Origin of the sequence: uncultured Brevundimonas sp., assembly GCF_937863155.1 — a bacterium.
Lineage (GTDB): Bacteria > Pseudomonadota > Alphaproteobacteria > Caulobacterales > Caulobacteraceae > Brevundimonas.
The window spans coordinates 1-55,542 of record NZ_CALMFB010000073.1; the positions used below are offsets into that span (position 1 = coordinate 1).

58 protein-coding genes and 1 riboswitch (1 of these 59 only partly in view) are annotated in these 55,542 nt (G+C 66.9%); of the genes, 30 read left to right on the forward strand and 28 right to left on the reverse strand.

Annotated elements, in window-relative coordinates:
* Positions 1-1,513: phosphomethylpyrimidine synthase ThiC (thiC, locus tag Q0581_RS13645; protein ID WP_298701014.1), on the reverse strand; the 1,513-nt coding region annotated here is incomplete at its 3' end.
* 56 nt (positions 1,514-1,569) lie between these two features.
* Positions 1,570-1,677, reverse strand: a riboswitch (TPP riboswitch).
* An 87-nt stretch (positions 1,678-1,764) separates the two neighbouring features.
* On the opposite strand from thiC, the gene Q0581_RS13650 reads away from it, so the two are divergent.
* The 3 genes from Q0581_RS13650 to acs are packed head-to-tail and all read left to right on the forward strand — an operon-like array spanning position 1,765 to position 5,500.
* On the forward strand, positions 1,765-2,706 hold the full coding sequence (locus tag Q0581_RS13650) for a nucleoside hydrolase (protein ID WP_298701015.1): 942 nt from the start codon (positions 1,765-1,767) through the stop codon (positions 2,704-2,706).
* Positions 2,703-3,557, forward strand: coding sequence for a ribokinase (locus tag Q0581_RS13655; RefSeq protein ID WP_298701016.1), 855 nt, complete (start codon positions 2,703-2,705; stop codon positions 3,555-3,557). Before Q0581_RS13650 ends, Q0581_RS13655 begins: the two co-directional genes overlap by 4 nt.
* A complete protein-coding gene (gene acs, locus Q0581_RS13660; protein WP_298701017.1) occupies positions 3,554-5,500 on the forward strand; it encodes an acetate--CoA ligase in 1,947 nt (648 codons plus the stop codon). The genes Q0581_RS13655 and acs overlap by 4 nt, the downstream gene beginning before the upstream one ends.
* Before the next feature lie 9 nt (positions 5,501-5,509).
* Here acs and ruvB read toward each other — a convergent pair whose 3' ends face one another.
* The 5 genes from ruvB to Q0581_RS13685 all read right to left on the reverse strand — a co-directional run bounded on the left by ruvB (position 5,510) and on the right by Q0581_RS13685 (position 8,962).
* Positions 5,510-6,547 (reverse strand): Holliday junction branch migration DNA helicase RuvB, encoded by a 1,038-nt coding sequence (gene ruvB / locus Q0581_RS13665; RefSeq protein ID WP_298701018.1) that lies wholly within the window; start codon positions 6,545-6,547, stop codon positions 5,510-5,512.
* Entirely contained in the window at positions 6,544-7,161 is a 618-nt protein-coding gene (ruvA, locus tag Q0581_RS13670; protein WP_298701019.1) for a Holliday junction branch migration protein RuvA, read from the reverse strand. The genes ruvB and ruvA overlap by 4 nt, the downstream gene beginning before the upstream one ends.
* The gene (gene ruvC / locus Q0581_RS13675) at positions 7,158-7,658 is read right to left on the reverse strand and encodes a crossover junction endodeoxyribonuclease RuvC (RefSeq protein ID WP_298701020.1); all 501 of its coding nucleotides are present in this window, start codon (positions 7,656-7,658) and stop codon (positions 7,158-7,160) included. The genes ruvA and ruvC overlap by 4 nt, the downstream gene beginning before the upstream one ends.
* 56 nt (positions 7,659-7,714) lie before the next feature.
* Positions 7,715-8,407 (reverse strand): MgtC/SapB family protein, encoded by a 693-nt coding sequence (locus tag Q0581_RS13680; protein WP_298701021.1) that lies wholly within the window; start codon positions 8,405-8,407, stop codon positions 7,715-7,717.
* Positions 8,408-8,485: 78 nt separating this feature from the next.
* Positions 8,486-8,962 carry an Lrp/AsnC family transcriptional regulator gene (locus Q0581_RS13685; protein ID WP_298701022.1) on the reverse strand — a complete coding sequence of 159 codons (477 nt, stop codon included), beginning with the start codon at positions 8,960-8,962 and terminating at the stop codon, positions 8,486-8,488.
* Between the two features lie 146 nt (positions 8,963-9,108).
* Between Q0581_RS13685 and ald the strand changes: the two genes are divergently transcribed.
* Entirely contained in the window at positions 9,109-10,227 is a 1,119-nt protein-coding gene (gene ald / locus Q0581_RS13690) for an alanine dehydrogenase (protein ID WP_298701023.1), read from the forward strand.
* Here the strand turns inward: ald and Q0581_RS13695 are convergent.
* Together Q0581_RS13695 and Q0581_RS13700 are read right to left on the reverse strand one after the other, a co-directional pair.
* Positions 10,224-11,006, reverse strand: coding sequence for a hypothetical protein (locus tag Q0581_RS13695; RefSeq protein ID WP_298701024.1), 783 nt, complete (start codon positions 11,004-11,006; stop codon positions 10,224-10,226). The two genes, ald and Q0581_RS13695, sit on opposite strands and share 4 nt — an antisense overlap.
* A gap of 53 nt (positions 11,007-11,059) precedes the next feature.
* Positions 11,060-11,542: a hypothetical protein gene (locus Q0581_RS13700; RefSeq protein WP_298701025.1), complete on the reverse strand. Its 483-nt coding sequence runs from the start codon at positions 11,540-11,542 to the stop codon at positions 11,060-11,062.
* Positions 11,543-11,588: 46 nt separating this feature from the next.
* On the opposite strand from Q0581_RS13700, the gene Q0581_RS13705 reads away from it, so the two are divergent.
* From Q0581_RS13705 to Q0581_RS13720, 4 genes are all read left to right on the forward strand, one after another.
* Complete coding sequence (locus Q0581_RS13705) at positions 11,589-12,743, forward strand: acyltransferase (RefSeq protein ID WP_298701026.1); 1,155 nt, start codon at positions 11,589-11,591, stop codon at positions 12,741-12,743.
* Between the two features lie 36 nt (positions 12,744-12,779).
* Complete coding sequence (locus Q0581_RS13710) at positions 12,780-13,301, forward strand: CHAP domain-containing protein (RefSeq protein WP_298701027.1); 522 nt, start codon at positions 12,780-12,782, stop codon at positions 13,299-13,301.
* A gap of 57 nt (positions 13,302-13,358) precedes the next feature.
* Positions 13,359-14,162 (forward strand): tryptophan 2,3-dioxygenase, encoded by an 804-nt coding sequence (locus Q0581_RS13715; RefSeq protein WP_298701028.1) that lies wholly within the window; start codon positions 13,359-13,361, stop codon positions 14,160-14,162.
* Between the two features lie 65 nt (positions 14,163-14,227).
* On the forward strand, positions 14,228-14,713 hold the full coding sequence (locus Q0581_RS13720) for a PA2169 family four-helix-bundle protein (RefSeq protein WP_298701030.1): 486 nt from the start codon (positions 14,228-14,230) through the stop codon (positions 14,711-14,713).
* Between the two features lie 221 nt (positions 14,714-14,934).
* Here Q0581_RS13720 and Q0581_RS13725 read toward each other — a convergent pair whose 3' ends face one another.
* Both Q0581_RS13725 and Q0581_RS13730 read right to left on the reverse strand, forming a co-directional pair.
* Positions 14,935-15,480 (reverse strand): hypothetical protein, encoded by a 546-nt coding sequence (locus Q0581_RS13725; RefSeq protein WP_298701031.1) that lies wholly within the window; start codon positions 15,478-15,480, stop codon positions 14,935-14,937.
* Positions 15,473-15,949 carry a hypothetical protein gene (locus tag Q0581_RS13730; RefSeq protein ID WP_293826846.1) on the reverse strand — a complete coding sequence of 159 codons (477 nt, stop codon included), beginning with the start codon at positions 15,947-15,949 and terminating at the stop codon, positions 15,473-15,475. Before Q0581_RS13730 ends, Q0581_RS13725 begins: the two co-directional genes overlap by 8 nt.
* 164 nt (positions 15,950-16,113) lie before the next feature.
* Between Q0581_RS13730 and Q0581_RS13735 the strand changes: the two genes are divergently transcribed.
* Together Q0581_RS13735 and Q0581_RS13740 are read left to right on the forward strand one after the other, a co-directional pair.
* Positions 16,114-17,175: a hypothetical protein gene (locus Q0581_RS13735; RefSeq protein ID WP_298701032.1), complete on the forward strand. Its 1,062-nt coding sequence runs from the start codon at positions 16,114-16,116 to the stop codon at positions 17,173-17,175.
* Positions 17,176-17,249: 74 nt separating this feature from the next.
* A complete protein-coding gene (locus Q0581_RS13740) occupies positions 17,250-18,620 on the forward strand; it encodes a hypothetical protein (protein ID WP_293826842.1) in 1,371 nt (456 codons plus the stop codon).
* Between the two features lie 6 nt (positions 18,621-18,626).
* On the opposite strand, the gene Q0581_RS13745 is transcribed toward Q0581_RS13740, so the two are convergent.
* The 12 genes from Q0581_RS13745 to Q0581_RS13800 form a co-directional block, all read right to left on the reverse strand.
* Positions 18,627-19,751, reverse strand: coding sequence for an acyltransferase (locus Q0581_RS13745; RefSeq protein WP_298701033.1), 1,125 nt, complete (start codon positions 19,749-19,751; stop codon positions 18,627-18,629).
* A complete protein-coding gene (locus Q0581_RS13750) occupies positions 19,751-20,056 on the reverse strand; it encodes a hypothetical protein (RefSeq protein WP_293826839.1) in 306 nt (101 codons plus the stop codon). Before Q0581_RS13750 ends, Q0581_RS13745 begins: the two co-directional genes overlap by 1 nt.
* Before the next feature lie 115 nt (positions 20,057-20,171).
* Positions 20,172-20,609, reverse strand: coding sequence for a DUF305 domain-containing protein (locus Q0581_RS13755; protein ID WP_298701034.1), 438 nt, complete (start codon positions 20,607-20,609; stop codon positions 20,172-20,174).
* 30 nt (positions 20,610-20,639) lie between these two features.
* Positions 20,640-23,201, reverse strand: coding sequence for a heavy metal translocating P-type ATPase (locus tag Q0581_RS13760; RefSeq protein ID WP_298701035.1), 2,562 nt, complete (start codon positions 23,199-23,201; stop codon positions 20,640-20,642).
* A gap of 11 nt (positions 23,202-23,212) precedes the next feature.
* Positions 23,213-23,344: a hypothetical protein gene (locus Q0581_RS13765; RefSeq protein WP_255347087.1), complete on the reverse strand. Its 132-nt coding sequence runs from the start codon at positions 23,342-23,344 to the stop codon at positions 23,213-23,215.
* A gap of 7 nt (positions 23,345-23,351) precedes the next feature.
* Positions 23,352-23,951, reverse strand: coding sequence for an isoprenylcysteine carboxylmethyltransferase family protein (locus Q0581_RS13770; RefSeq protein ID WP_224764254.1), 600 nt, complete (start codon positions 23,949-23,951; stop codon positions 23,352-23,354).
* A gap of 8 nt (positions 23,952-23,959) precedes the next feature.
* Positions 23,960-24,565, reverse strand: coding sequence for a cation transporter (locus Q0581_RS13775; RefSeq protein WP_242078210.1), 606 nt, complete (start codon positions 24,563-24,565; stop codon positions 23,960-23,962).
* On the reverse strand, positions 24,562-27,786 hold the full coding sequence (locus Q0581_RS13780) for a CusA/CzcA family heavy metal efflux RND transporter (RefSeq protein WP_035307833.1): 3,225 nt from the start codon (positions 27,784-27,786) through the stop codon (positions 24,562-24,564). The genes Q0581_RS13775 and Q0581_RS13780 overlap by 4 nt, the downstream gene beginning before the upstream one ends.
* An 8-nt stretch (positions 27,787-27,794) precedes the next feature.
* Positions 27,795-28,997 carry an efflux RND transporter periplasmic adaptor subunit gene (locus Q0581_RS13785; RefSeq protein WP_293826832.1) on the reverse strand — a complete coding sequence of 401 codons (1,203 nt, stop codon included), beginning with the start codon at positions 28,995-28,997 and terminating at the stop codon, positions 27,795-27,797.
* Positions 28,997-30,250 carry a TolC family protein gene (locus Q0581_RS13790; protein ID WP_291756218.1) on the reverse strand — a complete coding sequence of 418 codons (1,254 nt, stop codon included), beginning with the start codon at positions 30,248-30,250 and terminating at the stop codon, positions 28,997-28,999. Before Q0581_RS13790 ends, Q0581_RS13785 begins: the two co-directional genes overlap by 1 nt.
* A gap of 56 nt (positions 30,251-30,306) precedes the next feature.
* Positions 30,307-30,663: a hypothetical protein gene (locus Q0581_RS13795; protein WP_293826830.1), complete on the reverse strand. Its 357-nt coding sequence runs from the start codon at positions 30,661-30,663 to the stop codon at positions 30,307-30,309.
* Positions 30,664-30,691: 28 nt separating this feature from the next.
* Positions 30,692-31,360: a cation transporter gene (locus Q0581_RS13800; RefSeq protein ID WP_242078205.1), complete on the reverse strand. Its 669-nt coding sequence runs from the start codon at positions 31,358-31,360 to the stop codon at positions 30,692-30,694.
* 53 nt (positions 31,361-31,413) lie between these two features.
* Between Q0581_RS13800 and Q0581_RS13805 the strand changes: the two genes are divergently transcribed.
* The gene (locus Q0581_RS13805; RefSeq protein WP_298701036.1) at positions 31,414-31,860 is read left to right on the forward strand and encodes a helix-turn-helix domain-containing protein; all 447 of its coding nucleotides are present in this window, start codon (positions 31,414-31,416) and stop codon (positions 31,858-31,860) included.
* A 47-nt stretch (positions 31,861-31,907) separates the two neighbouring features.
* Here the strand turns inward: Q0581_RS13805 and Q0581_RS13810 are convergent, their stop codons facing one another.
* Both Q0581_RS13810 and Q0581_RS13815 read right to left on the reverse strand, forming a co-directional pair.
* Positions 31,908-32,825: a hypothetical protein gene (locus Q0581_RS13810; protein ID WP_298701037.1), complete on the reverse strand. Its 918-nt coding sequence runs from the start codon at positions 32,823-32,825 to the stop codon at positions 31,908-31,910.
* A 246-nt stretch (positions 32,826-33,071) separates the two neighbouring features.
* Entirely contained in the window at positions 33,072-33,314 is a 243-nt protein-coding gene (locus Q0581_RS13815; protein ID WP_293826822.1) for a helix-turn-helix transcriptional regulator, read from the reverse strand.
* Positions 33,315-33,657: 343 nt separating this feature from the next.
* Between Q0581_RS13815 and Q0581_RS13820 the strand changes: the two genes are divergently transcribed.
* The 4 genes from Q0581_RS13820 (at position 33,658) to Q0581_RS13835 (ending at position 40,560) form a co-directional block, all read left to right on the forward strand.
* On the forward strand, positions 33,658-34,146 hold the full coding sequence (locus Q0581_RS13820) for an RNA polymerase sigma factor (protein WP_298701038.1): 489 nt from the start codon (positions 33,658-33,660) through the stop codon (positions 34,144-34,146).
* 9 nt (positions 34,147-34,155) lie between these two features.
* Positions 34,156-35,127, forward strand: a complete 972-nt coding sequence (locus Q0581_RS13825) for a FecR family protein (RefSeq protein ID WP_298701039.1) — start codon at positions 34,156-34,158, stop codon at positions 35,125-35,127.
* Positions 35,128-35,217: 90 nt separating this feature from the next.
* Positions 35,218-38,166 carry a TonB-dependent receptor gene (locus tag Q0581_RS13830; RefSeq protein WP_298701040.1) on the forward strand — a complete coding sequence of 983 codons (2,949 nt, stop codon included), beginning with the start codon at positions 35,218-35,220 and terminating at the stop codon, positions 38,164-38,166.
* Positions 38,167-38,172: 6 nt separating this feature from the next.
* Complete coding sequence (locus Q0581_RS13835; protein WP_298701041.1) at positions 38,173-40,560, forward strand: prolyl oligopeptidase family serine peptidase; 2,388 nt, start codon at positions 38,173-38,175, stop codon at positions 40,558-40,560.
* Here Q0581_RS13835 and Q0581_RS13840 read toward each other — a convergent pair.
* The 4 genes from Q0581_RS13840 to Q0581_RS13855 all read right to left on the reverse strand — a co-directional run bounded on the left by Q0581_RS13840 (position 40,493) and on the right by Q0581_RS13855 (position 43,912).
* Entirely contained in the window at positions 40,493-42,208 is a 1,716-nt protein-coding gene (locus tag Q0581_RS13840) for an asparagine synthase-related protein (protein WP_298701042.1), read from the reverse strand. The two genes, Q0581_RS13835 and Q0581_RS13840, sit on opposite strands and share 68 nt — an antisense overlap.
* Positions 42,209-42,210: 2 nt before the next feature.
* Complete coding sequence (locus Q0581_RS13845) at positions 42,211-42,876, reverse strand: lasso peptide biosynthesis B2 protein (RefSeq protein ID WP_298701043.1); 666 nt, start codon at positions 42,874-42,876, stop codon at positions 42,211-42,213.
* 300 nt (positions 42,877-43,176) lie between these two features.
* The gene (locus tag Q0581_RS13850) at positions 43,177-43,305 is read right to left on the reverse strand and encodes a hypothetical protein (RefSeq protein ID WP_293826810.1); all 129 of its coding nucleotides are present in this window, start codon (positions 43,303-43,305) and stop codon (positions 43,177-43,179) included.
* A gap of 70 nt (positions 43,306-43,375) precedes the next feature.
* Positions 43,376-43,912, reverse strand: coding sequence for a GntR family transcriptional regulator (locus tag Q0581_RS13855; RefSeq protein ID WP_298701044.1), 537 nt, complete (start codon positions 43,910-43,912; stop codon positions 43,376-43,378).
* 269 nt (positions 43,913-44,181) lie between these two features.
* Between Q0581_RS13855 and Q0581_RS13860 the strand changes: the two genes are divergently transcribed.
* The 15 genes from Q0581_RS13860 to Q0581_RS13930 form a co-directional block, all read left to right on the forward strand.
* Positions 44,182-44,664 carry a helix-turn-helix transcriptional regulator gene (locus tag Q0581_RS13860; protein WP_298701045.1) on the forward strand — a complete coding sequence of 161 codons (483 nt, stop codon included), beginning with the start codon at positions 44,182-44,184 and terminating at the stop codon, positions 44,662-44,664.
* A gap of 89 nt (positions 44,665-44,753) precedes the next feature.
* Positions 44,754-45,017: a helix-turn-helix transcriptional regulator gene (locus Q0581_RS13865; RefSeq protein ID WP_293826802.1), complete on the forward strand. Its 264-nt coding sequence runs from the start codon at positions 44,754-44,756 to the stop codon at positions 45,015-45,017.
* Positions 45,018-45,093: 76 nt separating this feature from the next.
* Positions 45,094-45,711: a lytic transglycosylase domain-containing protein gene (locus Q0581_RS13870; RefSeq protein WP_293826799.1), complete on the forward strand. Its 618-nt coding sequence runs from the start codon at positions 45,094-45,096 to the stop codon at positions 45,709-45,711.
* Positions 45,712-45,716: 5 nt separating this feature from the next.
* Complete coding sequence (locus tag Q0581_RS13875; RefSeq protein ID WP_293826797.1) at positions 45,717-46,028, forward strand: TrbC/VirB2 family protein; 312 nt, start codon at positions 45,717-45,719, stop codon at positions 46,026-46,028.
* Positions 46,028-46,210: a hypothetical protein gene (locus Q0581_RS13880; RefSeq protein ID WP_298701046.1), complete on the forward strand. Its 183-nt coding sequence runs from the start codon at positions 46,028-46,030 to the stop codon at positions 46,208-46,210. Before Q0581_RS13875 ends, Q0581_RS13880 begins: the two co-directional genes overlap by 1 nt.
* A complete protein-coding gene (locus Q0581_RS13885; protein ID WP_293826795.1) occupies positions 46,203-46,538 on the forward strand; it encodes a type IV secretion system protein VirB3 in 336 nt (111 codons plus the stop codon). Before Q0581_RS13880 ends, Q0581_RS13885 begins: the two co-directional genes overlap by 8 nt.
* Positions 46,531-48,906 carry a VirB4 family type IV secretion/conjugal transfer ATPase gene (locus tag Q0581_RS13890; protein ID WP_298701047.1) on the forward strand — a complete coding sequence of 792 codons (2,376 nt, stop codon included), beginning with the start codon at positions 46,531-46,533 and terminating at the stop codon, positions 48,904-48,906. The genes Q0581_RS13885 and Q0581_RS13890 overlap by 8 nt, the downstream gene beginning before the upstream one ends.
* A complete protein-coding gene (locus Q0581_RS13895) occupies positions 48,903-49,634 on the forward strand; it encodes a type IV secretion system protein (protein ID WP_298701048.1) in 732 nt (243 codons plus the stop codon). Before Q0581_RS13890 ends, Q0581_RS13895 begins: the two co-directional genes overlap by 4 nt.
* Before the next feature lie 5 nt (positions 49,635-49,639).
* Positions 49,640-49,870, forward strand: coding sequence for a hypothetical protein (locus Q0581_RS13900; RefSeq protein ID WP_298701049.1), 231 nt, complete (start codon positions 49,640-49,642; stop codon positions 49,868-49,870).
* A 2-nt stretch (positions 49,871-49,872) separates the two neighbouring features.
* Positions 49,873-50,793, forward strand: a complete 921-nt coding sequence (locus Q0581_RS13905) for a type IV secretion system protein (RefSeq protein WP_298701050.1) — start codon at positions 49,873-49,875, stop codon at positions 50,791-50,793.
* Between the two features lie 192 nt (positions 50,794-50,985).
* A complete protein-coding gene (locus Q0581_RS13910; RefSeq protein ID WP_293828584.1) occupies positions 50,986-51,669 on the forward strand; it encodes a VirB8/TrbF family protein in 684 nt (227 codons plus the stop codon).
* Positions 51,666-52,487 carry a TrbG/VirB9 family P-type conjugative transfer protein gene (locus tag Q0581_RS13915; protein ID WP_298701051.1) on the forward strand — a complete coding sequence of 274 codons (822 nt, stop codon included), beginning with the start codon at positions 51,666-51,668 and terminating at the stop codon, positions 52,485-52,487. Before Q0581_RS13910 ends, Q0581_RS13915 begins: the two co-directional genes overlap by 4 nt.
* Entirely contained in the window at positions 52,484-53,623 is a 1,140-nt protein-coding gene (gene virB10, locus Q0581_RS13920) for a type IV secretion system protein VirB10 (protein ID WP_298701052.1), read from the forward strand. The genes Q0581_RS13915 and virB10 overlap by 4 nt, the downstream gene beginning before the upstream one ends.
* A complete protein-coding gene (gene virB11, locus Q0581_RS13925) occupies positions 53,623-54,630 on the forward strand; it encodes a P-type DNA transfer ATPase VirB11 (protein ID WP_293828579.1) in 1,008 nt (335 codons plus the stop codon). Before virB10 ends, virB11 begins: the two co-directional genes overlap by 1 nt.
* Positions 54,596-55,542, forward strand: partial view of a type IV secretory system conjugative DNA transfer family protein gene (locus Q0581_RS13930; protein ID WP_298701053.1) — the 5' portion only. 913 nt of this gene lie beyond the right edge of the window; 947 of the gene's 1,860 nt are visible here — the first part of the coding sequence; the start codon lies at positions 54,596-54,598; the stop codon falls past the right edge of the window. Before virB11 ends, Q0581_RS13930 begins: the two co-directional genes overlap by 35 nt.

Consider the following 55,542-nt stretch of genomic DNA (forward strand, 5'->3'; position numbering starts at 1 on the left):
CGTAGCAGAGCATGGCCGTGCCGAACCAGCCGATCATGGCCGCGCCGATGGCCGATGTGATGTGGTCGTAGCCGGGGGCGATGTCGGTGGTCAGGGGGCCCAGGGTGTAGAAGGGCGCCTCGTGGCAGTGTTTCAGCTGCTCCTCCATATTGGCCTTGATCTTGTGCATCGGCACATGGCCGGGGCCTTCGATCATCACCTGGCAGCCGTGGTCCCAGGCGACCTGGGTCAGCTCCCCAAGGGTCCGCAACTCGGCGAATTGCGCCGCGTCATTGGCGTCGGCGATGGAGCCGGGACGCAGGCCGTCGCCCAGTGAGAAGCTGACGTCATAGGCGCGCAGGATCTCGCAGATTTCGGGGAAGCGCTCATACAGGAAGCTCTCCCTGTGGTGGGCCAGGCACCATTTGGCCATGATGGAGCCGCCGCGGCTGACGATGCCGGTGACGCGGTTGGCCGTCAGGGGCACGAAGGGCAGACGGACCCCGGCGTGGATGGTGAAATAGTCCACCCCCTGCTCGGCCTGTTCGATCAGGGTGTCGGCGAAGATGTCGAAGGTCAGGTCCTCGGCCACGCCGCCCACCTTCTCCAGCGCCTGATAGATGGGCACGGTGCCGATGGGGACCGAGCTGTTGCGGATGATCCAGTCGCGGATGTTGTGGATATTCCTGCCCGTCGACAGGTCCATGACGTTGTCGGCGCCCCAGCGGGTGGCCCAGACCAGTTTGTCGACCTCGTCGTCCACCGACGACAGGACGGCCGAATTGCCGATGTTGGCGTTGATCTTCACCAGGAAGTTGCGGCCGATGATCATCGGCTCGACTTCGGGGTGGTTGATGTTCTGGGGGATGATGGCCCGACCGCGCGCGATTTCCTGACGCACGAACTCGGGCGTGACGAAGTCGGGAATGGCGGCGCCGAAATCCTCTCCATCACGAATGCAGGGGGCGGTCTGTTCGCGGCGCAGGTTCTCGCGGATGGCGACGAACTCCATCTCGGGCGTGATGATGCCGGCGCGGGCGTATTCCAGCTGGGTCACCGGTCGGCCGGCGACGCCCTTGAACACCCTGTGGTTCGAGACGTCGAAGCGCGGGGCCAGGTGTTTGCCCGACGCATGACCGTTGTCCTCCGGCTTCACCTCGCGCGGATTGGCGACCGGGGCGATGTCGCCGCGATCCAGCCGCCAGGACGACATGACGCGCGGCAGGCCCTTGGCGATGTCGATGCGGACGTTGGGGTCAGTATAGGGGCCGGAGCTGTCGTACATGGTCACCGGCGGCTCGTTGGCGGACGGGTGAACGGCCACCTCGCGGAACGGCACGCGGATGTCGGGATAAATCTCGCCCGCCACATAGACCTTGCGCCCGCCCTCGCGCGGGCCGGTGGGAACGCGGCCATGCTTGTCGGCGACATTCTTCCTCGCTTCGCTCAGAGGGAGGCTATCGCTCGCGACGCGGTCGCTCGCTGCTTGAGCCTCGTCGGCTTGCGCCTGGGGTTCGGTGACGTGGACGTTCATGGCGGCCTCTTTGCGAAAAAAGAGGGACCGCCGGCGCGGTGTGAGGGCTGCGCGAAATGCGAAGCCGTGTCTCTTCCCTTCGCCGGCATGACCCGGATCAGGTTCGACCGGTCAAGGGAGAGACCCTTATCTCAGCGGCTCGATTGCCACCCCCGGGAGAACGCCGCGACGATAGGCCGGGCGGGCGGCGGCGTCCAGTCGAGGCGGATACGCGGTTGCAGGCGGGCGCGGCGCGGGTCAAAGCTGCGGATGTGAAACGACAATCCCTGATCATCGACTGCGACCCCGGCGTGGATGACGCTGTGGCCCTGATGCTGGCGCTGACTGCGCCGACGCTGGACGTGCTGGCCATCACCGCCGTGGGCGGAAACGTGCCCCTGTCGGCTACCGGGCGGAACGCCCGCCTGCTGGCCCAGGTGGCGGGCCGGGCGGACGTGCCGGTCTTCGCCGGGGCGGATCGGCCCCTGGTGCGCGAGCAGGCGGGAGCGGGAGAGTTCCATGGCGCCGAGGGGCTGGGCGACCTGACGCCGTTCGCGCCGGATGCGCCCCTGGCCCCCGGTCATGCAGCCGATGCGATCATCGAGGCGGTGATGGCGCGGCCCGCGAGATCGGTGGCCCTGGCGGTGATGGGGCCGATGACCAATCTGGCGCTGGCGCTCAGGAAGGCGCCCGATCTGGCGGCGCGGCTGGGGCCGGTGTCGGTGATGGGCGGGGCGCGGGCCGAGGGCGGCAACATCACGGCGTCCGCAGAGTTCAACATATGGGCCGACCCGGATGCGGCGGCTGAGGTTCTGGCGTCCGACTGCGACGTGGTGATGTTCGGCCTGGACGCCACCCACCAGGTGCGGGCGACCGAAGACCGGATCGCGGCCATCGAAGCTATCGACAGCGAACCGGCCTGCTGGACCGCCGCCATGCTGCGTTTTTCGCAGCGGGTGGAGCGCGAGATCGTCGGCTGGGAGGCGCCGCCGGTGCATGACCCCTGCACGGTCGCCTGGCTGCTGCGGCCCGATCTGTTCACCCTGGCGCCCTGTGACATCCGGGTGGAGACGGGGTCGGACCTGACGCGCGGCCATACGGCGGTGGAGTTCCGGGTGGCGGCGGACCAGGCGCGGCATCGCTGGGCCACGGCGGCGGACGGGGCGGGCGTGTTCGAGCTGATCACCGACACCCTGAGAAAGGCCGCGGCATGACGGCGATCACCGTGGTCGGCTCGATCAATCTGGACTTCGTGGCCACCGGCCCCAGCCTGCCGGCGCCGGGCGAGACGGTGACCGGCGCCCGTCTGGCCCGCCATCCGGGGGGCAAGGGGGCCAACCAGGCCCTGGCGGCGCAGAGGCTGGGCGGCGATGTCTGCATGATCGGCCGGGTCGGGCGCGACGCCCTGGCCGAAGAGGCGCTGGCCTTGTTGCTCGAGGCGGACCTGGACGTGGGCGCGGTGGCGGCGGACGACATGCTGTCCACCGGCGTGGCCCTGATCGCCGTCGATCCGGCGGGCGAGAACCAGATCGTGGTCGCGGCCGGGGCGAACCATGCCGTGCGGCCCGAACACCTGCCGCAACGGATCGAGACGCCGCTGATCGTGCAGCTGGAGCTGCCCCTCGACACGGTCGAGGCGGCGGTTGGTCGGGCGGTCGGCTTCGTCTGCGCCAATCTGGCGCCGGCCGCGCCGGTGTCGGAAATGCTGCTGCGCCGGGCCGACCTGATCGTGGTCAACGAGACCGAGGCCGCCTTCTATGGCGACGCCCTGCACCATGGCGGCGGCCGGGTGGTGGTGACCAAGGGGGCCCGGGGCGCGGCGATGTATCTGCGCGGGGTCGAACAGGCCTGGGCGACGCCGCCCCAGGTCACGGCCCTGGACGCCACCGGGGCGGGCGACTGCTTCGTCGGCGCCATCACCGTGGCCCTGCTGGAAGGGATGGCGCCGGACCAGGCCCTGCGGTTCGCCTGTGCGGCGGGCGCCCTGGCGGCGACGCGGCCGGGGGCGCAGACGTCGCTGCCGACCCGTGACGAGGTCGACCAAATCTTGAGGAGCGGAACATGAGCCACCACCCCGAGCGCCTGGTCTATCCGGTGATGCCGGATGTCGCCGCCCGCGCCCACATGGACCGCCCCGCCTATGAGGCCGCGCGCGAGGCGGCGCGGAAGGACCCCGACGCCTTCTGGGCGGAAAAGGCCGCGCGTCTGGACTGGATCAAGCCGCCGACCCAGATCAAGGACGTGTCCTTCCACGCCGAGGATTTCCGCATCCGCTGGTTCGGCGACGGGGTGCTGAACGTCAGCGTCAACTGCATCGACCGGCACCTGGCCGAGCGGCGCGACCAGACGGCCATCGTCTGGGAAGGCGACGACCCGTCCGAATCGCGCACCATCACCTATGGCGAACTGCACGGCGCCGTGTGCCGCATGGCCAATGTGCTGAAGGCCCATGGGGTCGAAAAGGGCGACCGCGTCACCCTGTATCTGCCGATGATCCCCGAGGCCGCCTACGCCATGCTGGCCTGCGCCCGGATCGGCGCGGTGCATTCGGTGGTGTTCGGCGGCTTTTCGCCCGACAGCCTGGCCGGGCGGATCGAGGACTGCGGATCGACGGTCGTCATCACCGCCGACGAGGGGCTACGCGGCGGCAAGACCGTGCCGCTGAAAGCCAATGTCGATGCGGCGCTGAAGAAGGTGTCGGGCGTGACCTCGGTGCTGGTCATCAAGCGCACCGGCGCCGCCGTGCCGATGGATGCCGACCGGGACTACGACTATGCGCTGGAGGCCGCGCGGGTCGGCGCCGACTGTCCGCCCGAGCCGATGGGGGCCGAAGACCCGCTGTTCATCCTCTACACCTCCGGCTCGACCGGAAAGCCCAAGGGGGTGCTGCACACCACCGGCGGATACCTGTTCTGGGCCGCCTGGACGCATGAGATCGTCTTCGACCACCGTCCGGGCGAACTGTTCTGGTGCACGGCCGATGTGGGCTGGGTCACCGGCCACAGCTACGTCGTCTATGGCCCGCTGGCCAATGGCGGGGCGACCCTGATGTTCGAGGGCGTGCCCAACTATCCCGACGTCAGCCGCTTCTGGCGGGTAGTGGACAAGCACAAGGTCGACGTCTTCTACACCGCCCCCACGGCCCTGCGCGCCCTGATGCGCGAAGGCGACGAACCGGTGAAGGCCGCCAGCCGCAAATCCCTGCGCCTCTTGGGCACGGTGGGCGAGCCGATCAATCCCGAAGCCTGGCGCTGGTATCACGAGGTGGTGGGCGAAGACCGCCTGCCCATCGTCGACACCTGGTGGCAGACTGAAACCGGCGGCATCCTGGTGTCGCCCCTGCCCGGCGCGACCGACCTGAAGCCGGGGTCGGCGACCAAGCCCCTGCCGGGGGTCGAGCTGGAGATCGTGGACGCCGAGGGCGCGCCCCTGACCGGCGCCGTCTCGGGCAATCTGTGCATCACCGACAGCTGGCCGGGCCAGATGCGCTCGGTCTATGGCGACCCCCAGCGCTTCTTCGACACCTATTTCAGCACCTATCCGGGCAAGTATTTCACCGGCGACGGCTGCCGCCGCGATGAGGACGGATACTATTGGATCACCGGCCGGGTGGACGACGTGATCAATGTCTCGGGTCACCGGATGGGCACGGCCGAGATCGAGAGCGCCCTGGTGCTGCATGACGCGGTGTCCGAGGCGGCGGTGGTCGGCTTCCCCCACGACATCAAGGGCCAGGGCATCTACGCCTATGTCACCCTGGCGGCCGGGATCGAACCCGGCGACGCCCTGAAGACCGAACTGGTCAAGCACGTCCGGGCCGAGATCGGGCCGATCGCCGCGCCCGACGTCATCCAGTGGGCGCCGGGCCTGCCCAAGACCCGGTCGGGCAAGATCATGCGGCGGATCTTGAGAAAGATCGCCGAGAACGAGCTGGGCGCCCTGGGCGACACCTCGACCCTGGCCGATCCGTCGGTGGTGGATGATCTGGTGAAGAACCGGGCGGGCTGAACCCGGGTCTCAGCCGCCGTCGAACAGGTCGCCGGCCTGCGGCGGCGCCTTGGGCGGTTCCGCCAGGCCCAGGTGGGCATAGGCGCGGGCGCAGGCCATGCGGCCCCTGGGGGTCCGCTGGATGAAGCCCTGTTGCAGCAGATAGGGTTCGATCACATCTTCGACCGCATCGCGCGCCTCGGCGATCGCGGCGGCCAGGGTGTCCATGCCGACCGGCCCGCCGCCGTAGTTCTCGATCAGCGCCTTCAGGAAACGGCGGTCCAGGCTGTCCAGTCCCGCCTCGTCCACCTCCAGCCGGCTCAACGCCCGCGCCGCCGCCAGCCGGTCGATGACCGCCGCCCCCTCGGCGTCCGCGAAGTCGCGCACCCGGCGCAACAGCCGCCCGGCCACTCGCGGCGTGCCGCGCGACCGCCGCGCGATTTCCAGCGCCCCGTCCTCGCTCAGGGCCGCGCCCATCTTGCGCCCGGTTCCCATCACCACCTTTGTCAGGTCGTCGGCCGAATAGAATTCCAGCCTCAGCGGAATGCCGAACCGGTCCCGCAACGGCGTGGCCAGCAGGCCCGCGCGCGTCGTCGCCCCCACCAGGGTGAAGGGCGCCAGGTCGATGCGCACCGACCGCGCCGACGGCCCCTCGCCGATGATGAGGTCCAGCACATGGTCTTCCATGGCCGGATACAGGATCTCCTCGACCGCCGGGGCCAGGCGGTGGATCTCGTCGATGAACAGGACGTCGCGCGGCTCAAGGTTCGTCAAGATCGCCGCCAGGTCGCCCGCCTTGGCCAGGATCGGGCCGGAAGTCGCCCGGAAACCGACGCCCAGTTCCCGCGCCGTGATCTGGGCTAGGGTCGTCTTGCCCAGGCCGGGCGGCCCGAACAGCAACAGGTGATCCAGCGCCTCGCCCCGCTTGCGCGCCGCCTCGATGAAGACCTTCAGATTGGCCTTGGCCTGCGGCTGGCCGACGAATTCGTCCAGCGTCTGCGGACGCAGGGCGCGGTCATAGGCCTCGCCGGGCGCGGCGGCGCCGGAGATGATGCGCTCGTCGCTCACCGCCCCAGCTCCTGCAGGGCCGTCTTGATCACCGCCGACAGCTCGGCGTCTTCACCCAGACGAAGGATGGCCTGATCGACGGCCCGGCGCGCATTGACCTCGGCCATGCCCAGACCCAGCAGGGCCGACACCGCTTCGCCCGTCAGGCTGGGCGTCGCGGCAGGCGCCGAAGCCTGCACCCCCGGCGCCGACGGCGTGAACGACGGATCGCCCAGCGGCTTGCCTTTCAGTTCCGTGACGATCCTCAGGGCCAGTTTCGGCCCGACGCCGTTGGCGCGGGCCACCGCCGCCTTGTCCTCGCGCGCCACGGCGGCGGCCAATTCGCCGGGGGGCAGCACGTCCAGCACGCTCAAGGCCGCCTTGGGGCCGACGCCCTGAATCCCGGTCAGGGTGGTGAAGGCGCGGCGGTCGTCGCGCGTCAGGAAGCCATACAGGCGCGGCCCGTTCTCCTGGCTCCAGTTCGTCTCGACATGCAGGGTCGCCTCGTCGCCGGGCGCCGGCAGCCGCTGGAGCGTTCGCGCCCCACAGGCCACCACATAGCCCACGCCGGCGCAGTCGATGACACAGTGGTCCGGCTCGACCTCGGCCAGCACGCCGCGCAGCCGCCCGATCATGCCGCCACCCGGTGCAGCCGGCGCAGGTGCGCATGGGTGATGGCCACGGCCAGGGCGTCGGCGGCGTCGGCCTTCACCTCTCCGGCGGCGGGCAGCAGGCGGCGGATCATGAAGGCGATCTGGGCCTTGTCGGCGTGGCCGGCGCCGACCACGGCCTTCTTGATCAGGGTGGGGGCGTATTCGGCGACCGACAGGCCGCACCGGGCGGGCGCCAGCATCACCGCCCCGCGCGCCTGGCCCAGTTTCAGGGTCGAGGCCGGGTTCACATTGACGAAAACCTCTTCGATCGCCGCCTCGTCACAGCCGTGGTCGGCGCAGATCGCGGACACCGCCTCCATCAGATGCAGCAGGCGTTCAGCCAGAGGCGCGGCCTCGGGCGGGGCCACGACGCCGTGCGCGATCCAGCGCAGGCGCGATCCCTCGGCCACGATCACGCCCCAGCCGGTGCGCCGCAGACCGGGGTCCAGTCCCAGTATTCGAGTCGGTTCGTTCGCCATCCGTTCCAGTCATGCCGCAAACAGGGTTTACGGACAATGACCGACTTGGCCGCGTCCTATTCGTCGCGGGGCGCCAGGGCGAACCCCCTCAGTCCCGGCTCGGCCGCCAGACGGTCGGCCAGGGCGTCGCTGTCCATGGGCACCGGACCCCGCGCCTTGATATGGTGTTCGTGGATCGCGCCATCCGCGCTGACGACATGGCCGATGCGCAGGGTCCGCAGGCGATATTGGGCCAGGAGATCGCGCACGGTCGCCTCGCGCGGGACGGCGTCCCGGCTCCACCGCAAGGTGATGTCCGTCAGGGCGCGGCTGGGAATCCGCGCGTCCAGCAGACGCAACAGCGCAAGGGCCACAAGGGTGGCCCCGACAGACAGCATCGCCAGCTGAAACATGCCCGCCCCGAACAGCAGGCCAATGGCCGAAGTCGTCCACAAAGACGCCGCTGTCGTCAGGCCATGGACCGAAAACCCCTCGCGGAAGATCACACCGGCGCACAGGAAGCCGATCCCGGTCAGGATCCCGTGCGGCATCCGCGTCGGATCGATCAGCACCGTCTGGCCGGGCAGGGCCAGGAAACTCCATTCGTTCTGATGCATCGCGGCCAGCATCAGGACGCAGGCGGTCAGGCAGACCAAAATATGGGTTCGGAACCCGGCCTGATGTCCGTTGTAACTGCGTTCGGCCCCGATCAGACCGCCGGCGGCCATGGCCGCGACGATGGGGAGGAGCAGGGTCAGATCGATCTGCAAATTTTTTACTCCGTAAACTGACTGATCTGACCTTAGGGCCCAATGCGGCCGTCCGGCAAGTCGTCGGCTAAGGAGCGATCAGAGCGGCAGGGCCGAGCGTTTGACCACCGTGCGCATGGCCACGCTGGACGACACGCGGGTGACGCCGGGCAGGCGGGTCAGTTCGCGGGCGTGGATACGCTCCAGATCATCGACGTCGCGCACCACCAGCCGCAGCAGATAGTCGCTGGCGCCGGTCATCAGATAGCATTCCACCACCTCGGGCACCCCGGCCACGGCGGCCTCGAAGGCGGTCAGCGCACTCTCAGCTTGAGACGACAGGGTCACGGTTACGAAGACGCTGATCGGCAGGCCGACGGCCCGTTCGTTGACCACGGCGGCGTAGCGGCTGATGACCCCCTCAGCCTCCAACGCCCGCAGGCGACGCAGACAGGCGCTTTCCGACAGGTTCACCATCCGCGCCAGATCGGCGTTGGTCATGCGCCCGTCGTTCTGAAGCGCGCGCAGCATGCGGCGGTCGATGTCATCCAGGGTGACGGCGGAAACGGTCTTCATGAGCGGTCTTCTTCGCAGAAGCTGCGACTTTATGCCGATCATGCACTGAAAAGAACAGGAACATGCGCGGCCCGGGCCGCTAGAGTGCGCGCCGAACGCATCCGGCCGCCAGAGTCGGAGCGCCCTTCAATAGGTCAGGAAACCCCATGCGCGTCGGCGTCCCCAAGGAAATCAAGAAGAACGAACACCGCATCGGCCTGACGCCGACGGCGGTGCGTGAATATGTGGCCCACGGCCATACGGTTTCGATCCAGTCGGGCGCCGGCCTGGGCGCCGGTTTCACCGATCAGGACTACACCCGCGCGGGCGCTTCCCTGGTGGCGACCGCGGCCGAGATCTTCGCCAACAGCGACATGATCGTGAAGGTCAAGGAGCCGCAGAAGGTCGAATGGGAGATGCTGCGCGAAGACCAGATCCTGTTCACCTATCTGCACCTAGCGCCGGACCCGGAACAGACGCGCGGCCTGATCGCGTCCAAATGCGCCGCCATCGCCTATGAGACGGTGACCGACGCCAAGGGCGGCCTGCCTCTGCTGGCGCCCATGTCGGAAGTGGCCGGGCGCATCGCCGTGTTCTCGGCCGCCGAGACCCTGTTGAAGCACAACGGCGGCATGGGCCTGTTGTTCTGCGGCGTGCCGGGCGTGGCGCCTGCGCGGGTGCTGGTGCTGGGCGGGGGCGTGGTGGGGCTGAACGCCGCGCGCATGGCCGCCGGCCTGGGCGCCGAGGTGGTGGTGATGGAACGCTCCATCCCCCGCATGGCCTATATCGACGAAGTGACGGGCGGCCGGGTGGTCACCCGCTATTCGTCCATCGGCGCCATCGAGGAAGAACTGGTCAAGGCCGATGTCATCATCGGCGCGGTTCTGGTGCCGGGGGCCGAGGCGCCCAAGCTGATCAAGCGCGACCACCTGAAGCAGATGAAGCCCGGCTCGGTGCTGGTCGACGTCGCCATCGACCAGGGCGGCTGTTTCGAGACGTCCAGGGCCACCACCCACGAAGATCCGACCTTCGTGGTCGACGGCGTGGTCCATTACTGCGTGGCCAACATGCCCGGCGCCGCCCCGCGCACCAGTTCAGAGGCGCTGAACAACGCCACCCTGCCGTTCGGCCTGGCCCTGGCGGATCATGGCTTGGAGGCGCTGAAGCAGAACCCGCACCTGGCGCGCGGTCTGAATGTGCTGAAGGGCGAGATCACCTATCCCGCGGTGGCCGAAGCGATGGACCTGCCCTGGTCCGACCCCTTCGGCGTCTGGGCCCACGGCTAGATCGTAACCGTGGCCGGGGTCGTCTGCGGCGGCTCCGGCATGCCGGTCGGCGCCAGGTCGATGGCGCGCTCCAGTTCGGCCAGTTCGCGGTCGGCGGCCTTCCAGTCGTCTTTCGACGGCGCCTTGGGGTGGGCCCAGTCGGCCCTGATCTTGTCGCGCGCCAACTTGATGTCGCCCAGCGCCAGCTTGACCTGTTCGAAGAAGCCCATGTCTGCGAAGGCCGCGCCGACCACGGCCTCCAGACGGTCTGCGGCGCCGTCGGCGTCCTGGGCCATGCCGGCGGCGGCGGCATAGGTCGCCTGGGCGCGCCGGGCCTCGGCGTCGATCGGGGCCGGGGTTTCATCGGTCGGCGTCACGCCCGGATCGGCCGGGACGCCCTGGGCGGCGAAGTCGGCGGCGTCGCGCGCCTGTTCCGCATCGCGCATGGCCATCTTCATTTCGCCGTTGGTGGGGTTGCGGCCCCCGGCATCGACGAATTCCTGGACCGCCGCGCGCAGTTCCTTGGCGAACTGGGCGGTCATCTTCAGCGCGGCCCGGGGGTCGATCTTCACCATCAGCTTCAGCGCATTCATGCGCTCGCGCACGGCCTGGACCTTTTTGGCGGCCATGTCCTTGGCCTGGGCCTTTCGCGCATCCTGGGTCTGGGCCAGCGACGGCAGGGGCAGCAACGGCAGGGGTTGGCCCGATTTCTCGTCCCGCAACGGGCGGGGCGCGGCGTCGCGGACGGAGGTGCGCGAAGGCTGAAGCGGCGTGGCCGCCAAGGTCTGGATCGCGATCATTCTGATCTTCCGTGGTTCGGCGATCAGGCTAGGGCGGCAGGCTTTCGATCCGCTTAAGCCTGGGGCCGGGCGCCCAACAGACCGCCCAGGCCGGGCACGGTCTCGATGGCCTGGCCCAGGACGTCCCGGCCGGTCGCCGCTTCCAGCGCCTGTCGCGCGGCGGGCAGGAGGCGTTTCAGCGCATCGCTGGACACGCCCTGCTTCTTCATCCGGTCCAGCGCGCCCATGGCGTCGGCCATGGCCTGGCCCGAGACGCCGCCGGCGCTTTTCAACACCCCGCCGAACAGACCACCGCCGGCGGTGGGCTTCGCCTCGTCCGAACGGGCCAGCAGCTCGGCGCCTTCCACGGCGTCATACAGGGGCTGAAGCGCAGCCGGCTGTGCATGTTTGTGCAGCAGGCCCAGAGCGGCGGACATGGCGGCCCAGGCGTGGGCGGGGTCCAGCCCGGCCGTCTCGGCGGCCTTTTCGACCCATTCGGACATCGACAGCGGGCGGGCGGGTTGGGCGTAGGGTCGGGGATAGGCGATTTCGGTCATTCGCCGCCTTAACGCGAAAAAAAGTCATCCGATCCATGGTGCGATCATGACCGCGACCCCGCCCGACACCTCTGTCCCCGGCCCTCCAGCCGATCTGAAGCCGTTGACGGCGCTGCGGTTCATGGCCGCCGCCTGGGTGGTGCTGTACACCTTCTGGCCCAATTTGGACGTGGGGTTCACGCCCCATCTGGCGGCCAAGGGCTATCTGGGCGTCGAACTGTTCTTCGTCCTGTCGGGCTTCATCCTGAGCCACGTCTATCTGCAGGCGGTGGGCGAAAAGCGGTATCGCTACGGCGGCTTCCTGTGGGCGCGGATCGCGCGGGTCTATCCGCTGCATCTGGCCACCCTGGTCGGCGTCGGCGCCCTGGGTGTCGCGGCCGTGGCCGCGGGCATGAGCATCGACGGCAATATCCTGAGCTGGGAGACGCTTCCGGCCAATCTGCTGATGATCCACGCCTGGGGCGTCACCAACGCCGCCGGCTGGAACCATCCGTCCTGGTCGATCTCGGCCGAATGGTTCGCCTATCTGACCTTTCCGGTCTTCGCCTTCGTGGCCTGGCGGCTGCGGTCGCGGCCGGTGTCGGCGGCCGTGGGGGCCGGCGCCCTGTTGTGCGCGACCTATCTGGTGTTCGAGCGGGTCGCGGGCTTTTCCCTGACCCAGGCGACCTTCCATTGGGGCGCGCTGCGGATCGTGCCGTGCTTCGCCTATGGCTGCGCCTTCTATCTGGTGCATCGCAGCGGCGGGGTGCGCCATGGCGGCCTGGTCGCGGCGGGCGCGGCCCTGGGCATGATCGCCTCGGCCTCGCTGATGGCCTGGGACGGGATCACCGTGCTGTTCGGCGGCCTGATGATCCTGGGGCTGGGGTCTGTGGCCAATGCGCGGGCGGGCGTCATGGCCTCTGGCCCCGCCGTCTATCTGGGCGAGATTTCCTACGCCCTCTACATGGTCTGTGCGCCTTGGCAGCTGCTGGCGGTGAATCTGGCGGCCAAGGCGACGGGCGCGGCGGACAAGGCGTTGCCCCTGTGGGCCTGGGCGGCGGTGATCGCGGGCCTGCCTGTGGCGGCCATGGTGGCGCATCATCTGGTGGAGCGCCCGGCGCGGACCTGGCTGCGGCGGCTTGCCGACAGGCGCGCCGGTGCGGCGAATTCGCGCACGAATTCGCCTGAAAGGGTTCTTCAACCCGGCGAAACTATCGTCTAAGGCTGGCTTCGGGCGTAACAGTCGGAAACAAACCGGATGATGAAACGGCTTTCGGCCGCAGTGGTTGCGGCGACCCTCGGCTTTTTCGCCCTCGGCGCCCCCACGGCTCAGGCTGACCAGCCGTACTGGCAGTGCGTGACCTTCGCGCGCATGCTGTCGGGCATCAACATCTTCGGCGACGCCTGGACCTGGTGGCGTCAGGCGGTCGACAAATTCCGCACCGGCGATGCCCCCGAAACCGGCTCGGTCCTGGTGTTCCAGCCGCATGGCGCCATGACCCGCGGCCACGTCGCCGTGGTTTCCGACATCCTGACCGACCGCGTGATCCGCGTGACCCACGCCAACTGGGGCGGCAGCCGCGGCCGGGTCGAGGAGAACGTCACCGTGGTCGACGTCTCGGGCCAGGGCGACTGGTCCCGCGTCAAGGTCTGGTACAACCCCATCCGCGACCTGGGCACGACCGTCTATCCGACCTATGGCTTCATCTACAAGGAAGCCGGCGCGGCCCTGAACGCCGGAACCCGCGTGGCCCAGGCCGGCGCCTCGGGCGCGCAATAAGCCCCATCGCGATCCTCCAAGGTTGAGCCGCCGCCCCGTCCGCGCGATAGGGAGGGCATGAGCGACACCGCCCCCTCCGACATGACCTATGCCGGCTATCTGACGCTGGACACCCTGCTGGAAGCCCAGCATCCGATCTCGGACCAGCATGATGAAATGCTGTTCGTCATCATCCACCAGACCAAGGAACTGTGGCTGAAGCAGATCCTGCACGAGGTGGCGCTGGCCCAGTCGCTGGTGCGGGCGGGCGATCTGGTTCCGGCCTACAAGAGCCTGGCGCGCGTCAGCCGTATCCAGTCGGTGATGACCCAGAGCTGGGACATCCTGGCCACCATGACCCCGGCCGACTATCTGAGCTTCCGAGGCGTTCTGGGCGGCTCGTCCGGGTTCCAGAGCGACCAGTTCCGCCGTTTCGAGGCCATGCTGGGCCTGAAGGACGCCCGCTTCCTGCGCTATCATGAAGGACGCCCGCAAGCCCATGCGGCGCTGAAGGCGGCGCTGGCGGCGCCCAGCCTGTATGACGACGCCCTGGCGCAATTGGCCATCGCCGGCCTGCCCATCCCGGTCGAGGTGCTGAACCGCGACGTCAGCCAGCCCTATGAGGCGTCGCAGGCGGTCGAGGACGCCTGGCTGACCGTCTATCGCGACCCCGTGACCTGGTGGCCGCTTTATCAGCTGGCCGAGAAGCTGGTGGATCTGGACGACGCCCTTCTGACCTGGCGGCACAAGCATGTGGTGACGGTCGAGCGGATCATCGGCCGCAAGCGCGGCACCGGCGGCACCGATGGGGTCGGCTATCTGACCGAAACCCTGAAGCGGCGCTGCTTCCCCGAGCTGTGGTCGCTGCGCACGGCGCTGTGACGGGCTGAAACCAAACCGCACGACAGGGGGTTAGGCAGGCGGCCATTTCCAAGAGGAGCCGCCCGATGACCAGCCCCAACGCCCACGACATCAAGGTCCTGAACGGTCTGATCGAGACCACTCTGGACAGCGCCGACGGCTATCGCGAGGCCGCCGCCGAGACCGAGAACGCCGCCTATCGCGGCCTGTTCGAACAGCGCAGCTTCGAGCGCCGCCGCGTGGCCGACGACCTGCAGGGCACGGTGCGCACCCTGGGCGGCGAGCCCGAGGATGACGGTTCGATCCTGGCCAAGGCCCACCGCGCCTTTCTGGACATCAAGCACGCCCTGCTGCGCGACGAACAGGCGGTGGTGAATACGGTCGAACAGGGCGAGGATTTCATCAAGGCGCGCTTTGAAAAGGCGCTGGAAGACAGCGACGTCTCGGCCACCACCCGCGAAACCATCCGCCGCGCCTATGGAACCGTCCGCGAGGGCCACGACCAGATGCGCGACCTGAAGCACAGCCGTGAAGGACGCGCCGACGCCGACGGGCGGCTGTATCCGAACTGATCCGCCCCGGCCGGGGCGTGGTGCGAGCGGCGGGGGTCGAACCCGCATGACCGAAGTCGACGGATTTTAAGTCACACACGCCAGCATCAAACCACTGATACTTAAATACAATCTATCACAAAGAAGGCGAGTGTGTAAGGATTTGTGTAAGGCGGCAGCCCCCACAGGCAAGGCCTAAGATCGCTGTATGCGTCCGGTTGTAGAGCGTCCTCGTGCGATTTCTAAGCGGAGAGACGCGCAGGCAAGTCTATTTCCGGTTCCTGTGAGCCAACCCGGAATCGATATCCCACCTGTCGCCCCATCAATGCGTCGAGAACGTTGACGGCGAGGCCCGCTGCCGTCTCGAAACGCACGGGTTTATCGACGATGCGGGGGACGACTTCGGCGAACTCCTGCACATGACTGATGTAGCTGTTTCGATGGTTGATCTTGAGATCGTTGACCGCTCCCCGATACGCCTTGACCTGCTTCTTCAGCTCCTCGGCCCTCTTCGCTTCCAACCCCTCACGGTTCATAGCCGCCAAAGCGTTTGGGAACGACCGTGACCCCGATCCGTCGTCGTCCAGAGCTGTAAGCCGCGCGACAATGTCGCGCGTCCCGCTCTCCAGCAGAACCAGGTCGAGCACGAGGTCTTCCCGCGACATCTTCGCCAGATTGAGCAGGCGTTGCTTTTCGCGGTGGGCCAGGATCGTGAGGAGCAGATAGAGGATGTCGCCCTTGAGACCTTCGAGCAGATCCTCCGCCGCCGTGTAGCGCTTCTTAGACATTCAGGGTGTGCTCGGAGAGGGTCTCCCCTGCGGACACCAGCTTGAGGATCCAGTTTCCGTAAATCCGCAACATGCCCGTTGGGTTGTCCGGCGTCGCTTCGCCGGTCTCAAGCGCGACATACAGGCGGGGGAACGGATCAGTCTGCTCGATGACGAGGAAGGGCTTGTTCCCTCCGTCGAAGACGAGCGCGCCATGCGCCACCGCCTCCCGTCGCTCGGTTTTCGCGGTTCGGGTGATCACAAGCTCTGCATCGACAGCGTAGCACTCGCGCGGAAGTTCATGGTTCTGAAGATATCCAGGTGAGGTCGCCTGCCCCTTAACCTGTCCCAGAACGACGGCCGTCAGCCGGTCTCCGGCCTTAACCGTCAGGGCATAGAGGGGCGGATCGAAATCACCCACCTGGAATGCGGACCCTGGCTTCAGTCCGGCGACATCGACAGGGGCAGGAAAGCCGACAACCTTCACCATGAACATTCTCTCCACTGTTGTGGAGCTTGAGATGGGAAGCCCTATCTGCGCACGCCAGCGCCTGAAGCCGCTATCTCAAGTTTTGTCAGAAACCGTCAAGCTTCAATCGGGCATTGCGCTATCGCAGGCTGATTGGTGAAATCGTTTCGAGTTGGGAGGTGCGCGTGATCAAGTGGGGAGACAGTCGACGGGATCACGATCCGATCCTTGCCATATGGCCGAGCTATCGCCCGCTGCATAAGCGTTGGTTCATGGTTGAACTGGTCGAGACTGACGATGGCGGCGTGCGCTGGCGAGACCGCCGCATCCCTTCGGAGGAAGGGTGGGTGAAGATGGACTTGCATCCAGATCGAGACACCGCTGTCTCCGTAGCCGAAGCCTTGAACCCATCCCTGACGGCGGCGCTCGCCGCGAGGCGGATGGACGCAACAGAGAAGACCTCTCTCACCTTGAAGGTCCGCAAGGCGCTTCAGTCGCGGCAACGTCTGGCGGACGAGGAAGCCCTGATGCTTTCTGAGGCGGTCCGACGCCACGCGGACACGCCCCGGATCCCGATCGATCAAATCAAGCTGCACATTGAGGCCGAGCCCTATCGGGAGGCTCTGGCGCAAGAGCTGCAAACCTACCCCTATCTTTGGATGGCTCTTCTCGATGGCCGCGGGCGGCAGGTCGTTCTGTATCGGAATGCCGACGACGTCTGGAGCAAGCCCTATCCCGCCGGAGAGAAGTCGGCTGAAAAAGCTATGCGCGCCCGGATCGCCAACGGGTTCAAGTTTCACCACGATCAGCACTGGGGTCAAGTAAAGGCCCGGATCCGCGCCGAACTCCTGCCGCGCGCCAATCAGCTTCTTCAACTGGCCAGCGTGCAACGCCTGCTCGCCGAGGCGCTGGCGCGTGGCGAGCGCGTTCTTGTCAGCAACGGGATCGTCTTCTGGTATGAGCCGGACGGCCAGCTTGGCTGGACGGTTAAGGCCACGACCAGCGACAAGGGAGAGGATGGCTCGACGCTTTGGCGCGAAGGCACAATCCTCTCGACCAACCACGGTCGCCTAGTGGTCCTTCCGTACGTCAAGGAGAACGGCGAGCACGTCAGGGGCCACACAAAGAACGGTCCCGGAGATGGTCGGGCTAAGCCCAGACATCGCGACCATTTCGTCGAGATTCCGTTCCGCGAGCTCAGGGGCGATCTGATGATCGGCCTCTTCGGAGAGCTGCCTTACGAATAGCCTCCGAACCCTCGGGCAGCGCGACGAAGGTTCCCAGCCCCTCGACTGAACCAAACAACATTTCTGCAGGAACAATGGACTCCAGCTTCGTAGACCTCGACATCCTCCTGACCAAGGTCCGCAACCCGCAGTCTCGCGTCTACTTTCTGGACGCGGTGCGGGCCTACAAGGCTGGAGCGCTGCGCGCCTCGCTTACGGCGGCCTGGGTCGCCATCGCGTACGACCTGATTGCTAAATACCGCGAGCTCAGCGCAATGGGCGACGCCGCCGCGACCACCTTCCTGCAATCATGGGACAACGCGACCGCTATCAGCGACATCCGGCAGCTGCTGCAGCTCGAAGGGAAGATTCTGGAGGACGCCGCCAACAACACTCAGGCGATCAGCCAAATTGCAGGCCGGCAACTCGAACGCCTCCGCGAAGACCGCCACCTCTGCGCTCATCCGGCTTTTTCCGCCGAAGCTCTGCTTTTCGAGCCTACGCCGGAGTTGGTCCGGATGCATCTCGTCAACGCCGTCGACCTTGTTTTGGGACACGAGGCCTTGCAAGGACGCGCCATCTTTGAGGTCTTCGACGGCGACGTTCAGTCGGCGGGCTTTCCCAGGGATCACGCACGGATTCTCGACTACGTCGAGCAGCGCTACCTCGCCCGGGTCCGCCCGCAAAACATTCGGAACTTCGGAACCGTGCTGGCGAAGTCGTTGCTGAAAGGCGTCCCGGCTCATCTCGTCGGCTTCCGCTCCAAGATCGAGTCCGCCTTGGTCGCCGTTCGCGATCGGGCGGCAGGCGCTTGGCCCGATGTCGTGCCTGCTATCGTCCGCCTGCTCGATACTCTCGACCCGGCTGATCGGCCCCGAGCCATCGCGTTCGTCGCGGCGTTCCCAGATTTCTGGCCCCGGCTGCAGGAGCCGACACGGACCGCTCTTCAGGAAACGGTCAACAACGCCAACGCCGCCAATCTGGCGGACCCGTTGATCCTCAAAGGCGTCGCCTTTGCTCAGTTCCAAGCGCCGATCGTCGCGCTGATTGCCGGGCTCGACCGCGATGCCTTGGCTCAGGCTATCGCCGCCGCTCCTCTTCCGGAGCTATGGGCGCAGGCGGTGGAGATCTACGCCAGTTCCGGAAGCTTCCGCGGATCGGAAGCAAACTTCAGCGAGTACATTACGCCCTACGCGGGGACGCTCGATGCGGCGGCCCTGGACCAGTTGCTCGACGCGGTCGCCGGCAACGGCCAGAACTACGCGGCAGCGGGTACCAGCACCCTGCTCCTGAGCGTTGTCAGGAATGCTGGTGCGGGACGGCTTCCGTCAGTCGATGCTCGGAACCGCTTCTATCAAATGCTTCTCAGGTCGCGCCGCCGAGAAGCCTTCGCCGAAATGACCGCTCTGTTCGAAGCGGATGGTTGGACGCCGCCCCCGGCCGCACTCGATGATGACGAGGATTGAGCATCATCAGGCGATCGGTCGATCGGCGCTTGTCTCGGGCAGCGGTGTTCGGGGGCGAGGCGGATTGAGCCTTGTTTGAACCGGGCGGTCGAAGCCGTAGCGGAAAGCCGCAGCACCAAGGAAAGCCGCGATGAGCCCCGCCGTCCACACACCCCACCGGACGGCATCCGACCAGCCAGACTGACCGAAGGCGTCAAATGCTCCAAACCAGACGATCCGGCTCACCTCATTGGTGAGGAACATGGCGAACGACATAAGTCCGAGGTGTTCGATCAGCCTCGATGGCCGCACGGTTGGCAAGGCTCCGGCCGCCCAGATCAGAACGGTCAGCAGGACCACCGAGACAAGAGCGAAGTGGCCGATGACTTGCGCCGCGACGAGACCTACGAAAGCGAGCAGACCGATGCGGCCAGCCCATATCGGCGTCGAATAGATGCGTGATCCAAAAAGAGCGGCGGCGACCCCAAGGAGGAACAGCGGAAGCGCTCGAATGAACCCGAACCTCAGAGGCAGGCGGTAGAGGGGCTCGCCGAGCCATGTCCGGCACGCCCAGTCTGTGGCAATCATCAACAAGCCGGCGCCGATCACCACGGTCCAAGGATCGAGCCGCCAGAGCAGGCGGCATATCCAGGGAAGTAGAAGGTAGCAGCCGAGAAGGGCGGATAGCGTCCAGGTCGGCGCGTTCCACCCCAGCCCGCCTGGAACTCCGTAGGCCTGAACCAGAAAGACCTGCGCCGGCAGCTGACCCCAATCGAACCACTGCGGATTGCTCGGGGCGATCCCCAAAAGCCCGGCGAGGGCGATCAACAGCGCCAGCGCGCCGACGACCACCAGATGAGAGGGCGCGACGCGAAGAAGGCGCTGGCGGACATAGGCGTGTAGCGGGATTGCGCGGGCCGCGAAGCCGTCGCCGTAGATCCGGGCAAGGACGTACCCGGAGTCGATGATGAAGAAATTTGTCAGGAGATAGCCCCGGTCGAACACCGGGTGGAACTGACCCAAAGGCGTCGGGGCCGCTTCGCGGAAGTGGTAAAGAATGATCAGCGAGCCGGCGACAAAGCGCAGGATATCGAGCCAACCACCCCGCGAAATCCTGACGGGCTGCGGCCGTGCGTGCTCCGATGCAATCATCAGGGTCGTGCCTGTCCGGCCGCTGCGGGGTGATCGTGATGACGTGGAGCGAACTGCAACTGATCTCGCGTCAGAACAAGAAGGCCGAACCCCAAGAGACATACAGCCGCCATGGCGGCGGTCATGACCCGTCCAGCCTGCCCCTTCCGCCCGAGACGATAGGTCATGATCGCCAGGAGCGACATGAGAACGCCGAAGGACACGAACACCGGGATGCGGTAGGTCGCCGCCAGCGGTACGGCGAGACAGAAGACGATCGCGCCGGCGACGAGGCTCGCGCCAATCGCGATCAGTGTGTCCTGCACCGGCCGGAACGGCTCTGGCCTCCCATATAGCTTGGACCGGCCGCGCCCCTTGTAGCGCCCTGGACGCCATCGAGGAGCCTTGCTCCGGATCGGGGATCGCTTGCCCCCCATGGCTTCAGCCCTGCGCGTCCGCCGGGCGAGCCGCGCGGTTGGCCAGCCACACCCGCATACGGACAATTTCAGCTTCCTGAGTCCGAATGATCTCCTCCGCGAGGCCCTTGACCTCGGGATCCGAACCTTGGTCGAGCGCAATCCTTGCCATGGCGACCGCCCCCTCGTGGTGGGCGATCATCCCGCGCATGAAGTCGACATCGGCGTCGCCGCTGTAGTCGATGTTCATAGCGGCGTGCATCCGCTCGTTCGCCTCCTTGTAGGAACGGGTGGCGGGATTATCCGAGGCGGCATCGCCGTGCCCGGCATGCTGGTCGATCGGGCGTGCATCGACTGCCGTCGGCTCCGGCGCCGGGCGATCCTGCCGCGAGAGCATCCCGAAGCCGAAGACCGAGATCAGGAGAAAGGCGGCGATGACGCCAACCCAGCCGAGACGTTTCATTGGACTATCCTTTGCTTTCCTGAAGGCGGGTCATTCGACGCCGCGCGGACCGCGCCACGCCAGAAGGCGAAGCGCGTTGAAGACGACCAGCAGGGTGGAACCCTCGTGGAGGGCGACGGCAGGGCCGATGCCGAGACCGAGGATCGTCGCCGGGACGAGGAACGCCACGACCCCGAGGCTGACGAACAGGTTCTGGCGGATGATGCGGCGGGTTTGACGGCTGAGACCCACGGTGAAGGGCAACTTCGACAAATCATCCGCCATCAAGGCTACGTCAGCGGTCTCCAGGGCGACGTCCGATCCCGCCGCACCCATGGCGACGCCGACCGTCGCGGTGGCCATCGCCGGAGCATCGTTGACGCCATCGCCGACCATGGCGACCTTGGTCTCCGCCCGGAGTTTCTTGATGGCGTCGACCTTGTCCTCCGGCATCAGGTCGCCCCACGCCTCGGTCAGCCCGACCTGACCGGCCACCGCCTGGGCCGCCTTCTGGTGGTCGCCCGAGATCATGATCATGCGGCGAATGCCGAGCGCGCGGAGCGCGGTAAGGGTCTCGCGCGCCTTGGCCCGAGGCGTGTCGAGAAGGCCGATGACCCCGAGATCCTTTGTCCCGCGGCGAACCACCATGAGCGTCCGTCCCTGGTTTCGAAGGGCCGCGACGGCGATCTCGGTGTCCGGTGCGAGCGGAGCGATGGCCTCCGAACCGAACATCTCCGGTTTGCCGATCCAAACATCCTGGTCGTCCAGGCGTGCCGTGACGCCCTTGCCAGTCAGGCTACGCAAATCCGTTGCGGTTCGAACGGGGGCGGCGACCAACCGCTGGCTTCCGTCGCGGACGATCGCTTCCGCCAAGGGGTGATCGCTGAGCCGTTCGACCGCGACAGCAATCTCCAGGAGCTCGCTCTCTGTCGTCTGGCCGAACGGAACGACATCGGTGATCCGCGGCCGCCCCTCGGTCAGCGTCCCGGTCTTGTCAAACGCGATGGCGTCGAGCGCTCCCAGGTTTTCGAGCGGCGCGCCACCCTTGACGAGAACCCCGGCGCGGGCCGCCCGGGCGACCCCGGACAAAACCGCGCTCGGCGTGGCGATCGCGAGAGCGCACGGACTGGCGGCCACCAGCACGGCCATCGCCCGATAGAAGCTGTCGCGGAACGGCTCGTCGACGACAACCCATGCAAACAGGAGGACGAAGGCCAGACCGAGCACGAGGGGCACGAAGACGCGCTCGAAGCGATCAGTGAAGCGCTGGGTCGGCGACTTTTGGGTCTCGGCCTCACTCACCATCCGGACGACCTTGGCCAAGGTGGTGTCGTTGGATCGACGCGTCGTTTCGATCTCGATGGCGCCGCCGCCGTTAATGGTGCCGGCGAAGACCACCGACGCCGCCGAGACATTCGCCGGCTTGGCGCGGGCCTCCTCGGGGTTCAGGACAGGCTGCTTGTCCACCGGAATGCTCTCCCCTGTCACGGGAGCCTGGTTCACGCTGGATGTTCCCTTCACGACGAAGCCGTCGGCCGGGAGACGCTCGTTCGGCCGGACGACGACGAGGTCGCCGACTTCCAGCTCTTCGACCGGAAGTTCGACGACGGCCTCTCCTCGCCGCACATGAGCGGTGCGCGGGGCCAAGGCGGCCAGAGCCTCGATCGCCTTCTTGGCGCGACCCATCGCGAAGTGTTCGAGGGCGTGCCCGAGGCTGAACAGGAACAGTAGCAGCGCCCCTTCCGCCCAGGCTCCGAGCGCCGCGGCGCCGGCTGCGGCCACCAGCATCAGGGTGTCGATCTCGAAACGCTTGCGCCGCAGATTCCCGACAGCCTCGCCGACCGTGAACCAGCCGCCCAAGGCATAGGCGATCAGGAAAAGGCCGAAGGGCAGCCATCCCGGCACGCCCGGAATGAATTTCTCGATCAGCCAACCAATCGTGAGCGCGACACCGCTGCCGACCGCGAAAATGAGCTCCGTGTTGGGTCCGAGGAAGCCGCCATGACCATGGTCGTGCCCGTCGCCTTCGGAATGTCCGTGGTCATGGCCATCGCCATCGAAGTGGCCATGGCCGTGACCGTCATCGGGCGTATGACTGGCCTCGTCATCGGATGGCGCAGTCGGCTGCGCATCAGGGCGCTTTGCAGTGGCTGAAGCAGCGTCCTCCGTCGCTCCGACCAGTGCGAGGCCGTGGCTCGCAAGGCGATCGACAAGCGTCTCACGGTTCGTGATCTGCCGGTCGAACTCCAGGCGCAGAGCGCCAGCCGGATCCAGCACCGCCTCGATCACGCCGGCTTCTTCGCCGAGCGCGGCCGCGAGCGTGCGGGCGTGCCGGGCGTGGCGGACACCCTCCACTCGCCCGACGAGATGCCCGAAACGCTCACTGACCTCGGCTCCGGCCTGACGCGCACGGCGACGGACCTGAGCCAGCGACAGCTGGTCGGGGTCGTAATGGATGCAAAGCTCTGGGCCTCCCTCGCCTTCGGCGACATGCGCCTCAGAGACGCCGGGTTCGGCCCGCAACAGCGCGATCAGCCGTCCAACGCAGCCGTCCTGCACATCGGGCGCATGAGGCAGGAGGACGGGAATGTTGAGGCGGAGGGTCTTGGGCATGATCGGGCTCCTCAGGAGACATCACGGGTAGGGATCGAGCGGTCGGGCACGAACATCCCGGCGCGCTGGGCGACGGCTCCAGCGACGAAGGCGGCGATCGCCAAAGCCGCACTCAGGAGGATGACCAGTCGCTTGCGGTTCATCTCGACCTCACGGTAGGGCGATGAGAGCGTCGAGCCAGCCGAGGTTCTGGAGGTGCTCCAGTCCCTCGAACACGGGCAACGCCAGAAGGAAGACAAGGCCGTCGCGGACAGTCCGGAGGAAGAAGGCCGGCCGGACGGACAGTTCCGCCTCATCACGCCAGAGGCGCAGGTTCGGAACGAAGCGGGGGGTGCGCACGACGTAGCTGCGGTAGGTGTCGCCGAAGGCCGACGTCAGGAAGCTTTCCTCTCGGCTCGCGACGATGCGGAACACGATCCAGCAGGCGACGGCGAAGGTGGCGCCGACGGTCAGGCTGCCCGTCTGTGCGCCGATCCCGAATGCGCCGATGAAGCTGAAAACATAAAGCGGGTTTCGACACAGCGAATAGGGCCCGCTGGTGACGATCTCCTGCTTCTTTCGGCCGCCGATGTAGAGCGAGCACCAGGCGCGCCCCAGGACGCAAACCATGATGGCGATCAGCCCGAGATGTTCGACGGGATGCTCGAGCTGTGGCTGGGCCTTCACGAGAGCGGTCCAGGCCAGCAGGGCGAACAACCCGGCGGCGATGAAGAGTTTGCGCCAGCGCTGGACGGAGGCGATGTCGATCAACGGCGGGCTCATGTCACCGAGCTCTCCGCGTCGCGTCGCGCAAGGCGCGCATCGCGTAGAATGTCGAAGCCGCCCTTGGCGGCTATGGCGGCGACCAGCACCCCCACCAGCAGGTCGGGCCACGACTGGTCCAACCACATCACCAGGCCGCCTGCGACGAGGATGCCGCCGTTCGAGGCGAAATCGTTCAGGCTGAATGTCTCGGCCGCCTTCATGTTGACGTCGCTGCTCTGCTGCCGACGGATCAGCAGCAGGCAGATCAGATTGGTAACCGCCGCTACGACAGCGAGCACCATCATGGTCGGTCCGACCGGCTCGGTTCCCGTCAGCGTCCGGCGCAGGGCGTCGAGCAGGACGAGGACCGAGAAGATCAGCAGCATCACGCCGGAGACCTGAGCCGCCCGCGTCTTCCAGATCAGCGCGCGCCCGACGGCGAGGAAGCTGATCAGATAGACGGCCGCGTCGGAGCCGTTGTCGACGGCGTTCGCGAGCAGAGCGCTGGAGTCGGCGGCGAGGCCGCCGACTCCCAGGCCCACGAACAGCAGAGCGTTCAGGAACAGCACCACCAGGAGGGTGCGGCGCTGGACCTGCTCTGTTTCGTGGGCCCCGCTCATTCCTCGATCCCTTCCGCCTTCCGGTGTTTCACGGCCTTGGCCGCGAAGGTCGGAAGGACAAGGAGCGTCAGCGCGGTGGCCGTGAGCAGGCCTCCGATGACCACGGTGGCCAGCGGCTTCTGCACTTCGGCGCCGGCGCCGTGAGCGAATGCCATCGGGATGAACCCGACGATGGCGACGAGAGCCGTCGTCAGGACGGCGCGAAGCCGGCTTGTCGCGCCTTCGATGGCGGCAAGACGCGGCGCCGCTCCGCCCGTGAGACGCTCCCGAATGGCCTGCATCAGCACGAGACCGTTCAAGGTCGCGACGCCGGACACGGCGATGAAGCCGACCGCTGCGGAAACCGAGAACGGCATCCCCCTGAGGACAAGCGCCAGGGCGCCGCCGACCAGAGCCAACGGAACGCACGCGAACACCAGGCCCGCCTCGGCGAAGGATCCCAGAGCCATGAAAAGCAAGACCCCGATCAGGATGAAGACGATCGGAATGACCAGCCCCAGACGCTGTTCGGCCCGCTTCAGGTTCTCGAACTGGCCACCCCAGGTCAGGGAGTAGCCGGTCGGAAGATCGACGTCGGCCTCCACCTTGGCCTGGGCCTCGGTGACGAAGCCGCCCAGGTCGCGCCCGCGAACGTTGGCCTGCACCACCATCCGCCGGCTGCCGTCATTGCGGCTGATCTGGTTCTGTCCTTCCGCGACCTGAATCCGGGCGACGGAGGAGAGCGGCACGGTCACGCCTGTGGCGGTCGTTACCGGCAGAGCCGCAAGGGCCGCCGGATCATTCCGTGCATCATCCGCGAGACGGACGACGACGCTGAAGCGACGATCGCCTTCGAAGATTTGCCCGGCCTCGGCGCCGCCGACCGCGGCCGAAACCGCCTCGGAGACATCGGCGGCCGACAAGCCGTAGTTGGCGGCCGCGAAACGATCCACGCTGACGGTCAGGGTGGGCAGACCCGACGCCTGCTCGACGCGAACGTCGGCCGATCCGGGCGTTGCACGAAGGGCGGCGGCGACCCGGTCCGCAGTGGCCTGCAGCTGGGTGAAGTCGTCGCCATAGACCATCACGGCGAGGTCGGTCCGAACCCCCGAGATCAGCTCGTTGAAGCGCAGCTCGATGGGCTGGCTGAACTCGAAGCTGTTGCCGAGTTGTCCGGCGGCGAGCTCTTCGAACCGTTCGATCAGCTCCTCTTTCGGAAGGTTCGGATCGGGCCACTCCTTGCGGTCTTTCAGGACGATGACCGCGTCCGAAATGTTCGGCGGCATCGGGTCCACCGCCGCCTCCGCCGTCCCGGTCCGGGCGAAGACAGTCTTCACCTCGGGCTGGGCCTTGATGACGCGTTCGAGGGCCATCTGCATCGCCAGCGATTGTTCCAGCGAGGCGGACGGCACGCGCAACGCCTGCATGGCGATATCGCCTTCATCCAGGGTCGGAATGAACTCCCGCCCCAAAGAACTGAAGGCGATGCCGCCAATGACGAGGGCGCCGAGCGCGGACGCCAGGACGACTTTGGGCCGGTCGACGGCGGCGCGGATCGCCGGTTCGATCCAGCGCCGCGCGTATCGGAGGATGAAGGTCTCGTGCTCGTGGGCGTGGCCGTGCTCATCGACCTCGACCTTCTTCGGATCCCGGACCAGCAGGGCCGTCATCGCCGGCACGAAGGTGAAGGAGAAGATGAAGGCGCCGACGAGGGCCAGCATCACCGTTGCGCCCATGGGGATGAAGGTCTTGCCCTCCACGCCCTCAAGCATCAGCAGCGGCGTGAAGACCAGGAGGATGATCAGCTGGCCAAAAGCAGCCGGTTTGACCATCTGACGCGCCGCGGCTCCAGCAACCTCGAGCCGCTCCCGACGTGTTAGCATTCGACCGGCTTCGGCCCGCCGCTGGCTGAGCATCAGCAGGGTATTCTCGACCACCACGACCGCGCCGTCGACCAGAAGGCCGAAGTCCAGCGCGCCGAGGCTCATCAGGTTTCCGCTGATGCCAAAGCGGTTCATGCCGATGACCGCGAACAGGAAGCTGATCGGGATCATCAGGGCGGTGATCGAGGCCGCACGGATGTTGCCGAGCAGCAGGAACAGCACCACGATCACCAGCAGAGCGCCTTCGATCAGGTTCTTGGCGACGGTTGAGATGGTCTTGTTGACCAGCGAGCTGCGGTTCAGGACCGGTTCGGCGACAACGCTCGGCGGCAGGCTCGCGGAAACCTCCTCGAGACGTTCGGCTGCGGCTTGGGCCACCGTCCGGCTGTTGCCGCCGGCCAGCATCAGCGCCGTACCAACCACGGCCTCGTGGCCGTCGCGGCTGGCGCCGCCGAGACGCGGCGCCTGGCCAATCTCGACGGTGGCGACGTCGGCGACCCGGACGACCAGTCCGTTGCGGTTGACGACGGGGGCCTGGGCGAGATCCGGGATGGTCTGCGCCAAGGCGTCGGTCCGCACGGTCAAGGCTTCGCCGGACCGCTGGACATAGCCAGCGCCAGCCTGGGTGTTGGCCCGTTCCAGCGCGACGACGAGATCGTTCAGGCTCAGACCGTAACCCGCCAGACGCGCGGCGTCGGGTCGGACCGCATACTCCTTCACATAGCCGCCGTTCACATCAACGCCGGCCAGTCCCTTCGCGGTCCGCATGCGCGGGGCGATGATCCAGTCCTGAACCGTGCGGAGATAGGTTGCGCGGGCCTGGGGCGTGGTCAGGAGTTCGCCTTCGGGCGTCAGATAGGCGCCGCCGGCCTGCCAGCCGGGCTCACCCGGTTTGGCGAGGTTGGCGCTGTTGAACGGCTTGAAGTCGACCGTCCACATCAGCACCTCGCCCAGTCCCGTGGTGATGGGCGCAAGCGCCGGCTCCACGCCTTCGGGCAACCGTTCGCGCGCCTGCGCCATCCGTTCGGCCACCTGCTGGCGGGCGAAGTAGATGTCCGTGTTGTCGGAGAAGATGACCGTGACCTGGCTGAAGCCGTTTCGGCTCAGCGACCGCGTGGTCTGGATGCCAGGAATACCCGCCATCGCGGTTTCGAGCGGATAGGTGACCTGACGTTCCATCTGCTCGGGCGCGAGCGCTGGCGCGATGGTGTTGATCTGAACCTGCCGGTTGGTGATGTCCGGCACGGCGTCGATGGGTAGCTGCGTCAGGTTGTAGAGGCCGAAGGCGGCGACGATCGCCGTCGCCAGGACCACGAACCATCGGAAGCGGACCGAGGCTTCGATAAGTGCTTTGAACATGACGCCCCCTAGTGCCCGTGCTCGGCTTCGCCCTTGGCCATTTCGGCCTTGAGCAGGAAGGCGTTGGCGGACGCCACGCGTTCAGATCCGGTGAGCCCGCGCAGGATCTCGGTGCGGCCCGCGGCCTGGCGGCCTGCGAGCACTTGCACGGCTTGGAAGCCGCCCTCGACCTGCACGAAGACCACGGTGTTTCCATCGACGGTCTGGACCGCCTCGGTGGGCACGGTCATCCCGCCAGTCGCCTCGCCGGTCACGATGGCGCCAGTGACGGCCGAACCGGCTGGCGGCAGAGACGCGCCAGAGGGTCGGGCCCGGATCACGGTCGCGCCGCTTTCGCTGAGACCGGCGTCGGCGGCGACGCCGGTGACGACGGCGTCGAACTCGCCGTTCGGCCCGGTCACGCGCATCGGCGCACCGGCACGCACATTGGCCGCAAGGGCAGGCGGTGCGTTGAAGACCATCTCGACACGAGCAGGATTGCTGACTTCCGCCACCACGCCGCCCTGGGCGACGAACCCGCCCGGACCGACCTGGACGCTGCTGACCACGCCCGAGATCGGACTGGTCACGCTGAGCCTGCCCGAAGCGTTCGGAGAGCCAGCGGCCGCCGAGCGGGCGCGAGCGGCGCGGGTCGCCGCCTCGGCGCTCAGGAACTGGGCGCGTGACGCTTCGACCTCCTGCCGCGCGACGATGCCCTGATCCGCCAGACTGCGATTTCGCTCATAGGCCTGGCGCGCCGCTTCAGCGGATGCCCCGGCCGCGTCGGCGTCCGCGCGGAAGGTCGCCGCCTCGCCGCTGACAAGGCTCACAAGCGGCTGACCGGCGCGGACCGACTGACCCGGCGCGACGAGAACGCGCTCGACGCGACCTCCGACGGCAGCGCCCACGGCAGCGCGAGAATCGACCATCGGCTCTACGCGGCCGGCGAGCCGGGTCTCCCCTCCTCCTCCGCCGCCGACGCCGACGACCGTGATGCCCGCTGCCTGGATCTCTGCTGCGGTGAGTTCAATCCGACCTTCGGTCTCTGCCCCGGCAGCCTCCCCCTCGGCGTGTCCCCCCTCTTCCTCGGCATGGCCGGCTTCGCCTTCGGCGGCAGCCGGCGCGGCGGGTTCGGAGGACCGGGTGGCCAACCAGAGGCCGCCGCCTCCGAGAATGACCAGGGCGGCGACGCCGCCGATCAGCAGGGTCTTGTTCGACGTGCGCTTGCGCATCACTGGGCTCCTTCGAAGGGGGCGCGGCCATCAAGGCGCGCGAGATCGATCTCGGCTCGGACGCGCGCGAGACGCGCGTCGACCGCTGCAGACCGGGCGTTGACGAGGGCGGTGCGGGTCACCCGCAGTTCGACCTGGGAAATGCGGCCGGACTCAAAGCCGATGCGGGACAGGCGATAGGCTTCCTCTGCGGCGGTGACGCCGCCGTCAGCAGCGTTGACGCGACTGACCGAGGCCGAAAGGCGAGCGACCGCGGCAGCTCGGTCCGCCTGGGCTTCCTGCCGCGCACTCATCAGCCGGGCGTCGGCAGCGCGAAACTCGGCTTGCGCCGCTTCGATGTTTCCCCGGTTTCGGTCGAACAACGGCAGCGGCATGCTGACGCCGAAAGTCAGCGCCGTCGCATCTTCCGCCTCGAAGCGGCGGATGCCGATACTGGCGTTGATGTCGGGGCGGGCCTGAACCCGTTGAACATCGATGCGTCGTTCGGCGGCGGACCGTTGGGCTTCGGCGACGCGGACCGTCGGCGCATCCTCGATCACGGATCCGATCGTCGTCGGCGCCTCGTCGAGAAGGCTGTCTTCGATCTGCGTGACCGGAACCGGGATCATGGCGACAGCCGTGAGACGGGCATAGGCCGCGTCGCGTTCCGCGACAGCTTCATCCCGCGTCGCGCGCGCCGAGGCAGCCTCGGCCTCCCCCTGAATGCCGCGGAGGAGAGGTTCGCGACCTTCCTCCACGAGGGTCAGGGCCGCGCGGGCATCCGCGACGGTCAGCGTGAGGGTTTCTTCCGCGAGCGTGGCTCGCCTCTGCGCGGCCTCCGCTTCGGCATAGACCAGGGCCAGGCGGCCTGCGGCGTCGATGACCGCAAGGTCTCGTTGAAGGCCCACTGCGCCGGCCTCGGCGCGAGCGGCGGCGATGCGCGTCGAACGACGTCCCCACAGCTCGAGATCCTGACTGATCGCCAGGGTCATGTCCGCGTTGTTCAGACCCGAATAGGGGCCTGAGCCATAGGCGTTCTCGACATCGAAGCCGAGGACAGGGTTGGGACGCACCCGTGCCTGACGGACACGGGCTTCCGCTGCGTCGTAGTTGGCGCCCGCCTCAAGGGTCGCAGGCGCATTCCCGAGTTGAGCGAGGAGTTGGGCATAGGTCGGAGCTGGGTCAGCCCATACGGGACTGGCCAGGGTCGCCGCGATCGCAGCGAGGGCGCAGCCGACCGCGTAACGCGGCCGCCTGCGAGATGTGGGAGACATGATTCATTTCCAGAGTTTCTGAGGACGAAGAGGCGCGCTAAGGCGCAGGTCTTCGGTCAGACTCTGGGAGGACGCTTCAGGCCGTCAGGCGTGATGGACGCCCGGAAGTCATCCTGTCGGCCGCTTTGCAGAGGAGGCTCGCCGAACGACGGAGCAAAGGCGTCCACGGCAGGACCGCGCGCCGTTGAGGTGTGATGGCAGTGGCCGTGCGAGCAGATCCCGTGACCGCCGCTCTTGCCGCTGTGGTCGCCGTCGCTTTGATCATGATCGACGACCGCGTGAGCCGCAGGCGGTTCCGGCAGACAGGTCGCGGCGTCGACGGCGGGCGCAAAGAAGAAGGCGGCGAAGACAAGAGTCATCGCCACGATCAGCTTCGCCCATGTCGTCATCGACCAGGTCATCGCGCGCTGCATACTTTCGTTCTCGAAGTCAGGCAATGCGTTACAAAGTCCGAGCAGCGGCGTGGGCTGCGCGGCTCTCCGCCCTAGCCTGCACCAAGATCGAAATGGCGGACTGGAGGAAGACTCCGCCCAGCAGAAGGCCCGCCAGCAAGTCCGGCCACCGGGATCCAGTCAGCCAGACCAGCCCGCCGGCCGCGGCGACGCCCAGGCTGTGGATCAGATCGTTCCGTGTGCAAAGCCAGACGGAGCGCACGTTGGCGTCACCGTCACGGAAACGCACGAGCAGCAGGGCGGCGATTAGATTCGCGGCGAAGCCGACCAGTCCCAGACCGGTGATGACGACGCCTTCGGGCGGCTGCCCCGTGACCGCTCTCCAGACGGCGTAGCCGAGAATGCTCACGGCCATGACGAGGAGGCTTGCGCTTTTGAAGACTGCAGCGCCGGACCGCACCTGCACGGACTTGCCAATGGCCCAGAGGCTGATAGCGTAGGTGGCGCTGTCGGCCAGGAAGTCCATGGCGTTGGCGGCGAGAGCCGCCGAGCCCTGCATGAGACCACCGGCGGCGACCGCGAAGAACCCACCCAAATTAAGGGCGATGACGGCCACCAGCACACGCCGATAGGCGGGCGAGGCCCCGTCGAACCGGACCTGATGGCCGCAGCAGCCTCGTGACGGGGCGCAGGATTCTGTCGGGGCGGGCGTCGTCATGCGACCTTCATGCATCCTCTAGCCACTAGAGGATCAAGCCCTATATTTCGCGAATGGCCAGAGACCCATCCCCTCCCCCGCTCCGGACGATCGGTCGCCTCTCAGCCGAGACCGGCGTGAAGGTTCCGACGATCCGGTTCTACGAGCAGATTGGCCTGATGAAGGAAGCGCCCCGCACGGCAAGCGATCGGCGCCTCTACGACGGCGCGGCGACGCGGCGGCTCGCTTTTATTCGTCACGCGCGACAGCTGGGTTTCGAGATCGACGACATCCGCGCCCTGCTGGCGCTGTCCGACGAACCCGACCGCCCCTGCACGGAGGTCAACCGGATCGCCGAGCGCCAGCTTGCGGCGGTTGAGACTCGCATCGCCGGGCTTCAGACGCTCCACGCCGAGCTCGCCCGGATTCAGGCGGCGAGTTGTTCGGGTGGGCGGATCTCCGATTGCCGGGTGATCGAGGCGCTCGGAAACCATGCGCAATGCGACGGTCCTCACGCATAAGTGCGACGCTCGGCCTCCACCATTTCAGACGGTCGTGGTTGTCCCGGTCAGGTGAACTGCTGGGCGGCATCGTTGAGCGCCTTCGCCAATCTCATCGCCCCCACAGGGTCGCCGGCCGGGACCATGTGCGACACCATGCCTTTGATCGCCATGGGATGAGGCCCGCCGCCGTACGTCGGTTGAGCGAACGCGGCCGCTTGGCCAATGAACATCACCGGCAACGCCGCTTTTCGATCCGGCCCAAGCGCGGCGAGCCAGTCCTCGTTCGTAATCTCGGCGAGCGGCGCGATGATGCCCTCGACCTGCCGGAAATAGTCGGAGATGACCGCTGCTTCGGGAAATGCCGTCGCAGGCGCGGGCCACAGGGCATCGTAGTCGAGCAGGTTCTTTACGTTCAGGACCACCAGCCCATGGTCCGCCTCGCACGCCTCGATCTGATCGGAGGCCTTCTTGATGTTGTCGTAAATCGTTCGGGCGCTTCGGCTGTGCAGGGTCTTCAGGGCCAGAGCCCAACGCCTGGAGCGGAAGGTCAACATAACGTCCGGATTGTCGCCCTTCGAGGACGAGGGGTGATCCAGCTTCACCTCGTCAGCAAACGTCATGGCCAGGGCGGCGACATAGAGCTCGATGACCTTGTTGCCGGCGTCATCGGTCACCGGGCTGGCGGCATTCTGCAGCACGGTCGTCTTCGCCAGCATCTTCAGATGGGGGATCAGCTCCCCGAAATCCTTGTGTCCGGCGACTCTCACCACTTTGCCGGCGAGATCGACGAAACCCATCGCCGCGCGCAGTACAGGCCGCGGATCCAGCGGCCTCAGAGCAGGATTTCGCCACATCTCGATGACGTTCGTCATCTGCAGCGCCTCATCCTGCGACGCGCCCGCCAGATCCACGCCGTGTTCCGACAGGATCTCCAGAAAGCGATCAACCGTCGCCTCTGCGCTCGTGAAAGAAGGGTAGGACATCAGGTCACCTGTCGCTCGCAATCGCTCCGCACAGTCTAGCAGCTTCAATCCGCCAGACCTGACCGCATGCCGCTCGCGCGAGAGGATCGACTCGACCGGGGATCTGACCCTAGACTGTATGGCGGCGGGTTCCGGAACGGATAGGCGTTGATCGAGAGCCAGGGGACGCGAAGGCGTCGGCGGCGATCAGCGCTGAAACACCCGGCTTCCGTACAGAAGTTCCAGGCCCGCCCCCTTTTCTCGCCCTTATTCGTCGTCTGGGTCGATGAGGCCTGCGCGAACCGCCACGGCGACCGCTTCGATCCGGGTTCTTACCCTTAGCTTTGCGCAGGTCTTTTCCAGGTAGCTATCGACTGTTCGCGGCGAGAGGCCGACGATCTGGCCGATGTCGGCAGAGCTCTTGCCCCGGCTGACCCACAGGAGACACTCGGATTCGCGTGGGCTGAGCGCGGGGATCTCGCGGGGCTGGGCCGGTGACGCGCAATCCATGGACAACTCCTCAACTGAACGAGATTCACGTTGCGCGGGAATCGCCGTCTCCGGCAACGACAGTGAATTGCGGGCTTCCCGCCATTTTCTTGCGGAAGCCCCTCATCGGCTCTCGTCGGTTGCGCGGCTTGCGCCCGCCGCGCCTTTGATTCATGCTTCCGGTGCCGACGTCCGCGTTGGTGGGGCCTGGAATCCCCTGTGCGACATCAGATCATCGACGACCCTGCGCGCTGCGTGGATGTCGGTTGCCGACGCCTGTGGAGGCGTGCGCTGACGCGTGCGAGACCCTGTGCGCGGTCTCGCCCGGATTCCGGACTTCCCGTGAAGAAGTCGGAGAGGCGTGGTGACAGACACGGAGCAGCTGGGAGCGGAGGGGCAGGACGGTCTGGGCCGTCTGTACCGTCAGTACGCCCCATGGCTGGGCCGGCGTCTGCGCGGGCGCATCGGCGCTGATGCGGCTGCGGACGTCGTTCAGGAGACCTACATCCGGGCCGCGCCCTACGTTCTGTCCAACATCCGGCATCCCAAAGCCTTCCTGCTGCGCATCGCTCTCAATCTGTTGAGCGACGAGAGGAGACGTGACGCTCGGCAGCAGCGCTTCCGTGAGACAGCGCCCCCGCCTGACAGCGAAGCCGCGTCGCAATTCGATGCGACCGTTTTGACCGAGATCATCCGTGCGATGCCGGCGCTCTATCGAGATGTCTTCGTTCTCAACCGCTTTGGCGGTATGACCTATCCTGAGATCGCCCGGACGCTCGACATCAGCGTAAAGACCGTGGAGTGGCGAATGGCCCGGGCGCTCGACTACTGCACGTCTCGGCTGGACCTTTAGGCAAGACGGATGACGATCGAGGCGGAGGCCGACATCAGGCGCAAGGAAGCCGTCGAGTGGTTCGCTCGGCTCAATCAGCGCAAGGTCACGACAGCGGACGTGCGCGGCTTCAGCGTCTGGCGCCGTCATCCGGACAATGCGCGCGCCTTCCAGAAGGTCGAGGCCATGTGGGACGCGGCGGGCGCTCTTGCCGGCAACCCGGAGATGGCCGCTTTGACCACTGAAGCGGTCCGGGCCGCCCAAGGCCGCAGACGGAGACCGTCCGGCCTGCTGGTTCCCCTTGGCGTTGCGGGCGCAGCGGCTCTGGCGATCTGTGTCGTCAGCATCGCCTGGCTTCAGCAACGCCCGGTGTCCTATGCAACGGCGATCGGGGAGCAGAGGACCGTGCAGCTGGACGACGGCTCAAGGATCGTTCTGGACACCAACTCTGTCGTTTCAGTCCGTTACACGCGGGACAACCGCTCGGTCACCCTGACCTCCGGCCAGGCGATGTTTGATGTCGAAGACGATCCGTCACGTCCGTTCGTCGTGGCGGCGGGCGACACCCGGGTCACCGCCTTGGGCACCCGGTTCGATGTGCGCCGGTCGGGCGAAGGCGCGCGGGTCATCCTGGTCGAGGGCCGCGTCGCCGTTCGACAGGAGGAGGCGCGGTCCGCGCAATGGTCCCTCAAGCCTGGCCAGCAGGTTACGACATCGGCGGACCGGCCGCGCGTGATCGCGGCCAATGTTCCTGCCGCGACGAGCTGGACCGTCGGACGACTGACGTTCGAGAACACGCCCATCTCGGTCGCCGTGGCGGAGGTCAACCGATACAGCCGCGAGCCGATCGAACTCCGAGATCCCCGCATCTCCGAAATACGGGTCAGCGGGGTCTTCAATGCGGGCGACATCGACGGCTTTGTCGCCGCGCTCACGGACCTCTATCCCCTCAGGGCGACGCGAAGCGCCGAGGGTCGCATCGTACTGGCCGGCGGCGCCTGAAAATAATCTGCCTCCGGACTTAGGGGAAACCCCGCGACCCAACGTCTCCTCCCCGCCCCGCAAGTTCGCGGGTAACTAACGGGGGAAACCATGGGCCACGGATACACTTCAACCGCGCTCGCCGCGCTGATGCTGGCAGTCGCGACGCCGGTGATCGCACAGTCGTCGGACAGCGTCCGGCGCTTCGACATCGCCGCCGGGCCTCTGGAGCGCACGCTGCCCGCCTTCGGCCGCCAGAGCGGTCTGCAGATCCTTTACCCGAGCGCGCTTGTGGCGGGTCGCCAGTCTCCGGCCGTCAGCGGCGACTACACGCCAGAGGCGGCGCTGCAGCTGATGCTCCGAGACAGCGGGCTGAGCTATCGGCAGAGCCGCCCCACAGTCTTCGTACTGGTCGATCCGTCGGTCCGCGCCGAAAGCGAGCAAACGACCGAACTGGATGAAGTCGTGGTCACCGGAACCTACCTCAGGGGAGCCGACAGCACCTCCCCCGTGATGATTGTCACGCAGGCGGATGTCGATCGACAGGGGCGCGGGACCGTCGCAGAAACCCTGGCGGCCATGCCGCAGAACTTCACTGGCGCGGCCCATGAAGGCTCGACCAACACCGGAGCCGACCGCTCCGGGCGCAATGTCGGCTCTGCGACGGGCGTCAATCTTCGCGGCCTCGGTGCGGATGCGACCCTCGTCCTTGTCAACGGCCGGCGCGTCGCAGGAACCGGTAACGCCGGGGACTTCGCAGACATCTCGAACATCCCGTCCAGCGCGATCTCCCGAGCGGACGTCCTTCTCGACGGCGCGTCGGCGCTTTATGGCGCGGACGCTGTAGGGGGTGTCGTCAACATCATCCTGAAGTCCCGCTTCGAAGGCGCTGAGACCCGCATCAGGGTGGGCGGCACGAGCGACGGCGGAGCGGAAGAAATCCTCTTCTCCCACGCCGGCGGACTCAACTGGGGAAGCGGCAGTCTGGTCGCCGCCTACGAGTATCACGACCGCGGTGAGCTCAGGGGTTCGGACCGCGACGCGACTGCGGATGCCGACCTGCGGCGGCTCGGAGGCACCGATCACCGGCTGCTCACCGCCGCTCCGGGAAACATCGTCCGCCTCGACGCCGCCACAGCAACCTATCTTCCGCTCTTCGCCATCCCGACCGGGCAGACTGGCGTTGGACTGACGCCCGGCGATTTCATCGCCGGGCGGATCAATCGGACCAACCAGCTTGAAGGCCAGTGGTTTCTGCCGCGCCAGGAGCGGCAAAGCCTTTTCCTGGCCGCCCGACAGAACCTGCCTGCCGGGTTCAGCATCGACGGCGACATCCGCTACACCGAGCGGGACTTCTTCCTGAACACGAGCGCCGACGCAGGCGTGTTCACGGTGACGCGCGCAAACCCCCACTTCGTCTCGCCAAACGGTTCGGCATCCCACGACATCGCCTATTCCTGGATCAATGACCTGGGTCCGGGGCGCTCGGAAGGTCGTACGGAAAGCCTCGGCGGGGCGCTAGGCGTCTCCGGCGAAATCGTCGGGTGGAACGTCTCTGCCTATGCCAGTGGCGCGCAGGAGACGACCAGCCGTCGTCTTTCAAACCGGGTCCAGACGACCTTTCTTCAGGAGGCCCTCGGCGCTCGGGCGGACATCCCGACCACGCCGTTCACGACGGCGGCGAACGGCTTCTTCAACCCCTTCGGAGCCCCCGCTGCGAACTCCGCGGCGATCCTCGCCCACATCGGCTCGGGGTACACCGACACTGACTGGGCAAGCACGGTCGCTTCGTTCAACGTAAAGGTCGACGGCACGATCCTTGAGCTTCCCGGCGGGCCTTTGCGGGCCGCCTTCGGCCTGGACTTCCGTGCTGAGCAGTTCGAAACCGGCGGCGAGAGCTTTCTGTCGGGCACTGCGCCTCGCATGACCGCACCGGTGTCCTACGAACGGGATGTTTCCTCGGCCTTCGCCGAACTCCGGATCCCGATTGTCGGTCCTGAAAACGCCCACGTCGGGATCGAGCGACTGGAGCTGTCGCTTGCCGGCCGGGTGGAAGACCACGAGAGGGTCGGCAGCACAAGCAATCCCAAGGTGGGCTTGCTGTTCGGCCCAACGCCCGATCTGGTGTTGCGTGCCTCGTGGGGCACGTCCTTTCGCGCGCCATCCCTGAGGGAACTTCAAAGCGCCTACCAGATCGGCCCCTCGTTCCTGAGCAGAGGCGGCGGGAACGTCCTGACACTCATCCAGTACGGCGGGAACCCCGATCTCCGACCGGAAACCGCGGAGTCCACCACGGCGGGCTTCGTCTGGACACCGGCGGCCCATGAAGGCCTTCGGCTCGAGGGCAACTGGTTCCGGACCCGGTTCAACGACCGCATCGGTAATCCCATCATTCAGAATCTTGCCAACGCCCTGAACGATCCGTCCTTCGCACCCTTCGTTCGCTATGTCTCGCCGACGACGTCCGCCGAAGACCGGGCGCTCGTGCAGGCGTTGCTCGACCATCCGGGCAACTTCAATCCGACGGTCTTCCCGGCGACATCGTATGGCGTGATCGTCGACAACCGTTTCGTCAACGCGGCTGGATTCGAGGTCGAAGGCGTGGACCTGTCGGCGCGCTACCGGTTCGAACTGTCGGGCTGGCAGGCGACGATCGATGGAACGGTCACTCATCTGCTGACCAATGACCGCAAGGTCACAACAGCCGCGCCGGTTGAAGATCTTCTCGGCGACCCAAACTTCCCGGCGCGATGGCGTGGTCGCGCCGGAACGCAATGGGTGCGTGGGCCTCTGGCGCTGGGATTGATCGCGAACTACGTCGGCGCGGGCCGTGACCCGATGACAAACCGTCAGATTGACGACTGGACCACCTTTGACGGTCAGGTCCGTTACGACTTCGCGGCAGATTGGGTCGAAGGCCTCTCCCTGGCTCTGAACATCCTGAACCTCGCCAACGCTGCACCGCCCTTCTACGACTCGCCAAACGGGGTCGCTTTCGACGGGGCCAATACGAACGCGCTCGGTCGACAGGTCTCGCTCCAGCTCACCAAGCGCTGGTGACCGATCATGCGCATCAAGCTGATCAGCGCGCTAGGCGCGCTCGCCCTCGCCTGCCCGTCACCGTCTCTTTCGGAACCCCTGACGATCGAGACCCTGCTCGGCCTCGAGAGCTTTGGACGTATCGATATCGATCCGTCCGGCTCAGTGGCCGTCTTTGAGGAGCGCCGAGCGAGAGGCGATCTCCCACGCTACGATCTGCAGCCCGAGGGGGCTCTCCGGTATGCGAGACTTTACCGGTTCAATGTCGACACGCCGTCGGAGATCCGCCCCCTGCTGCCGATGGACGACGGCGCCGGCTACACCATGGGGCCCTTCTCTCCGGACGGTTCCCGGCTGGTGGTCTTTCGCCTCCAGGACCTGACGTTCCGGCTCGGGATCGTGGACCTGCGGGCCGGCGCCGTCGCCTGGAGCGATCTTTCTCCCGAGAGCGGTGCATGGGGGCGTTCGGTCCAATGGATCTCGAACGTCGAACTGCTCGTGCTCGGCATGCCGGATGGAGCCCTGCCGCCTCGCCTCGCGATGCAGAACGCAACACAGAGACGCCTCCCCGATCTCTGGGCGCAGGCCGCTCGGGGAGAGCCCGCCTTCGTGTCCGTCGGACAGGGCGCGGCGGCGGAGGTGCGCGAGACCCGCAGGCTGTGGCGCGTCCATGCCAATACGGGCGCAGCGGTCGTCCTGTCGGAAGGCGACTTCCTCGATTTCGAAGCCTCCCCGGACGGAAAACATGTCGCCGTGCTGAGAGACGGTCCACTGGCCCCTCCCCCCGGACTCGACGTCTCGACCGAGTTTCGCAGGGCGCGTTCGTTGCGCCTCGTGGACACGGTGACTGGCCGGTCGATCGACCCGCCAGAAACTGCAGACATCTCCACCAGTCTCCTCGGCTGGTCTGCGAACTCCTCGGAGCTTCTCGTGGCGAGCATCGGGCCCGCCCCTGCCCGCCTTCTTTCCGTGACGCCCTCGGGCGAGGTCCGGGATCGAACGCCGACGGGCGTGGCGCCCGACACGACGCCCGACGTCTTTGGTAGCCCCACGGCGCATGCGGCCTGGCTCGGCGAGGGAGCCGTCGTTCGCGGGACACGAGACGGGCGACTCGGCTGGTGGGCTCAACGTGGGACGGAAGCCGTCCTCGCCAACAGCCTGAGCGAAGGCGGCCGTGTGCTTGCCCAAGGCCAAGATGCGGCTCTTATCGAAGATCACGGCCGCGTCCTTCGCCTTCGACATAATCTGTCGGCGGAAGACCTTGGCCCGACAGGCAATCTGGCCCGTCTTTCGGGAATCCTGGGGCATCGGCGCGCGACGGATCCGATGGGCGCCGTCCAGGCGGAGATCGTAGGAGACGGCGGCCAGTTGTGCCGTGTGTTCGCGGACGCTCTACCCGCACCGTCACCCTGCGTCGACGCGGCGCCCGGAGCCAGCGTCAGCTGGGACCGACAGATCAGCGTCGGGATTGGAGCAGAGGGCCGCGCCTCGAACCGGCTGGAAGTCCGTAGCGCGCTAGGCTCCGAGATCGTCAGACGTCTCAATCCGGAACTGGACACCGTTTATGTTCCGCAGGGTCGCCTGATCACCGGACCGAACGGAGCGCGAGGCTGGGTCTATCTGCCCGAGACGACGACCCAGCCCCCGCCGGTTGTCGTCATTCCCTATCCAGGCAAGACCTACCCCACTGCGCCTCGCGCCATGACTCCCGAGGCTGTTCAGATGACACTGAACGGGGGACTGCTGGTCGCGGCAGGCTATGCGGTGATCTATCCGGACCTGCCTGCGAACGCCGAACCCTCGGCCGGCCTCGCGGACCGGATCCTCGCTGTCGTCGATGCAGCGGCCGTCGACGGCTCGATCGACGCCGACAGGATCGGGCTATGGGGTCACAGCTTCGGCGGGTGGTCGGTTGTCATGAGCGCCGCGCAGTCGGAGCGCTTCAAAGCGGTGATCGCCGTCAACGGGGCCTATAACCTGCCCCTGTCTCTCTCTGCGATGTCACCGCACCAGCGGATGCAGGGGGACAACACCATAGACGCGATCAGCGGTGCGCGTTGGCTCGAGACCGGGCAAGCGGGCATGCTGCAATCCTTCTGGAGCGATCCCGAGCGCTATAGACGAGGTAGCCCATTTGAAGCCGCCGATCGGATCGCGGCGCCGGTGCTTCTGTTTCATGGCGAGTTGGACTTCTTGGGGGCCCACGCCGAGCAGATGTATGCGGCGCTCGTACGCCTCCGGAAGCCGGCCGCGCTGACCTATCTGTTCGGCGAAGATCACAGCATCCACAACCCGGGCAACGCCCGAATCTACTATGAACAGGTGATCGACTGGTTCGATCGGTATCTCAAACCCGAGACGCCGCGATCCTCGCCTGCCATCGCCGCAGCCACCCCTCCGTCAACGCCAGGGTGAGCAGCCGGGAGAACCCGCCTCGCCAGACAAGGGCCTCGCGCGTCATGTCGTCCGCGAGGCCCTGTGGCAGAAGTCCCGCACCGGCCAGCTCGCCTTCGAGCAGATATGTACGCAGGAAGTCGAGGTTCCGGGCCACAGCTTCACCATAGAAGGCCCCAAGTTCCCCTTTCGACCGCCGGTCAAATATGGAGGGCGGAATGGCGTCCGCGTAAGCGGCTCGCGCCGCGTAACGGTCTCGTCCACCCCAGGCGAGATCAACCGAGGACCAGGCCAGACCCGCCTCCATGACCGGTTGGCTCAGGAGCGGGTTGACGCATGGTCCATGGCGGCTGCGTACGGCGCTCCCCTGATAGGCCTGGCCGTTGACTAGCCCTAGTATCTGCATCGCCTTCGCGGGCGGCACGCCCTTGAGGTCGTCGAGCCACGGGTGTTTCCGGTCACGCATCCGCGTGTGATGAGCTCGGCGGGCCCTGAGCCAGGTGTTCGGCCAGAGCGACTGGCCCGTCCAGCGCGCGGCGCCACGCAGGACTTCGGCCCGCGCCCGCAGGCCCCTCTCCCGCACCTCGTCGAACGCGACCAGGAAGGTCGGCATCTGGAAAAAGACCACGTCACCACCCTGCCCCGTGAGGGAACCCCAGGCGCCCGAACTCTGTACCCTCGCCGCAATGTCTTCGTTGTAGTCGGTATCGAGGTCGTTGACCGGGGGACGGAAACTGTCCGCCGACCTGGCGAGACGCGCTGCCGAAAGCGTCAGTCCTTCCCGTTTCACCTCCGTGAGTCGGTAGCCGTCTCGCTCGACGACAGGCCGCGCGAACTCGCGCTCGTCGCCCTCCGGATCGTCCACGAAATGATTGACCCATTGCGTGACCCGGGCCCGCTGGCTGTCCGTGAGGGCGCCGGCCACGATCGCCGAGTCCAGACCCCCGCTGACTTCGACGACCCAGCTGCGCTGTCCCGCCAAGGCTTGCACCGCCCGATCGACCACCTCGCGAAGATCCGGTCGGCCCCGCTCCAGCGCCGTCCGGTAGATATCGGACGGTGACCAGATCTGTCGGGACCGGACACGGGCCTGACTGATGTTGAGGAGTTCGCCGGATGCCACGGGCGTGAAGCCAGACAGGGCCAACTCGTGGCGATAGCCGCCGCTCCTTCCCATGAGCCCTCTGACCGAGCCCCAGTCGATGGCGAGATCATCGGGCATGAGGCAATCCAGGGCGGGCGGGGCGTCTGGCGCGATGACGCTTACGCCGTTCTTTCGCCAGGTCACCGCCTCGACGGCCCCGGAGGGATCTCGCAGGATCGCGACATCGGCCGAGGTCCGCCGAACGAGCACATAGCGCCCCCAGTGGGATGACACGATGTCTGTCGCGCGCTCTGAATCGAGAGTGCGACAGGCCAGGACGCCGCGTTCCGCGGGCGACAGTGGACGACCCGCGCGATCGAATATCTCGCCAATCAGAACGCCGTGGCCGTCGAGCGCCGCGACGGCATCGACCTTGGAAGTCGCGGGCGCATAGACGGCAATGAAGGGATGGGCAAATCGTCGGCTCCAGCCCGAACCGGCGAGGCGGCGAGCGATGGTTCGAGACAGCGCCTCCAGCGCCGCGGCGCTATCCCCCACCAGAACGACATAGGAGTCCGCTGTCACGGTCAGATCGCCATGATGGGGCGGTAGATCGTCAGTGTGTCCGGCGACTGGCTCACACAGTGCTCGTCCACCTGGAGCCAGCAGTGCGCCAGGAATGGCCAAACCCTGACGCCGAAGACCCACTCCGCGTCCAGGTCTGCAGCATTCAGGAACCGAAGCAGGAGCTCGGCCTGAAACAGACACGCGCCGACGGTCGGCGCATAGGGAAGCATCCGACGAAACAGGCTGACGCGCGCCGCGATAGCCTCAAGATCGTCACGCCGACCATGTCGCCCGGAGACCCGCCGTGAAAGATCCTGAAGCGTAGGCTTGCGGCGTGCCGTATCCGCCCAAAGCATGGCGAATGTCGCCACGTCGGCGACGGTGGGTCTGCCAACCGATGCCTCCGGGAGCCGACGAGAAGGTATCGCAGGTGGCGGCGCGCGATGGCGCTGCGCTTGGCCAGATTGAAGAAGCTCGCCGGCGGCCAGTTCCAGCATCAAATCCATCGGCGCCAGTACGGTCGCCCCCTCGACACGGACATCACCGCACTCGGGAACGAGGAGATAGCCGTCTGTCGCCAGATCGAGCAGGACCAGGTCCGAGCCTACCTTGACCGCGTGAACCGATGCGTCGAGCTCTCCGCGTTCGAGAGATCCGTGGAAAAGATTGGGGATGGCGGTCTGCATGCGGCGGTCCGGAACGAGAGTTTGACTGTGATTGAGCAGCGCGGGGCGGCAGATCGGGCCGTCAGCGATGACGGCCCGTCCGCAGTCAGCCGACCGGCATGTCCCACTTCATGTGGGAGTTGAGCTCGACCAGCTCGCCGTCCAACGCGGCGCGTGTCAGGCGTCGCGCCTGACCCAGCCGCAGCACTCGGTTGGTGGCTTTCATCGCCATCCTCCGTGTTGTCGTGACACCCCTGATCTTCGACGCCGCGTTCGGGGCATGCCGGGCGTTCGGGCCGCCCTTACGGACGGCCCTTCGGCTCAGGCGCCCGGCGTGATGTCGTAGCGCTCGATGCCGTTCAGCTCGACGAACTCGCCTTCGACGCCAGCGCGGGTGAGCTGACGAGCGGCGCCCAGGCGAACGAGGCGCGAGATGCTCTTGGTGGTCATAGTCGTCTCCTCTTTCTGAAGGTCGACAGAAGGTCGACGACGAACCATCAGCGCCCGATCCCAAATCGATTCAAACGATATTGCGCGTGTATTCGGACTCGTCGGGATCAAGCCGCCGGATGCGGGCGGCGAGGAGGCTGGCGGCGATCCGCCACCGCGCATAGTAGGCATCTAGCCGATCGCCTTGGTCCGGCGTCTCCGTATCGATCATCGCTTCGCCCAGGCGTCGCAGGGGCGCGAGCCGGCGTCGGACCCGGATCAGACTTTCGACCAGGGGCTGACTTTCGCAGCGAGCGACGACATCCGCGATCCATCGATCAACCGATTCATCGGTCGCATCGGTCGGCCCCGGGACCGCGCAGTTGCGGGAGGCGAGCCGGACATGGGCGGCCTCCAGGTCGAGCAGCCCGACGATGTCCTCAAACGGCGCCGCGCGGGTGAAATACCCGAGGCCCCGCCGATCCTCGATCAGACCTTCGCCGCACAATCGCGAGAGCGCCTCTCGCACGGGACTTGTGCTGAGCTTGAGCGAGGCCGCGATGTCCGCGACCGACAGGTGTTGACCCGGCGCGAGACCGTCCTCGATCGCCGTTCGCAGACTGGCCATGGCCATACCGAAGGGATCACGCTGCCTCATCCGGGTCGCGGCGGATACGGCCGCCCTCCCCGTAGATAGACGACCGCCCTGTGAAGGGGCGCGCGCGCGGGTGAGTAGCGTCTAGGATGAGTTCCGCAATAATCTTGCGCCATGACCGCAGCTTTTACGTCGTTGATATTTCTACGCTTTCATTTGACGCATGGCTGATGCATTTTTCAACCTGTAGGGGTAGGGAGTATAGCTCGCGTGATGTGGATGACCGGGGCATAGACCGACAGATGGACTCCCAGCACCCCCTGACGCCGAACGCCGTCCTCTCCTCCAGCCTGCGCCTCATCCGTACGCACAGACGCATGCGAACGATCGACGTGGCCCAGGGAATGAATATGGCCCTGAGGTCGTACGAGCATTTCGAGTCCGGCGCGGGCCGGATCAACATCGAACGGATTCATCGCTTCGCTGAGGTCACCGACAGCGATCCTCACGGCATCCTGGCGGCCCTCGCGCTGGGTTCCCCGGACTTCGCCTTGCGGTGCGCCGACAACAAACTTGCGACCATTCTGGTCGTCGTCCTGCAGGAGTTCGACGAGGAAGCCGGCGACGCCATCAACGACCTCGACGCCCGCACCCTGATCAACACCTTCACCAAGACGCTTCGGGATCTGGCCGTCCAGTCCGTGCATCGTGATGCTGAAGCTGACGCCTGGCTTGAGGAACGTCGCGCCCGGCTGATGCGCCCGACACGCGACGATGCCGGCTGACCGAGAGACCGGCCGTACACGGCCACCGTAGGTTTACGGCGCCAAGGTCACGGTCTTTCCAGACGCGCCTTGAGCGCCCTCCATAGGGCATGTCCCTCACGCCGACACCGCCGGGCGCGCTCGCGTCGTCGATCGACGCCCTGTCTGATCGACAGTTTGAGTGCCTGCTGCTGGCCGCCACGGGTCTCTCTTCGGCCGGGATTGCCGAGAAAATCGGCATTTCGCCGCGCACGGTGGACGAGCATCTGGCCGCAGCGTGCGAGGCGCTCAACGTGCGCACCCGCATCCAGGCCGTCGCGCGTCTCGCCAAGGTCACACGCGATCTCTCCGAACCCCGGTCCTTCCTACCGTAGATCTCCCACGGGGATTTCGCGGGTGGCCCGCAAAGCCTCGTCTCTGGTGAGGTGAAGCCTTCTCGAAGGAGGCTTTATGCTCGAACTGGCCGCTGTTCTCGCCCTCTCGCAGGCCTGCGCCCCTTCGGTCGCGCCTGAAACGATCGCGGCGATCGCCCACGTCGAAAGCGGCTTCGACCCTCTGGCGATCGGCGTGAACCGGGGCGGGATAGCGCCAGCGCGCGCCCGCGACGCGAGCGAAGCGGCGCGCGTGGCCCGGGCCCTCCTGGCCCGCGGCGCCAACATCGATCTCGGCCTGGCCCAGATCAACAGCAGCAATCTGGGGTGGCTGCGTCTCTCGGTCGAGGACGCCTTTGATCCCTGCCGTAACCTGGCGGCGGCGGCGACCGTGCTGCGGGCCGGCTACCAAGTGTCGGGAGACGCCGCAGCCGACCGCCAGGCCGCGCTCAGGATCGCCCTGTCCCGCTACAACACCGGCGACGCCCGACGTGGATTCCGAAATGGCTACGTCTCCAAGGTCGAGGCCGCGGCGGTTCGGCTGCGGCTGGCCGCGCCCCCTGTCGCCCCGAGCCTGGTTGCTCCGGACCCCACCGAGCCCGATCCGACGCCGCCGGCGCCGCCGGCTCCCGCATGGGACATCTTCGGCCGCCAGCGTGCCGGCCTCGTCGTCTTTTCAATCTCAGTCGAACGGTGAACCCGATGAGCCTGATCGCTTCCGCGCGCCGCCCTTCCCGCTCCTTCGCAGCGACCCTCTCCATCGCCCTGGCCGCGACGGCCCTCACAGCTCAGCCCGCCTTGGCGTCGGCGAACGTCGAGGGTCTGCTTCAGAACGTTGTCGACATGCTGACGGGAAACACTGCCCGTCTCCTGGCCGTCCTCGCGGTCGTGGTTGTCGGAATTCTCTGGATGTTCGGCCTGTTCGACCTGCGGCGAGCGGCGATCGTGGTGCTCGGCATCGTCGTGGTCTTCGGGGCCGCTGAAATCGTCAATCTGATCACGGGCGGGTCCTGATGCCCGCGCCCGGCCAGCTCTTACTGATCGGAACGGTATCGGTGCTTCTGGCTCTCTGCCTGGCGCTGGGACTCGGACTCATCGGTCCGAAGCGGTTCGCCCAGCTGATAGGCGGCGGCGCCTGCGGGATCACGCTCGTCTGCACGGGCATCTGGCTTGCCGATGGAGGCGGGCATGGCTGAGGAGCGCCTGACGGAGGATCCCTTGTTCCTCGCCTGCACACGGCCAGCGATGGTGATGGGCGTGCCGATGGAGGCGATGGGCGTCAACGTCATCCTATCCGGCGTGGTCTTCCTCGTCGGAGGAAGCCTGCTCTACCTCCTCGTCGCGCCGGCCCTCCATCTAGTGTTCCGCGCCATCTGCCGCGCGGACCACAACGCCTTTCGCCTCCTCTTCGTCTATGTCGACACCAAGGGACGTAGCCGCAACGGCGCCCTGTGGGGCGGCAGTTCCGTCTCGCCCCTACCCCTTGTTCGTCGCTACCGGCCGTCGGAGCTCGTCCGTGGCTGACGACAGAATCTCTCCGACCCGTCTGAGGCGCGAGACCGCGGTCGGTTCACAGCTGCCGTATGCCCGGCATGTGAACGACCATGTCGTCGCCCTCGACAGCGGCGCCCTGATGCTGGTGTTCCAGATCGACGGTGCGAGCTTCGAGACCGCCGACGCCCGCGACCTCAACGACTGGCACATCAAACTGAACCAGGCCTGGCGCAACCTGGCCGACGACCGGCTGGCCATCTGGCACCACATCGTCCGGCGGGAGGTCGCCCCCGCGACCTCCGAGGGATATCGGTCAGAGTTCGCCGCCGGACTGGCCGCGGATTACGAAGCCCGCATGGCTGGCCGCCGGCTCTGGGTGAACGAGCTGTTTGTCACCCTGGTCCTGCACCCGGGGCGGGACGGCGCCGACCGCGCCGCCGCCCTGATGCGACGTTTGCGGCGAGCCCGCCGGGACGACGGCGAGATGATGACGGCGCAGGTCCGACGGCTGGAGGACGCCGGCCGTGACCTCGCCCAGTATCTGGATCGCTACACGCCCAGACAGCTGGGTCTCTTCGAGCGCAACGGTCTTTGGTTCTCGGAGCCACTGGAGATCATGGCCCTGATCCTGACAGGACGGCGCTCTCCCACGCCCCTCGTCTACGGCCACCTCGGCGCCGCCGCTTACACCGTTCGCGCTATCTTCGGACGGGAGACGCTCGAGTTGAGGGACACGGCGGGAGAACGGTTCGGCGGCATCCTCGCGATCAAGGAATACCCTGCGACGACACGCCCCGGCCTCTGGGACGCTTTGCTCAATGCCCGTTTCGGCTTCGTCATGGCGCAGTCGTTCGCCTTCCTCTCCAAGCCGGCGGCTCGGGCCGTCATGGAGCGAAAGCAGAACCAGATGGTGTCGGCCCGCGATCGCGCCGGGTCCCAGATCGAGGGGCTGTCGGACGCTCTGGACGATCTGGTGAGCAACCGCTTCGTCATGGGTGAGCACCAGGCCTCGGTTCTCGTCCACGGCGACACGCCTGCCGATCTCGCAGACCATCTCTCTAAAGCGCGCGCTATTCTGGCGGACTCCGGCCTGGTCGTGGCGCGCGAAGACCTCGGACTCGAAGCGGCGTTCTGGGCCCAGTTTCCCGGGGTCTTCGCCAAGCGGACTCGGCCCGCGGCGATCACCTCGCGCAACTTCGCCGCCCTGGCCCCGCTGCATGCTCATCCGGTGGGAAAGGCGGACGGCAACCACTGGGGACCGGCGGTCGCCCGCCTGCGGACCACGGCTGGTTCGCCGTTCCATTTCAACTTCCATGTCGGCGATCTGGGACACACCTTCATCTGCGGGCCGTCCGGTTCGGGCAAGACGGTGATCCAGAACTTCATGCTGGCCCAGCTTGAGCGGTTCGGCACCCAGCAGATCTTCATCGACAAGGATCGCGGCTCCGAGATTTTCGTCAGGGCGAGCGGCGGGACCTACCTCGCCCTGCGCAACGGAGAGCCAACCGGCTTCGCCCCTTTCAAGGCGCTCTCGCCGAATGCGGCCAACCGATCGTTCCTGATACGGTTGATCCGCACCCTGGTCTCTCGTCCCGATGACGCCCTGACGGTCGCTCAGGCGCGAGCTATCGACGAGGGCGTCCGAGCCCTGGAGGCCCTGCCGCGCGAACGCCGCTCGATCGCAGCCCTGAGAAGTCTGCTCGGTCAGGCCGACGCCGGCGGGATCGGCGGGCGGCTGGAGCGATGGCAGAAGGGCGGACCTTTGGGCTGGGTCCTCGATAACGACGAGGATGCGATCAGCCTCGACACCCGGTTCGCCGGCTTCGACATGACCCATGTGCTGGATCACGAGGAGGTCCGCCCCCCGGCGATGCTCTATCTCTTCCACCGCATCACCGAGCGCGTCGATGGTCGGCGGCTGGTCCTGGACATCGATGAGTTCTGGAAAGCCCTCGGCGATCCAGCCTTCACCGATCTCGCGCAGGACGGGTTGAAGACCTGGCGGAAGCAGAACGCCTTCATGGTCTTCGGGACCCAATCCCCGGCCGACGCCCTGCGCTCGCCGATCGCCCACGCCATTCTTGAACAGTGCGCGACGAAGATTTTCCTCCCCAACGCCCACGGACAGGCGCGCGACTACATTGAAGGCTTCGGACTGACGCGGGAGGAGTTCCGGCTCGTTCGCGAAGAGCTTACGCCGGAGTCGCACCGGTTCCTCGTCAAACAGGGCCACGACAGTGTGGTCGTCGAGCTCGACCTCGCGGGTCTGGACGACGCCCTGGCCATCCTCTCGGGCCGCGCCGAGACCGTCGCCCTTCTGGACCGGATCCGCGTCGAGGTCGGAGACGACTACGCGCAATGGCGCGCGCCTTTCCACGCCCAAAGGAGAGTCCCATGACCGTGCATCGTCTGGCGGCGTCCGTCGCCTTCGCCTCCGCTCTGGCATTCGCCGCACCGGCCGCTCACGCCCAATATGTCGTCCATGACCCACGCGCCTTGGTCCAGATGATCGAGGACGCGCGGACCAGTCTTAAGCAGCTTCAGGCACTGCAGGCGCAGATCGAGGAGCAGCGCGCCCTGTTTGAAAGTCTCAACGACCTCTCTGACGTGAATGATCTGGCCCAGGCGCTGGGCCTTCCTGAAGTTCGTAACCCCCTTCCCGACAGCCGCGCCCTGCGAGCCGCCGCCGAAGGTGATCTGACCGCCCTAGGCGCGCTGGCCGAACGGGCCGATGCGATAAGGCGGGAGACCCGCCTGTTCACGCCGTCAGACGGCGACCTGTCCGAGGCTGACGCCTATTATCGCGACAGCCTCGAGCGGGCCGGCGCGCGAACTGCCCGGGATCTGGCGATCGGCGAGGCGGTCGGCGAAGCCTCAGACCGGCGGCTCGAGGGACTGGAGACCTTGCGTCGAGCCCTAGACACCGCGCCTAACGCACGGGCGGTGATGGATCTCGAGGCCCGGCTGGCCGCCGAACAGGCGTTGATCCAGAACGAACAGCTTCGCCTGCAGGGTCTTGCGGTCACTCAGGCGGCCGAGGCGCGGCTCGAGGAACAGAGACAGCGTGAGCGCGCCGAGGCCGCCCGGGCCGCGCGCCAGGCGGCCTATGAGCGGGCCTTCCAGTGACCCGTGTGCGCACACTCCAGGTCGGAGCCTTCAGTGTTCTGACCCTCGTCGCCTGTTCCTCGCCGGAACGGGACGCCGCTGCGTTCGCCGCCGACCCCGAAGCGGCCGTGCGCACCGTCGCGGAGTGCGAAGCCGGCGCCCGGCGCTCCGACTGCGAGGCGGCGCGTGAAGGTCTCGCCGAGGCGCGACGTCAGGAGCGGATGGACGCCTACGCCCACACATTCGGCGAGCCCTGACCATGTCGTTCCGCGTCTTCGAGCCCAGCTACGACTTCATCGACGAACGTCTGAACGTGTTCCTCGGAGACCGTCTTTCATCGGTCATCGCCGAAGTCGACGGGCCGCTGCGCGTCGCCCTGCTTTTCTATGTCGTGCTCTACGGCGTCGCCATTCTGCGCGGCGCGATCGCCGAACCCGTGATGGATTTCGCCGTCCGGTCCATAAAGCTGGCCCTGCTCTACGCACTCGCAACAACGCCCGCGTACTCCACGTTCGTCACCGAGCCGCTTTTCACCAGCATGCCCAACGCCCTTACCCGGGCGGTAAGCGGGTCCGAGACGCCGAGCGTCGGAGCGGCGTTCGACCAGTTCTTCGCCTATGCCGCCTGGCTGGGCGAGGACATCTCGCGCGACGCGTCAGCCTTCAATCCCGCGCCCTATATCGTCGCCGCCGCTGTATTCATCATCGGGGCCCTGGCGGCGGCACTCGGCTTCGGCGTGGTTCTCATCGCCAAACTGGCCCTCGCCCTGCTCGTCACCCTCGGGCCGATCTTCATCGCCTGCGCCCTGTTCGACGCCACGCGGCGCTACTTCTTCGGCTGGCTGAGCCAAGCCGTGAACTACCTGGTCCTCTTCGCCCTGATCATCGTCATCTTCCAGCTGGTCCTGTCGCTGGTGCGCGATCAGTGGGGAACGATCCAGGGATCCGACCCCATGATCGGCGGTCTGATCTTCATCGCCCTGTGCCTCCTGGGCGCTATCTTCTTCCTCCAGACCCCCGCCATCGCCGCCGGCGTCGCGGGCGGCGCGAGCGCCGGCCTCGCCGACTTCGCTAACGCCGCCGCCCTCGGCTCGGGTTCGTCCGGACGCGCCCGTGGCCCGCTGGAAGCCAGCCGTCAGCCGCCGAAAGGCGGCGGCACCATCCGACCCAACGGAGCCTGACATGAGCCTTCGCCTGCTTTTGATCCTGTGTGGCCTGCTGGCCGGGTGCGCCACAGCAGGAGACGACAAGCCTCCGACCTGCGACGGGCTTGATCGCCGCCCTGCCAATCCACACGGCTCTGTCCTCCTTCCCTCGCCGTCCGCGCCATCCCCAGCGCCAGCCTCGGCCGCTCCGTCCGCGGGAGGTTGCACATGAGCGGCGTTCCATCGGACGAACTGAAGCGCTACTTCGCCGACGCGAGGCGCTGGGATCAGGATCGGCTGGCCGGCGCCCTCCGATCCCGACGGTTAGCCTGGGCGGCGGCCGGCGTGGCCGGGGCGCTCGCGATCGCGGCGACTGCGGCCGTGACCTTCCTGACCCCGCTGAAGACCAGCGAACCTTTCGTCATCCGGGTCGACCAGGCGACGGGCTCCGTCGATGTCGTCCGGGGCTTGTCCACCGAGAACGGCCCGCTGCGCTACGAAGAGGCTGTCAGCAAATACTTCCTCGGCCAATACGTCAGGAGCCGGGAAGGCTACCTCGATCCGGCGGCCGAGGAGGCGTTCCGTCAAGTGTCGATCCTGTCGGGCCCGGGCGAACAAAGGCGCTGGGCTGACCTGTACAGGGGCTCGAATCCGGAAAGTCCGCAGAACCTGTACGGCCGGGACGGCGAGGCGGTGGTGTCGATCCGGGCCATCGGCTTCATCAACGACGACGTGGCCAATGTGCGCTTTCGCCGGACGGTCCGGCAGGCCCAGCAGATCACCGAGACTGACTGGATCGCCACGATCGCTTTCACCTACACACGCGCGCCGATGTCGGAATCCGATCGCCTCAGGAACCCGCTCGGCTTCCAGGTGACGTCCTACCGCGCCGACCCGGAGGTCATCCGATGAAATCCCTGACGATCCCGATCACCGTCGCCATGCTCGCGCTCGCTTCGCCGGCCCTTGCGCAATCCGACGCGGCCGGCCGCATTCAGGAACTCACCTATACGCCCGAGGGTGTCTATCAGGTCTCCGGCGCCTTCCGCACCGCCACCCAGATCATCTTCTCTCCGGAGGAGACGATCCTTCACGCGGCGATCGGCGACAGCGTGGCATGGGAGGTCGCGGCCGAAGGGTCCGTCCTCTTCCTCAAACCGCGTGAGCGGCACCAGTCCACCAATCTGCTGGTCGTCACGGATCGCGCGGGAGTCGCCCGACACTACGTCTTCGAACTGCTCGCCCAGGACCGAACGGCGCGCGCCGCCGCCTATCAAATCCGCTTCCGCTATCCCTTGGATGAGCAGGCCCGCGCCGCCGCCAGTCTTGCGGCCACCGCCCAAGCGGCCGAGGAACGCCTCGTCGGTCTAGAGCTTCAGGCTGGCGCGGTCGAGGGCCGGCGCAACCTCGCCTATTCTGTCCAGGGCGACACGCGGCTGCAACCGAGCGAGGTCACGGACAATGGCCGGTTCACGGTCATGCGCTTTCCCGGCAACCAACCCATTCCGGCCATCTTCGAGGTAGCGAGCGATGGCTCCGAACGCCTCGTCCCCTACGACGTCCGAGGCGAGTTCGTCGTAATCCATGGGGTGACGTCGGGTCTGCGACTGCGCCACGGCGGGACGGTTCTTTGCGTCTTCAATGACGCCTTCGACCCGCGTGGCGCGGCCACCGGAACCGGAACCGCCTCGCCTGTGGTGGACCGCACCGTGACGGGAGATCGGTCGTGAGCGCAGAGACCCCGCCCCCGTTCCCTCAATCGGAGGAGACCCGTGGCTCCGCGCCAACGCCCGACCGGGGCGTCTCGCCGATCGCCGGCCGCATCGGCGGTCGTCAGGGCCGGATGATCACTCTCGCCGCGCTCGCCGCCGGCTGCGGCGTGTTTCTCTTCGCGACCTGGGATCGGGGCGATGCCCGGGATCGGGAAGATCCGGCGGCCGACACGCCACCGCGTCAGCTGGCGCCGTTCGAACCCGCGCGGCGATCCGATGCGCCCCTGCTCGAAACCTCGGAAACGGATCCGCTTGCTCCGGCGCTCACGAACGAAGGCGATCAAGTGCCGGCGATCGAACCTTCACCTTCCGGATCCGCGCCCGCCGGTCCGACACCCGCCGAGCAACGCCGGGCGCTGGCCGAGAGCGCCCAACGCGCTCCCGTTCTGGCCTACAGCCGACCCGGCGCCGCCCCGGCCAGTCGTTCCGCCGCTGGAGGCCCGCTGCACGTCGCCACCGACAGTGACGGCGTCGGACATGCGCTCGACCAATTGCGCCGCATCACCCCGATCGGGGAAGCGCGAGCGGGTCGGCTGCCGGACCGGAACCTTCTCATCACCGCTGGGGCGAGCCTGCCCTGCGTCCTGCAAACGGCGATGGACAGCAGCACGCCCGGATATGTGAGCTGCCTAGTTTCCCGGGATGTCTATTCGGAGAATGGCGCTGTGGTCCTGCTGGAACGCGGGACGCGCGTGCTGGGCGAGTATCGAGGCGCGGTGCAGCCCGGTCGAGGAAGACTGTTCGTTCTCTGGACCCGCGCGGTCACGCCCAACGGCGTCTCCATCGCCCTGGCCTCCCCGGCGGCGGATGCGCTGGGCCGCGCCGGCCTGCCAGGCTCGATCGATACTCACTTCTGGGATCGCTTCGGCGGCGCCCTGTTGCTGTCGATCGTCGATGACGCCGCCTATGCAGCGGCCGGCGGCGGTCAGCAGCTCCAGTCCACCGCGCGAGTTCCGTCCGATGCCGCTGCGGTCGCGCTGCAGGGCTCGATCGGCATTCCGCCGACCCTCAGAAAGGCTCAGGGATCGGAGGTGTCCATCTTCGTCGCGCAGGACCTCAATTTCGTGGACGTCTATCGCCTTCGGCCGAGGTGATGCGCGACACTTCCGTCATCGAACACTATCTGGCGCCGTTGCGACCGTTCCTTGACCCGCCGATGGTGACCGAGGTGGTCGTCAACCGTCCGGGCGAGGTCGGGGTTGAAGGGCCGGAGGGCTGGCGCTGGCACGAGACGCCGGAGCTCACAGAAGGCTGGCTGCGAACCCTCGCGGTCGCTGCCGCCGCCTACACTGGTCAGGATGTCGATGCGGAGCGACCGATCTGCTCGACGGTCCTTCCCGGCGATGAACGCTGCCAGATTGTGCTGCCGCCCGTCGTTCCGAGCGGCACGGTCTCGTTGACGATCCGGAAGCCTTCGGGCCGCCGGATGGGACTGGAAGAATTCCACGCCGCCGGTCTGTTCGCTTCCGCCGAGATCGTCCGGGGCGGCGAGACGGATGAGACGGATGCGGCGCTGATCCGTCTGCGTGAGGCTGGCGACTGGGTCGCCTTCTTCCGTCTTGCGGTCGAAAGCCGCCGCAACATCCTGATCTCCGGCGCGACCGGCTCGGGCAAGACCACCTTCGCCAAGGGACTTGTGGAGCTCATCCCCGAACACGAACGTCTGCTGACGATCGAGGACACCCGCGAGCTGATCCTGCCGCAGCGTAACGTCGTGCATCTGCTGTACTCGAAGGATGGGCAAGGTCTGGCGAAGGTCGGTCCCAAGGCGCTCCTCGAGAGCGCCCTTCGGATGCGCCCGGACCGCATCCTGCTTCAGGAGCTGCGCGACGGGACCGCCTTCTTCTTCCTGCGCAACGTCAACTCTGGCCATCCGGGGTCGATCACCACCGTCCACGCGGATTCCGCGACCCTGGCCTTCGAGCAACTCACCCTGCTGGTGCGGGAGTCCGATGGCGGGCGAGACCTGCCCCGGGACGACATCCGCACCATGCTGCACCTGATGGTGGATGTGGTTGTCCAGATGAAGAAGAGCGACGGCCGCTACCAGATGACGGAGGTCTGGCATGACCCGCTTCGCAAGCGCCACGCCGGCGACTAGGGCGAAACTGGCCGCGGCCGGGCTACTGGCCGCGCTCGCCCTCTTCATCATCGGCGTACTGACCATCGCCCTGATCGGATTGGGACGCTTCTCGGGTGACATCGACCCGGCCCGGGTTCCCGCCTGGTTCCTCTACTACCGTCACGACCCCGACGTGAGGCGATGGCTGGGAATTGGCGCCGGGGTCATGGGCCTCTTCGTGCTGACCCTTGGAGCAGCGATCGCACTCGGAATCCGGCGCCCCCTGCATGGCGCCGCGCGCTGGTCGACCCGCGAGGAGCAACGCCACCACCGACTGAGAGCGAAGTCCGGCATCCTACTTGGGGAGACACGAGACGGCTTGCTGATCGCCGACGGCCCCGATCATGTCCTCCTCTACGCTCCGACCCGGACCGGGAAAGGGGTCGGGGTCGTCATCCCCAATCTGCTCGCCTGGCCGTCCTCAGTGGTGATGCTGGACATAAAGCGGGAGAACTACAACGCCACGGCAGGCTTCCGGGCCAGCGCAGGCCAGACGGTCCATCTGTTCGACCCCTTGGCGTCAGATGGCCGGACAGCGCGGTACAATCCGCTCAGCCATATCGATCGAGGGTCGGCCGTCCAGGTTCTGGACGAGCTGCAGCGGATCGCCGGCATGCTGTTTCCGGCGCACAGCCATGCCGACCCTTTCTGGGCGGAGGCGGCCAGGACCGGTTTCATCGGGGTGGGCGCCTATGTCGCGGCGACACCGGACCTTCCCTTCACCCTGGGCGAAATCTATCGCCAGCTGACCGACGGCGACCCGCGCGACCGGCTCCCAAAACTCCTGGAGCAGCGCCGCAAGGAGGGAGATCCCCTGCCCGCTGGCGCGGTAACAGCCCTGAACGACTTCTGCAGTTCAGGTGAGAATACCTTCGCGTCGATCCGGCAATC

Bases quoted from the DNA above. Each gene is read 5' to 3' on its own strand.
- Q0581_RS13655 (WP_298701016.1), top strand. From the start codon at position 2,703: ATGACGGCGATCACCGTGGTCGGCTCGATCAATCTGGACTTCGTGGCC.
- acs (WP_298701017.1), top strand. From the start codon at position 3,554: ATGAGCCACCACCCCGAGCGCCTGGTCTATCCGGTGATGCCGGATGTC.
- ruvA (WP_298701019.1), bottom strand. From the start codon at position 7,161: ATGATCGGGCGGCTGCGCGGCGTGCTGGCCGAGGTCGAGCCGGACCAC.
- ruvC (WP_298701020.1), bottom strand. From the start codon at position 7,658: ATGGCGAACGAACCGACTCGAATACTGGGACTGGACCCCGGTCTGCGG.
- Q0581_RS13685 (WP_298701022.1), bottom strand. From the start codon at position 8,962: ATGAAGACCGTTTCCGCCGTCACCCTGGATGACATCGACCGCCGCATG.
- ald (WP_298701023.1), top strand. From the start codon at position 9,109: ATGCGCGTCGGCGTCCCCAAGGAAATCAAGAAGAACGAACACCGCATC.
- Q0581_RS13695 (WP_298701024.1), bottom strand. From the start codon at position 11,006: ATGATCGCGATCCAGACCTTGGCGGCCACGCCGCTTCAGCCTTCGCGC.
- Q0581_RS13700 (WP_298701025.1), bottom strand. From the start codon at position 11,542: ATGACCGAAATCGCCTATCCCCGACCCTACGCCCAACCCGCCCGCCCG.
- Q0581_RS13705 (WP_298701026.1), top strand. From the start codon at position 11,589: ATGACCGCGACCCCGCCCGACACCTCTGTCCCCGGCCCTCCAGCCGAT.
- Q0581_RS13710 (WP_298701027.1), top strand. From the start codon at position 12,780: ATGATGAAACGGCTTTCGGCCGCAGTGGTTGCGGCGACCCTCGGCTTT.
- Q0581_RS13715 (WP_298701028.1), top strand. From the start codon at position 13,359: ATGAGCGACACCGCCCCCTCCGACATGACCTATGCCGGCTATCTGACG.
- Q0581_RS13720 (WP_298701030.1), top strand. From the start codon at position 14,228: ATGACCAGCCCCAACGCCCACGACATCAAGGTCCTGAACGGTCTGATC.
- Q0581_RS13725 (WP_298701031.1), bottom strand. From the start codon at position 15,480: ATGTCTAAGAAGCGCTACACGGCGGCGGAGGATCTGCTCGAAGGTCTC.
- Q0581_RS13730 (WP_293826846.1), bottom strand. From the start codon at position 15,949: ATGGTGAAGGTTGTCGGCTTTCCTGCCCCTGTCGATGTCGCCGGACTG.
- Q0581_RS13740 (WP_293826842.1), top strand. From the start codon at position 17,250: ATGGACTCCAGCTTCGTAGACCTCGACATCCTCCTGACCAAGGTCCGC.
- Q0581_RS13745 (WP_298701033.1), bottom strand. From the start codon at position 19,751: ATGATTGCATCGGAGCACGCACGGCCGCAGCCCGTCAGGATTTCGCGG.
- Q0581_RS13755 (WP_298701034.1), bottom strand. From the start codon at position 20,609: ATGAAACGTCTCGGCTGGGTTGGCGTCATCGCCGCCTTTCTCCTGATC.
- Q0581_RS13760 (WP_298701035.1), bottom strand. From the start codon at position 23,201: ATGCCCAAGACCCTCCGCCTCAACATTCCCGTCCTCCTGCCTCATGCG.
- Q0581_RS13765 (WP_255347087.1), bottom strand. From the start codon at position 23,344: ATGAACCGCAAGCGACTGGTCATCCTCCTGAGTGCGGCTTTGGCGATC.
- Q0581_RS13775 (WP_242078210.1), bottom strand. From the start codon at position 24,565: ATGAGCGGGGCCCACGAAACAGAGCAGGTCCAGCGCCGCACCCTCCTG.
- Q0581_RS13780 (WP_035307833.1), bottom strand. From the start codon at position 27,786: ATGTTCAAAGCACTTATCGAAGCCTCGGTCCGCTTCCGATGGTTCGTG.
- Q0581_RS13785 (WP_293826832.1), bottom strand. From the start codon at position 28,997: ATGCGCAAGCGCACGTCGAACAAGACCCTGCTGATCGGCGGCGTCGCC.
- Q0581_RS13790 (WP_291756218.1), bottom strand. From the start codon at position 30,250: ATGTCTCCCACATCTCGCAGGCGGCCGCGTTACGCGGTCGGCTGCGCC.
- Q0581_RS13795 (WP_293826830.1), bottom strand. From the start codon at position 30,663: ATGCAGCGCGCGATGACCTGGTCGATGACGACATGGGCGAAGCTGATC.
- Q0581_RS13800 (WP_242078205.1), bottom strand. From the start codon at position 31,360: ATGACGACGCCCGCCCCGACAGAATCCTGCGCCCCGTCACGAGGCTGC.
- Q0581_RS13805 (WP_298701036.1), top strand. From the start codon at position 31,414: ATGGCCAGAGACCCATCCCCTCCCCCGCTCCGGACGATCGGTCGCCTC.
- Q0581_RS13810 (WP_298701037.1), bottom strand. From the start codon at position 32,825: ATGTCCTACCCTTCTTTCACGAGCGCAGAGGCGACGGTTGATCGCTTT.
- Q0581_RS13815 (WP_293826822.1), bottom strand. From the start codon at position 33,314: ATGGATTGCGCGTCACCGGCCCAGCCCCGCGAGATCCCCGCGCTCAGC.
- Q0581_RS13825 (WP_298701039.1), top strand. From the start codon at position 34,156: ATGACGATCGAGGCGGAGGCCGACATCAGGCGCAAGGAAGCCGTCGAG.
- Q0581_RS13830 (WP_298701040.1), top strand. From the start codon at position 35,218: ATGGGCCACGGATACACTTCAACCGCGCTCGCCGCGCTGATGCTGGCA.
- Q0581_RS13835 (WP_298701041.1), top strand. From the start codon at position 38,173: ATGCGCATCAAGCTGATCAGCGCGCTAGGCGCGCTCGCCCTCGCCTGC.
- Q0581_RS13845 (WP_298701043.1), bottom strand. From the start codon at position 42,876: ATGCAGACCGCCATCCCCAATCTTTTCCACGGATCTCTCGAACGCGGA.
- Q0581_RS13850 (WP_293826810.1), bottom strand. From the start codon at position 43,305: ATGACCACCAAGAGCATCTCGCGCCTCGTTCGCCTGGGCGCCGCTCGT.
- Q0581_RS13855 (WP_298701044.1), bottom strand. From the start codon at position 43,912: ATGGCCAGTCTGCGAACGGCGATCGAGGACGGTCTCGCGCCGGGTCAA.
- Q0581_RS13860 (WP_298701045.1), top strand. From the start codon at position 44,182: ATGGACTCCCAGCACCCCCTGACGCCGAACGCCGTCCTCTCCTCCAGC.
- Q0581_RS13865 (WP_293826802.1), top strand. From the start codon at position 44,754: ATGTCCCTCACGCCGACACCGCCGGGCGCGCTCGCGTCGTCGATCGAC.
- Q0581_RS13870 (WP_293826799.1), top strand. From the start codon at position 45,094: ATGCTCGAACTGGCCGCTGTTCTCGCCCTCTCGCAGGCCTGCGCCCCT.
- Q0581_RS13875 (WP_293826797.1), top strand. From the start codon at position 45,717: ATGAGCCTGATCGCTTCCGCGCGCCGCCCTTCCCGCTCCTTCGCAGCG.
- Q0581_RS13880 (WP_298701046.1), top strand. From the start codon at position 46,028: ATGCCCGCGCCCGGCCAGCTCTTACTGATCGGAACGGTATCGGTGCTT.
- Q0581_RS13885 (WP_293826795.1), top strand. From the start codon at position 46,203: ATGGCTGAGGAGCGCCTGACGGAGGATCCCTTGTTCCTCGCCTGCACA.
- Q0581_RS13895 (WP_298701048.1), top strand. From the start codon at position 48,903: ATGACCGTGCATCGTCTGGCGGCGTCCGTCGCCTTCGCCTCCGCTCTG.
- Q0581_RS13905 (WP_298701050.1), top strand. From the start codon at position 49,873: ATGTCGTTCCGCGTCTTCGAGCCCAGCTACGACTTCATCGACGAACGT.
- Q0581_RS13910 (WP_293828584.1), top strand. From the start codon at position 50,986: ATGAGCGGCGTTCCATCGGACGAACTGAAGCGCTACTTCGCCGACGCG.
- Q0581_RS13915 (WP_298701051.1), top strand. From the start codon at position 51,666: ATGAAATCCCTGACGATCCCGATCACCGTCGCCATGCTCGCGCTCGCT.
- virB11 (WP_293828579.1), top strand. From the start codon at position 53,623: ATGCGCGACACTTCCGTCATCGAACACTATCTGGCGCCGTTGCGACCG.